Raw genomic sequence first — 44,265 nt, 5'->3', positions numbered from 1 at the left:
GGCCCAGAGCGCCCCGCCGCCCCCACCCGTCACCGTCGCCAAGCCGGTCGTTCGCGATGTCATCGATAGCGACGAGTTCATCGGCCGGTTCGAGCCGGTCGACGAAGTCTCCGTTCGTTCGCGCGTCGGTGGTTACCTGCAGGAAATCCATTTTCAGGACGGCGCATTGGTCAAGCAGGGCGACCTGCTCTTCGTCATCGATCAGCGGCCGTTCGTAACCGCGCTCAATCAGGCAAAGGCGACACTCGAATCGGCGCAATCCACCCTGGTCTTTGCCGATGCGCAGTATAAGCGCACGCAATCTCTTGCTTCGAGCGGCAGCCAGTCGGCGCAGACGCTGGATGATCGCCGCCGCGAATTCGATTCGGCCGAGGCCAATGTCCGCGGCGCACAGGCCGCAGCCGATCGCGCGTCTCTCGACATGGAATATACCGAGATTAAGGCGCCACTCAGCGGCCGCATCGACCGCCGGCTAATCTCGGCCGGCAACCTGGTGCAGACCGATCAGACTGTGCTGACGACTATTGTTTCGCTCGACCCGATCGATTTCTATTTCGACGTCGATGAGCGCCGCCTGCTGAATTTCGCCGACACGGCGCGCAAACTGGGCAAGGATCTTCAGCAGGGTGGCGGCGGCCTGGATGTATCCGTCACGATCTCGGATCCCAATGCCAAACCTTTCAAGGGAAAGCTCGATTTCGCCGAGAACCGGGTCGACAATGAGAGCGGCACCATTCGTCTGCGTGCCCGCTTCCCCAACCCCGATCTCGTCCTTCAGCCCGGCCTCTTCGGTCGCATACAGGTCGAAGCCTCCAACACCTACCAGGCCATTCTCGTCCCCGACGAGGCCATCGGCTCGGACCAGAATGAGCGCGTCGTCTATGTCGTCGCCGAAGACGGCACGGTGTCGACCAAGCCCGTAAGGCCCGGACCGCGGCTCTATGGCTACCGCGTCATACGCGAGGGCCTCGACGGCACCGAGACGATCATCGTCAACGGCCTGATGCGCGCCCGGCCGGGTGCAAAGATCACGCCTCAGATGACCGAACTGCCGCCGGAACGGCAGGACACTGCGCCCGAAACCGCCGGCGCGGAGAACGGACAATGAGATTTGCTCATTTTTTCGTAGACCGGCCGATCTTTGCGGCGGTCATCTCGATCCTTTTTCTCGTCGTCGGCAGCATTGCCTATACGCAATTGCCGGTATCGCAGTATCCCGAGATCGCACCCCCGACCATCGTCGTGCGCACCTCTTATCCGGGTGCCGACCCGCAGACGATCGCCGATACCGTTTCGACGCCGCTTGAACAACAGATCAACGGCGTCGAAGACATGCTTTACATGTCATCCTACTCCAGCGCCGACGGCGCCATGTCGCTGACGATCACCTTCAAGCTCGGCACCGATCTCGACAAGGTCCAGGTGCTTGTCCAGAACCGCGTTTCCATCGCCCTTCCCCGTCTTCCCGAGGAAGTCCAGCGGCTTGGCGTCACCACCGACAAAAGCTCGCCTGATCTGATGATGGTGGTGCACCTGCTGTCGCCGTCGCATCGCTATGACCAGCTTTACGTCTCGAACTATGCCCGCAACCGCATTCGCGACGTTCTCGTTCGCCTTGACGGCGTCGGCGACGTGCAGCTCTTCGGCGAGCGCCAGTATTCGATGCGAATCTGGCTGGACCCGGAAAAGCTCTCCGCCTACGGGATGACATCCGACGACGTCGTCGCTGCGCTGAGAGATCAGAATGTCCAGGTTTCAGGCGGCAAGATCGGGGCCCCACCCGTCACCGGCAAGAATGCGTTCGAATATACGGTGCGAACGGACGGACGCTTCTCCGACGTGCGCGAATTCCGATATGTCATTGTGAAATCGACGACATCGGGCCGGCTCGTGCAATTGCAGGATGTCGCCCGCATCGAGCTCGGTGCACAGGATTACGTCACCAACAGCTATCTCAACAACGATCCCGCGGTTGCTCTCGGCATCTTCGCCCGGCCGGGAACCAACGCCCTGGACACCGCCCATCAGGTCCAGACCATCATGAAGGACCTCTCGCAGAATTTTCCTCAAGGCCTGGAATATCGCATCGTCTATGACACGACCGAATTCATCTCGGATTCGATCACCGAGGTCTATCGAACTATCGCCGAAGCGGCCATCCTGGTGGCGATTGTCGTTCTCGTTTTCCTGCAATCCTGGCGAACCGCGATCATTCCGATCATTGCCATCCCGGTATCGCTGATCGGCACCTTCGCCGTTCTGCTGGCGTTCGGCTTTTCGCTCAACATGCTCACCCTGTTCGGCCTCGTGCTGGCAATCGGTATCGTCGTCGACGACGCGATCGTGGTGGTGGAAAACGTCGAGCGCAATCTGGCGCGCGGGATGACGCCGAAGCAGGCGTCCCATGTCACGATGGACGAAGTCGGAACCGCCGTCGTCGCCATCTCCCTGGTACTGATCGCCGTGTTCGTACCGACAGCCTTCATTCCAGGCATCTCCGGCCAGTTCTACCGACAGTTCGCGGTCACGATCGCTGTCACCACCGCAATTTCCGCATTGAATTCCCTGACGCTTTCGCCTGCCCTCGCAGGCATATTGCTGAAGACTCATGACCATGAAACCAAGCGCACGAATGTCGCATCCCGTCTGGGAAGAGGGCTGGCAAACGGCTTCAACCATGGATTCGATCGGCTGAGCTCCGGCTATTCATGGACCGTTCGGCATCTGGTCAGCAGTTGGATAGGCTTGACCGCCGCGATGGTCACCTTCGTCTGCCTGCTCGGCGCGACCTGGTATATGGGCACGAAAGTTCCCGCGGGCTTCATCCCGACCATGGACCAGGGTTACGCCATCATCGTCATCCAGCTTCCTGATGGAGCCTCGCTTGCGCGTACCGATGCCGTCGTCAAGCAGGTGGGCGAAATCGCCCGCACCGTGCCCGGCGTCGGCAATGCCGTGCAATTTGCCGGCTTCAGCGGGGCAACGTTCACCAATGCCTCGAATGCCGGCGTCGTCTTCGTTCCGTTCAAATCCTTTGCCGAACGTGAAGAAGGCGGCGAGAACGCCAACAAGATCATCGGCGAGCTTTTCGGCAAGCTGCAAAGCATCCAGGAAGCCTTCATCATTGCCATCCCGCCGCCATCCGTGCGGGGCGTCGGCAACTCCGGCGGCTTCAAGATGCAGATTTCCGATCTCGAAAACGCCGATATGACGCGCGTGCTCGGCCTCGCCCGGCAGATGATGGGTGCGGCAGCGACGACCGAGGGTTTGACGGGCGTCTTTACGACATTCTCCGATGCAAGCCCGCAATACTTCCTGGCGATCGACCGCGACAAGGCGCGTTTCCTGAATGTGCCGATCCCCAATATCTTCAACGCGCTTTCCATCAATCTCGGCGTCGCCTACGTCAACGATTTCAATGCGTTCGGCCGCGTCTACCAGGTTCGCGCCCAGGCCGACCGGCAATATCGCATGGACAGGGAAGACATCCTTGCCCTGAAGGTCCGGTCGGCGACCGGCGCGCTGGTTCCGCTTGGAACCTTGATGGACATCCAGGACGCCAGCGGCCCGGCGCTTGTCCAGCGCTACAACATGTACGTCTCGGTGCCGCTTCAGGGCAATCCGACGCCCGGCACGTCGACGGGCGATGCCATCGCCAAGATGGAGGCCTTGGCGGCGAAGATCCTGCCGCAGGGGACGACCTTCGAATGGACCGAACTCGCCTATCAGGAGACCCACACAGGTAACACCGCCATCTACATCTTCGCCCTGTCCGTCGTCTTCGTCTTCCTGGCGCTGGCGGCACAATATGAAAGCTGGGTTCTGCCGCTCGCGATCATTCTCATCGTCCCGCTTGCGGTGCTTGCGGCGCTGATCGGGGTCTCGCTAAGGGGAATGGACAACAATGTCCTGACTCAGATCGGTCTGATCGTCCTGATCGGCCTTGCAGCCAAGAACGCCATTCTGATCGTCGAGTTCGCCAGGCAGGCGGAAGACGAGGGCAAGTCGCCGGTGGAGGCGGCCATCGAGGCCAGCCATCTTCGCCTGCGCCCGATCCTGATGACGGCATTCGCCTTCATCTTCGGTGTTCTGCCGCTTGCCATCGCCACCGGCCCCGGCGCCGAAATGCGCCAGTCGCTTGGCACCGCCGTCTTCTCGGGCATGCTCGGCGTGACGATCTTCGGCCTGTTCCTGACGCCGGTCTTCTACGTCGTGCTACGCGGCTGGCGCCGTAAACGGCCGGCCACTGTGGAACCAGCGAAGACAGAGCCGGTCGAGGAAGGGGTCGCCTGAGACGATCCTAGAGCCTTTCCGGGTTAGATTGCAGCATTCTGCCGGAGCAGGTTTTCGTCAGGGCAGAGGCGATTGGCGACGGGCATACCCCTAGGTACGTCCGAGCCGATCGCCTTTGATCCTGGCGGAAAGATGCCCGGCCCTTCGGGTTGGCTGAAACGGGCCGGCTGATCGACCGGCCGGCTTGGCCGTAGAGCTTGGCTACGACGCGCGCCGGCCGGTCGACCATCCGACTCCGTTTGAGCCAACAGAATGCTTCAATCTAAACCGGAAAGGCTCTAGCGGCTGAGGAAACGGAAGTCAGGTCGAAAACAGATGCACTCGGCCTTGCCACAAGCGAGCGACGGTGAGTTTGCCGCTGCGATAGGCGCGCGTATCGATGTTGAGCCGCCTCGGCCGTATGTCGGGTTCATCATTCGGCGTATGACCGTGAACGACGAGTTTGGGCAACGGCACCCGGCTTTCGAGAAACCGCTGGCGGATGAGGACCAGATCCTCGTCCGTCTGCTTGCCGAGCGGCAACTTCGGATTGATGCCGGCATGCACGAAAATCACGCTAGGCGTCTCCAGCATGACCGGCATTGCCCGCATGAAATCGATATGCGTCCGCGGCAACGAATGACGAATGAAGGCATCGAGCTTCGCGCCGGAGGGGAAGATCAGTGGCAGATGCTCCGGATCGAGGCCATAGGATTTGAGCAGCTCCGCCGACCCCATCTGCATCCAATCATCATAGGAGGCCCAGCCGTCGATATAGTCGAGCATGGCGATTTCGTGATTGCCGGCAAGGCAGATGCGATCGAATCCGTCCGGCGGCGGCTCCATCAGATGGGCAATGACCTGTGCCGATTCCGGGCCGCGGTCGATATAGTCGCCGAGCGTGACGAGCAGCTTTCGCCCGGGCAGCCGCGCGCCGTCACGCAGGATCGCCTCCTCGGCTTTCACAAGCAGGTCGTACCGGCCGTGAATATCGCCGATCGCATAGGTTGGGATAGCGGCAATATCCAGCGTCAGACGCGGTCTCGGCTGGCGTGCCATTTTCGAAACCTCGCTGTTGCGAGCACGAGAGTCGCTCATCATATTTCTCAAGGAAGCCCCACACCCTAAGTAGAGTAAAGGACAAGGCAATCAAGCTGGTAAGAAAATCCAAACCATTCGGGTTTTGTAGAAAAACCGGCCTTATCATTCGAGGGGCAATCCCTCACTCCTGTATCCGTCGAGAAAAGAGTGACCGATGGGAACGGTATCGCAGTTTCATCAGAGCCTCAGGCCTCCCGCGCATCGCATCGAAAGCGAAGAGGAGGCGATATCCACGGCCCGCGACCTCGCCGCCGCATTCCGGCATCAGGCGAGCGAGCGTGATATCAACCGCATCCTGCCCTTTGCCGAGCTTGATGCGCTGTCTGTATCGGGGCTGACGGCAATCACTGTTCCGCCAGACCATGAAGGGCTCGACGTGTCGAACGCCCTGCTCGCCGAAATCGTTGCGATCATCGCCGAGGGCGATGCCTCGATCGGCGAGGCGCTGGAAAGTCATTTTTCTGCGCTGGAAACGCTCCGCATTCAAGCTTCCGAGGATTTGAAGGCATCGCTGTTTGCCCGTGTGCTGCTCGGCGACAGCTTCGCGGGCGCCGCCTTCACCGACGGCACCGAACTGACTGCCGAAGGTCCAGGCTACCGCCTGAGCGGGCGCACGTGGCAGGCGCCCGGTATTCTATTCGCCGACTGGATCGCCGCTGCCGCCACCGCTCCTCCCAGCCGCCCGGTGACGCTCTACCTCGCACGCGGTGAAGAAGGCGTGCAGGTGGTCGATGATTGGGACGGCTTCGGCCAGCGCACCAATGGATCGGCGACGGCGATCGTCGGAATGCTTCATGTCAATGCCGATGCGATTGCGCCTGCCCCCTCCTCCGGACATTCGACCGGCATCTCGCTCGGCCTGCTGCTCAAGGCGGGCGTCAGCCTGGGCATCGCCCGGGCCGCATGGAGCGACCTGATGACCGCAATTGGCGATCGCAGCACGACCGTCCTTCCCCGGATCGGCGAACGCGCCATCCGCATCGAAGCAACGGCGGCAACCTTGGAACGGGCTGGCCGCAAACTCGACATTGCCCAGGTCAATCCTGTGGAGGCCGCGATGGCCGACGCGCATTTCTCCGCCTCGGCGGCCGCGATCCTTGCCGGGGAAACGGCGCTCGACACCGCAAATGCGCTGTTCGAACTTGCAGGGGAAACATCGGCGGGCATCGGCCTCAATCTCGACCGCCATTGGCGCAATGCCCGCATTCACGCGCTATCGCTGGCGCGGGATAAGTTGCTGCACACCGCAGGTGAATATAGGTCGAAGCCCGGCAGCACCTAATTCAGCTGGCGGCGGAGATCGGGAATTGTTCCTTGGCGCCGTCGATACGGCCGCCGTCGGCGACGAACTGCTCGAGGGTCATATTGTCGAGAATGGCGGCGATCGCGTCCCGAACATCGGTCATCGAGCGCCGCACCTGACAGGTTTCCGGATCGGCACAGTCGTCGCAGGCCTCGTAAGCCGTACGGCTGGCGCAGCGGATCGGCGCTAAGGGCCCGTCGAGCGTGCGGATGACATGGCCGATGCGGATTTCGGTTGCCGGCCGCGACAGGGAATAGCCGCCGCCCGGCCCCTTCTTCGAGCGCAGGATGCCGACATTGCGCAGTTCGAGCAGGATCGTATCGAGAAACTTCTTCGGGATATTGTTGCGGGCCGCGATGTCGTTGATGAAGGCGGTCTCACCCGGCGCCAGCCGCGCCAGGTCGACCAGCGCCTTCAGCCCGTATTTTCCCTTTTTCGTCAGCATCGTCGTCGCCTTGTAGAAATCGCAGTATTTATCCTGCCAATAGCAGGCAAATAGCGTCAAAAGCGTGAACATACAACAAAATAGCTATTATTTATAGCTTGTATCGGCAACGTCCACAGGCTCGCGCGGCAGCCTGAGAAGGACCGGCCGCCGCGCATCTTGTCAGCCGGCTCAGTTAGATCGTCTTCAGCATGCCGCCATCGACGAAATAGGTCGAGCCGATGCAATAGCTCGCACGCTCCGAACTCAGGAAGACGAAGACGTTGGCTAGCTCCTCGGGCGTGCCGAAGCGTTTGGAGGCGGCGTGCTCGTTGGCGACGCTCTGCAGGTAGCCTTCCCAGTTGCCGCCGGTTTCCGCCGTCAATTGCTTGGCGGTCTTGATCCAGTCGGGCGTCAGGATCAGGCCGGCATTGACGCAGTTGACGCGGATATTGTCCTTGATGAGCTCGGTCGAAAGCGTCTTCGAAAACATCATCAGCGCCGACTTGCTGACATTGTAGATCGGCTCGTACCAGAGCGGCTGGACGGCGCAGATCGAGGCATTGTGCAGGATCACCCCGCCGCCGCGTTGCTTCATCTGCGGCGCGATGCCGCGCGCCAGCCGCACGGCGGCCATCACATGCAGGTCCCAATAGTCCTGCCACTTCTCGTCGGGCGCCTCCATCACCGTCTCGTTCGATCCGGTGCCGGCATTGTTGATGAGGATATCGGCGCCACCTTTTTCGGCCGCCGCCGCGATGATCGCCTCGGTTCCCGCAACCGTCGCCACATCGGCCGCGACAGCGGCGGCGCTGACGCCGTACTTCTCGGCGATCCGGGCGGCCTCCGCCTCGAGCCTTTCGCCGCCACGGGCTGCCAGCACAAGGTCGGCGCCCTCAGCCGCCAATCCCTCGGCGATCGCCAGCCCGATACCAACCGACGCACCGGTTATGACGGCAGTCTTTCCCTTCAATCCGAGATCCATATCTTCCTCCACAAACGGCCGGAGATCCCGGCCTGATGTGCTGAGTGTTCCGCCAATGAGCCCCGGGCGTCAAGCGCCTGCACTCCTCTTGCGGCAGGCGCCGATCTGTCGCATGCCTGCATCAACAGATGGGAGGAGTTTTCATGCGACGTTATTCAGCCTGCATAGAGTGGTTGTTTGCCGAAGAGGGCGACAGCTTTCCCGATCGCATCCGCCGCGCCCATGCGGCCGGCCTGACAGCGATCGAATTCTGGCGCTGGACCGGCAAGGATCTGGATGCGATCGAAGCGGCGCTGAAGGAAACCGGTCTTGCCGTCTCCAGCCTTGTCGCCGAACCGATGATCGCGCTGACCGACGCCGCCAACCGGCAGACCTGGCTGAAAGGCCTTGCCGAATCCGTCAGTGTCGCGAAGCGTCTCGGCGCGCCGGTGCTGATTGCCCAGGCGGGCGACGATCTCCCAGGCTTGACCCGCGAAGAACAGCGCCGGGCACTCACCGAAACGCTGAGAGCCGGCGCCGATATCCTCAAAGGCAGCGGTGTGCGTCTCGGCGTCGAGCCGCTCAACATCCGCATCGACCATGTCGGCTATTTCCTCGATTCGACCAGCGAAGGTCTCGACATCATCGATGTCGTCGCTCGTCCCGAGATCCGTATCGTCTACGATATCTACCATTCCGCCGTGATGGACGAGCGCACCGAGGAGGTGCTGAACGGCCGTCTCGACCGTATCATCCATGTCCATGTCGCCGATCATCCCGGCCGCAACGAACCGGGCTCCGGCGATATCGACCTTGCCCGACGCCTCGGCTGGATCTTTGCCAACGGTTATGACGGCGCCGTCGGTCTGGAATACCGGCCGACCAGGCCCGGCGCGGACGCGGTCAAGGCCGCGATTGCTTCGCTCGGCGGTTAAACCTCGGCGGCATCGACGCTTGCCGCCGCCTTGCAGGGTCCGGCCGAGCGGCGCTCGATAATGCGCGAGGCAATCATGATGCGCCGCGCCGGCATGCCCGGCAGGCGCGGATTTTCGATGCGCTCAAGCAAAAGCCGCAGCCCGACCGCCCCACATTCCTGCCCCTCCATCCTCACCGTCGTCAGCGCCGGTGAGATCTGCGTTGCCGGCGAGTAGTCGCCGAACCCGACGACCGAAATATCGTCGGGAATGCGGTATCCCTGACCGAGCAATTCGGAAACCACGGTCAGCGCCAGCCCGTCATGGGCGCAGAAAAAAGCCGTCGGGCGGATGCCTTTTTCCACGAGCGCCCGGAAGGCCGCGCTGAAGCCATTCTCTTCGTCGAACTGCATAACATGAAGCGCAACGTCAGGATAACGTTCGGCGATTTCGCGCGCGCCGTAGTGCCGCTCTTGGCGCCCCCGCAGGCCTGGCATGCCATAGACGTAAACAATGGACCGATGGCCGAGCCCGACCAGATACTCCACCACCGCCTGCCCTGCCTCATGGTCGGTGCCGCCGACATGGTCGATCTGTTCGAGCGCATCGACCCAGCCGAAACGCACGATCGGAACGCCGGTGGCACTTACCGCCGCCACGGCCTCACGGGCATGCGGGCCGACGAGCATCAGCCCGTCGCAAGTGCGCGCCAGCTCCTCCAACTGGCCGGAATCATGGGTCCAGCGTACGCGCAGCGTCATGCCAAGCCGATGAGCCTCGCGCTGCACACCGTTCTGCACCTGCATATAGAGCTCACTGTTGACGGCATCGAGATCGTGAAAGACAACCGCGACCTCGCCGGTGGAGCCCTGCCCGGCGGGCTTGGTATAGCCGAGGCGCTGCGCCGTCTCGCGGATCAGCGCGCGCGTTTCCTCGCTGACGCCGCTCTTGCCGGCAAGCGAGCGCGAGACCGCATATTTCGACAGGCCGACCTCCCGCGCGATCGTCTGCAATGTAACCCGGCCCCTGCTTCCCACGTGGCACCTCGCCGTTCGATTGATGCGCGCTGGCTATGCAATCGCGCCGGTAAAGCAAATTATACACTAACGTAAACATAACGCTTTACCTAACAATATCCAAATGTAATCTTTTCCCCATCCAAACCCCACAGCAAAAATAATGATAAGGGCACGGATTTTTTGGAGGAGATCCCCTATGATCAAGCTGAAACGACGTGCGTTTCTGGCCGGGACATCGGCCGCCCTGATATTGCCGGCCCTGCCGGTTTTCGCCGCTGACTTCAAGGAAGCGGATATCCTGAAAACGAAGGTGTCGAGCGGCGCCCTGCCGGGCCTGAAGGACCGGCTTCCTGAAAATCCGCTCGTCGTCAAACCGGTCGAAAGCGTCGGCAAGTACGGTGGCGACTGGAACATGGCGCTGGTCGGCGGCGGGTCGCTGTCGATGCTGTTTCGCTACCAGGCTTATGAACCGCTGTTGCGCTACACCCCCGACTGGTCAGGCGTGACGCTGAATGTCGCCGAGTCCTTTGAGGGCGATGCCGACTCCAAGGTCTATACGATCCGCCTGCGCAAGGGCATGAAATGGTCGGACGGCCATCCCTACACCACCGCCGACATCAAGTTCTGGTACGACACCGTTTTCACCGACAAGCGCGTCGCCTTTGTCGGTCAGGATCACTGGAAGTCCGGCGGCAAGCCGGCCAAGCTGGAGATCGTCGACGAACAGACCTTCAAGGTCATCTTCGACAAGCCGAACGGCCTGTTCCCACTGCAGGTCGCCTGGGCAAACAACGACCAGACGACGCGCACGCCGAAACATTATCTCGAGCAGTTCCACATCGACTTCAATCCGAAGGCCGATGAACTCGCCAAACAACGCGGCTTCGAAAGCTGGATCGCCTCCTTCCAGGCGGCCGCCGGTTTCCAGGACGACAACGCCTTCTTCCTGAACTCCTCGAAGAAGCCGTGCGTGCATGCCTGGATGTTCACGATAGCGCCCGGCGAAAACACCGAACGCGCCGTTGCCGAACGCAATCCCTACTATTGGAAGGTCGACACCGAGGGCAACCAGCTGCCTTATATGGACCGTATCGTCTACCAGATGGTCGCCGACCCGCAGGTTTTGCTGCTGAAGGCCATGCAGGGCGAAGTCGACCTGATGGACCAGTATATCGCCACGCCGAACAACAAGTCGGTTCTCTACGATGCGCGTGAGCAGGGCGGCTATGATTTCTACACGCTGACTTCGACTGAAGCCAATGTGATGAATTTCATCTTCAACCTGAACCACAATGACGAGACCAAGCGGAAGCTCTTCCGGAACAAGGATTTCCGTGCGGCACTCTCGACAGCACTCGACCGGCAGTCGCTGATCGATGCTGTGCTCGTCGGCCAGGGGGCGCCTGCCCAGGCATCGATCAAGAAGGAAGACCCGCTCTACAATGAGCAGCTCGCCACGCAGTTCACGGCCTATGACGTCGACAAGGCGAATGCCATGCTCGATGAGATCGTGCCGAAGCGCGACGACCAGAACTTCCGCCTCGACGAAAAAGGCCGCCGCCTGACGATCATCTTCGAGATCGACCAGGCGCGCGCCGTCTTCCTCGATCTCTTCCAGCTGGTGATCCCGATGTTCCAGGCGGTCGGCATCGATGCGCAGATGCGCTCGATGGACCGTTCGCTCTGGGAGACGCGCGTCCGCCAGGGCCGTGATTTCGATGCGACCGCCCACCAGTTCGGCGCAAATGGCGGCGTCGCCGCCATGCTCGACCCGCGCTATTACGTGCCGACCGATGCCAACGCCATGTATGCCCCGGCCTGGCAACTCTGGTATCGCGACCGCGCCAATGCCAATGCCGAGGAACCGCCGGAAAGCACGAAGAGCCAGCTTGCGCTCTACGACAAGCTGAAGGCCACTTCCGACGCATCAGGCCAGCGCGAGGTCATGAAGCAGATCCTGCAAGGCGCCGCCGACAACTTCTATGTCTTCGGCATCTCGCTGCCGCCTGATGGATACGGCATCGTCAAGAACAACATGAAGAACATCACGAAGATCATGCCGAACTCCTTCGGCTGGCCGACGCCCGCTCCGACCATGCCGGAGCAGTTCTACAAGGTCTGAAGACCTTTTATCCCAGGAGCCCAATTAGGTGCCGGCCCCCGCCGGTTGGCGCCGAGGCCCTGCTTTTGCCAATGATTGGATGAAGACGATGCTCGATGCCAGGAAACAGAATACCCACACGCTGAGGACGCCGGACTGGTTCAAGACGGCGACCCGCTGGACTCAGCTGACCTTCGTGGAAGACGATCCGGAGAAATACGACCCGGCCTTCTGGATCGATGTCTTCAAACGCACGAAATCGAACGCGATCTGCCTCAGTGCCGGCGGCTATATCGCCTATTATCCGAGCGAAGTCCCTTACCACTATGTGAGCAAGTATCTCGGCGACAAGGATATCTTCGGCGCGCTCGTCGATGCCGCCCGCAAGCTCGACATGCATGTCATGGCCCGCGTCGACCCGCATGCGATCCATGACGATGCCGCAAAAGCCCATCCGGAATGGGTGATGATCAATGCCGACGGCACGCCCCGCCGCCACTGGGCCTATCCCGATGTCTGGGTGACCAATGCCTATGGCGACTACAACACCGCCTTCATGCCTGAGGTGGTCAAGGAGATCGTCCGCAAATACGATATCGACGCAGTCTTCGCCAATCGCTGGCAGGGCCACGGCGTCGATTATAGCGAAGACAGCGCCCGCCGCTTCAAGGACATTGCCGGCCACGCCCTGCCTGTAAAACCCGATGCCGAGGATCCGGCCTGGCAGGCCTGGGTGCAGTGGCGCCGCCGCGTGCTCACCGACATGATCGTGCAATGGGACGATGCTGTAAAAGCGATCCGCCCACATGCGAGCTTCATTCCGAACATGGGCGGCGCGTCGCTGATGGAATTCGACCTCTCGGTCATCGCCAGGCATTGCCCCTTCCTCGTCGTCGACCATCAGGGCCGCAAGGGGCTCGAGCTCGGCTGGTCGGCTGGCCGCAACGGCAAGCGCATCCGCGCCACCTTCCCCGACCGTCCGGTCGTGCTGATCACCTCGATCGGCCCGGAGGAGGAATATCGCTGGAAGGATGCCGTCACCTCGGGCGAGGAGATGCAGCTCTGGATCAACGACGGCACTGCCCACGGCCTCTATGCCTGGTTCACCAAATTCAACGGTGTCGTGCCCGACAAACGCTGGGTCGAGCCGGTGGCCGACGCATTCGGCCTGCAGGCAGCCGTCGAGCCGGTGCTGGAAAGCATGAAGCCGACCGCCGAAATCGCCGTGGTCGATCCCTCGACGACACTTCGCCACTGGGCGCCGGAAGAGCGGCATTCCGCCGAGAAACACGATCTCGGTCTCTATCACGCCCTCGTCGAAGCCCGGCTGCCCTTCGAGCTGCTCTCGGACCAGGTGCTGACCGAGGAAAACCTCAACCGCTTCAAACTGATCATTCTCGCCAACGCTTCCTGCCTTTCGGATGCGCAGAACGCGGCGATCCGCGCCTATGTCGATCGCGGCGGCAGCGTCATCGCCTCTTACGAGACGTCGCTGCGTGACGAATTCGGCAAGAAGCGTGACGAATTCGGTCTGGCCGACGTGCTCGGCGCCAGATACGTCTCTGGCCCGCGCGGCATCGTCAAGAACACCTATGTCGCCCTTTCCGGCGATCACCCGATCAATCGGGGCTTCGACGGCGCCGAACGCATCATGGGCGGCACCCGCCTGATCCACGCCGAACCGTCGGCCGATGCGAAGACGCCCTTCCTCTATGTCCCCGATTTTCCCGATCTGCCGATGGAAGAGGTCTATCCGCGCGAGGCCCCGAAAGATGCTGCCGTAATCGCCCGCGAGACCGGCAAGGGCGGACGCACGATTTACATCCCCTGGAACATCGGCGAGATCTTCTGGGAGGTCTTTGCCGTCGACCACGCCCGTCTCATCGCCAACGCCGTCCATTGGGCACTCGGCAAGACGCCGCGCGTCACCGTCAAGGGCAAGGGCGTCGTCGATCTGGCGCTGCGCGAAAACGATGAGGGTCTGGCGCTCAGCCTATTCAACCTCACCAACCCGATGATGATGAAAGGCCCGATCCGCGACAATTACCCTCTGGCAGCGCAGACCGTTTCGGTGGAGATTCCGGAGGGCCGATCGGTGGCGAAGGCTTGGCTCGTCGTTGCCGACCGCGCCGCAAGCTTCAGTGTGAAGGATGGACGCGCGCAGGTGGAGGTGCCTGGCATCGATCGGCTGGAGGTCCTGCATCTCACCTGGAAATGAGGTGACGCGCGACGGAGGAGCGCTTTCGGCCTAGGGCCGAAAGCGGGTGGATATCCGGGGGAAGCGCGTCACAGCGTTCCCGACGGGAGGAGAAACATTCCGATGCTTGGCTATATCTTCAAGCGCGTGCTCTACATGATCCCGACCTTGTTCGGCATGTCGCTGATCTCGTTCCTGATCATCCAGCTGCCGCCGGGTGACTATCTGACGTCGATGATCGCCACGATGAGCGACAGCGGCCAGACCGTCGATCCCGCGCAGATCGAGCGGCTGAAGGAAATCTACGGCTTCGACGACCCCTTCTACGTCCAATATCTGAAATGGATCTGGGGCATCGTCAGCCGCGGCGATTTCGGCTACTCCTTCGAATGGGGCCAGCCGGTCTCCGGGCTGATCTGGGGCCGCATGGGCTCGACGCTGGTGATCTCGCTGTTGAGCCTGCTCTTCGTCTGGATCGTGGCTTTGCCGATCGGCATCTATTCTGCCGTCCGCCGCCACTCCGTCGGCGACCATGTCTTCACCTTTCTCGGCTTCATCGGCCTTGCCGTACCGAATTTCATCCTGGCGCTGACGCTGATGTACATCGCCTATAAATATCTCGGCCAAAGCGTCGGCGGGCTGATCTCGCCTGAGTATGCCGAGGCGCCCTGGAGCCTCGCCAAGGTCGGCGATTTCCTCGCCCATCTCTGGATCCCGATCATCATCATCGGCGCATCGGGAACGGCGGCGCTGATCCGCATCCTGCGCGCCAACCTGACCGACGAACTGCACAAGCCGTATGTCGTCACCGCCCGCGCCAAGGGTCTGCCGGAATACAAGGTCATCCTGAAATACCCGGTCAGAATCGCGCTCAATCCCTTCGTCTCGGCGATCGGCTGGGTGCTGCCGCATCTCGTCTCGGGCGTGACGATCACGGCCATCGTGCTGAACCTGCCGACCGCAGGTCCTCTACTTTTCCGTGCGCTGATCTCGCAGGACATGTATCTCGCCGGCAGCTTCATCCTGCTTTTGAGCGCGCTCACCCTCGTCGGCATGCTGCTGTCGGATCTGCTGCTGGCGCTGCTCGATCCGCGCATCCGGTTCAATTGAGGGGGACGCGATGAGCACGCACGAAACCTTCGGAAGCCATGCGGGGCCGCTTCACACTGTTGCCGACGGCCCCTCGATCAGCCCGCTGAAACAGGGCAAGACCGTCTCGACCGCCGCGGTCGGTCCCTGGCGGCTGGTCGCCGGCAAACTGGTCCGCCAGAAGGTGGCGATGGTGGCCGGCGCCATCATCCTCTTTCTTTATCTGGTTGGCCTCTTCGCAGAATTTCTGGCGCCGGCTTTGCCGATGACCTCGCGGCCGCAATATACCTATGCCCCGCCGCAGGGCTTCAGCTTCTTCGTCGAAAAACCGGACGGCAGCTCGGAATTCAATTTCCATGTGAAGGGTTACAAGGTCGAGATCGACAAGGTGGCTCTGCGCCGCACCTTCGTCGTCGACGACACCAAGGTTGTGCCGATCGGCTTCTTCGTCAAAGGCGCGGCCTACGATCTCTGGGGCCTGATCCCGATGAACCGCCACCTGATCGGCCCCCTTAACCAGAACGATCCGATGTATCTGCTCGGCGCCGACCGGCTCGGCCGCGACATCTTCTCGCGCCTCGTCTATGGCACCCGCGTATCCATGTCGATCGGCCTCGTCGGCGTCGCCATGTCGCTGATCCTGGGCGTCGTGCTCGGCTCGATCTCCGGCTTCTACGGCGGCTGGGTCGATACGCTGATCCAGCGCGTCATTGAGGTCGTCAGCGCCATGCCGACCATTCCGCTATGGCTCGGCCTGGCGGCGGCGATCCCGCTGACATGGTCGCCGGTCAATGTCTATTTCGTCATAACAATCATTGTCTCGCTGCTCGGTTGGACCAGCCTCGCGCGTGAGGTGCGCGGCCGCTTCCTGGCGCTGCGCAGCGAGGATTTCGTCGTTGCCGCCAGGCTCGACGGATCAAGCGAGGCCCGGCTGATCTTCCGCCACATCCTGCCGTCGCTGACGAGCCACATCCTTGCGGTCGTTACACTGGCCGTCCCGACCATGATCGTCGCCGAGACCTCGCTTTCCTTCCTTGGCATCGGCCTCAAGCCGCCGGTCGTCAGTTGGGGCGTGCTGCTGCAGGACGCCCAGAACATCCGCACCGTCGCCACCGCGCCGTGGCTCTTGATCTGGCCGTCACTCGCCGTCGTCGTCGCAGTCCTGTCCTTCAATTTCTTCGGCGACGGCCTGCGCGATGCCGCCGACCCTTATGACAATTGAGGAGGAAGCCATGACCGATCTTTCAGACGACGTCGTTCTCTCCGTCGAAAATCTCTCGATCGATTTCCGGCTGCGCACCCACATCCTGCACGCCGTCGAAAATGTCAGCTTCGAGCTGAAACGCGGCCAGACGCTCTGCCTCGTCGGCGAAAGCGGCTCCGGTAAAAGCGTTACGGCCCGCTCGCTGCTGCAGATCGTCGACAGCCCGGGCAGCATCGTTTCCGGCCGCATCCTGCTCAACAATGGCGACGGGATCACCGATATCGCCGCCTTGAAACCGTCGGACCGGGCAATGCGCGCCATCCGCGGCCGCCGCATCGGCCTGATCTTCCAGGAGCCGATGAGTTCACTGTCGCCGGTGCACACCATCGGTTCGCAGATCATCGAGGCCGTTCGCCTGCACAGCAATCTCGATCAGCGTGCCGCCCGCGAACGGACCATCGAACTGCTGCGCCAGGTCGAGATCCCGAACCCGGACAAGATGGCCGACCGCTACACCTTCGAGTTCTCCGGCGGCATGCGCCAGCGCGCCATGATCGCCATGGCGCTTGCCGGCAATCCCGACATTCTCATCGCCGACGAGCCGACAACGGCGCTCGACGTCACCACCCAGGCCGAAATCCTCGACCTGATCAAGCGGTTGCAGGTCGAACGCGGCATGGCCATGCTGCTCATCACCCATGACATGGGGATCGTCGCCGAAGTGGCCGATGATGTCGCCGTCATGCGCTTCGGCCGCATCGTCGAGCGCGGCCCGGTCGATGCGATCTACCACGCCGCCGAACATCCCTATACCCGCCAATTGCTGGCCTCGACGGTCAAGCTCACCCACCATGTCGAAGGCCGGCTGCCCGCCGTGGCGCTCTCGCCGCAGGCGCCGCAGCCGATCCTGTCGGTCCGCAACCTCGGCAAGATCTACGGCTGGCACGGTAAGGCCAATACGCTGCGCGCCGTCGACGACGCCAGCTTCGATCTTTATCCCGGCGAAAACCTCGGCATCGTCGGCGAAAGCGGCTCCGGCAAGACGACGCTCGGCCGGCTCATCCTGCGCACCGTCGAGCCGACATCGGGCAGCATCACCTATCGCGGCAAGGACGGTAGCGAGATCGACGTCACGAAACTCACCAAGCGCGAACTCCGCACCTTCCACCGCGAAGTCCGCCTGGTCTTCCAGGATCCTTTCGCCTCGCTCAATCCGCGCATGACCGTCAAGGAGGTGATCGGCGATCCGCTTGTTGTCAACGGTCTGGCCAAGGGCAAGGCGCTGGAGGACCGCGTCGCCGAACTGATGCGCCTGGTCGGCCTCGACCCGATGGGCATGGAGCGTTATCCGCATGCCTTCTCCGGCGGCCAGCGCCAGCGCATCGGCATCGCCCGCGCCCTAGCGCTCGACCCCCGCATCATCATCGCCGACGAGGCGACATCGGCACTCGACGTCTCGATCCGCAGCCAGATCCTCGATCTGCTGCTCGATATCCGCCAGCGGCTGAACCTGAGCTTCATCTTCATCTCCCACGATATTTCGGTCGTGCGTTATTTCTGCGATCGCGTCGCTGTCATGCATCGCGGCAAAATCGTCGAACTCGGCGAGGCCGAACAGATCTGCACCGCTCCCGAGGAGGCCTATACCAAGAGCCTCATCTCCGCCGTTCCCAATCCCGACCCTCGCGACAAGCGCATGCTGCACCGGCATCGTTTCGTCGCGCCCGCCAATATTTAAGGACGATCCCGTGCCGAAATTTTCCGCCAACCTTTCCTTCCTCTACCAGGACCTGCCCTTTCTCGACGGCTTCGCCGCTGCAGCAGGGGACGGCTTCGGCGCCCTCGAATATCTCGGCCCCTATGCCGAACCGAAGGAGAAGGTCGCCGAGGCGCTAAAGGCGAGCGGCCTGAAACAGGCGCTCTTCAACGTGCCATCAGGAGACTGGGCCGGCGGCGAGCGCGGCATCGCCTGCCTGCCGGACCGCGTAGAGGAGTTCCGCGACGGAGTGGCACTGGCGCTCGACTATGCCGCAGCGCTCGACTGCCGGCAGGTGAATGTCATCTCCGGCCTGGTGCCGAAGGGTGCGGACCTTCAAACGCTGGAAACGGTGCTGGTCGACAATCTGAAATATGCAGCAAAGCGTTGTGCCGACGTCGGCGTCAAGCTGCTGGTCGAGCCGATCAACCTGCGCGACATTCCCGGCTTCTTCCTGTCGACCACCGCTGATGCCGAACGCATTCTCGACCGGGTCGGCTCGGACAATCTCTACATCCAGTATGATTTCTACCACATGCAGATCATGCAGGGCGACCTGATCCCCACCTTCATCCGGCTGAAGGAGAAGATCGCCCATGTCCAGATCGCCGACAATCCCGGCCGGGGCGAACCCGGCACCGGCGAGGTCAATTACGGCTTCATCCTCTCCGAGCTCGATCGCCTCGGATACGACGGCTGGGTGGGCTGCGAGTACAAGCCGAAATCCGGCACCAGCGAAGGCCTCGGCTGGATGAAACCCTATCTGACGTCAGCGAGGACAGCATGAACATCGGATTTATCGGACTGGGCGTCATGGGCCGCCCGATGGCGGAACACCTGATCGACGCCGGCCACACGCTGCATCTGAGCCGGGTGAAGGAAATCTCGCAACATCTTGTCGACAAGGGCGGCAAAGCCGTAGCCAGCGCCAGGGCGGTAGCGCACGCTTCCGACATCGTCATCCTGATGCTGCCGGATACACCAGATGTCGAGGCGGTGCTGTTCGGCGAAGATGGCGTCGCCGCCGGCCTTTCCCGGGGCAAGCTTGTTATCGACATGAGTTCGATCTCGCCGGTCGTCACCAAGACTTTCGCCAAACGCATCGAGGCGCTCGGCTGCGATTATCTCGATGCCCCGGTTTCCGGCGGTGAGGTCGGCGCCAAGGCCGCCTCGCTGACGATCATGGTCGGCGGCAAGGAGCAAGCCTTCGAACGCGCCAAACCGCTTTTCGAGAAGATGGGCAAGAACATCACTCATGTCGGCGGCAGCGGCGACGGCCAGACGGCCAAGGTCGCCAACCAGATCATCGTCGGCCTGACGATCGAGGCGGTTGCCGAAGCGCTGCTCTTTGCCAGGAAGGCCAGCGCCGATCCGGAAAAGGTCCGCTCCGCGCTGATGGGCGGCTTTGCCTCCTCGCGCATCCTCGAAGTGCATGGCGAGCGCATGGTCAAGGAGACCTTCGAGCCCGGCTTCCGCATCCGCTTGCACCGCAAGGACATGACGCTTGCCGTCGATGCCGCCCGCGCACTCGATCTGTCGCTGCCGAACACGGCCGCCACGCAGCAGTTGATGAATGCCGCGATCGCCAATGGCGACGGCGAACGCGACCATTCCGCCCTCATCCGCACCCTGGAACTCCTCGCCGGAGGGCCGCACTAGATCAACGCTTTTTAGAACAACCGGACGACATCTTCGATTGCCGACTGCCGGAGCCTTCTTTCCGGACGGCGAAGCCATGTCCGGTCATCGATAGAGAAGGACAGGAAAATGCTCAACAAAGATATCCAGCTGCCCTACGGCGCCGTCTATTTCCGCAAGTCCAACCCGCCCCGCGAAGATTGGGAACGCGACTACGCCACCGCCGGGCAAGACGGCCTCAACATCTTCCGCCACTGGTTCATGTGGAGCGCGATCGAAACCGCCCCCGGCGTCTACGATTGGGAGGACTATGACCGCCAGATGGATCTTGCCGCCGCAAACGGCATCAAGACCGTTATCGCCGAGTTGATCCATGCCGTGCCGGACTGGGCGGTGCGCAAATATGCTCATGCATTGCAGGTCAATGCCGACGGCACCAAACTCGGTTCCTATATGGGCGTGTCGTCGGCAACTGGCGGCTTCTCCAACAATGGCGGCGGCGCCGGCGCCCTGACGCTGAACTGCCCCGAAGTGAAGGAAGCGGCGGGAAAATTCCTGACCGCGCTCGCCACCCGCTACAAGGATCATCCGGCGATCTATGGCTATGACGTCTGGAACGAGTGCAACTATTCCGCCGATGTCGATTACAGCCCCTATGCCAAATCAGCCTTTCGCAAATGGCTGGAGAAGAAATACGGCAGCCTGAAGGTCCTGGCGAAAGCCTGGTACCGCTACAGCTATGCCGAATGGGACGATATCGAGCCGCCGGTGCACATGGCGCCGTACCCCGAATGCATCGACTGGCTGCAGTTCAAGCGCGACAATTTCTACGACCAGATGCAGTGGCGCATCGACACGATCCGCGCCGTCGACCAGAAGAACACCATCATTGCCCACGGCATATCGGGCGCAATTCCCAACATGGCGGCCAATGGCTGCGACGACTGGCTCGCCGCCTCCAAGGTCGAGGTCTACGGCTTCACCTGGATCCAGGCTCGCAAGGGGTCGGAAGCCTGGAAAAACTGGTATGGCGTCGACATCAACCGCGCCGCCGCCCGCGGCAAGCCGTTCTGGCATGCCGAACGCCAGGGCGGCCCGCTCTGGCTGCAGCCGCAGGTGATCGGCCGCGACAGGGAGGATGGCCGCGTCGTCGCTCCCGAGGATATCCGCCTCTGGAGCATGACCTCGCTTGCCGGCGGCGCCCGCGGCGTGATCAATCTGCGCTGGCGCCCGCTGCTCGATGGCCCGCTCTTCGGCGCTTTCGGCTCCTACGGCATGGACGGCTCGCGCACGCCGCGCTCCGACATGGCAAGCGCCATGGCGAAATGGGCAAATGACAAGGCGCAAGCTCCCCTCTGGGAGGCAAAGCCCTTGCGCGGCGAGGTCGGCATCCTTGTCGTTCGCGAAACGCAGGAGTTCGATTACCTCCTGAACCACGACCGCAAGGAGAAACCCTATCCCGAAGCCATGTGGGGCGCTTATCGAGCCTTCCTCGAAAACGGCGTGCAGCCGGACTGGGTGCATATCGACGATATCGCGGCCTATGATTTCCTCTATTTCCCCTATCCGATCATGTTCACATCAGAGCAGGCGAAACGCCTGAAAGCCTGGGTCGAAAATGGCGGCACGCTGATTGCCGAAGCATGCCCAGGCTATTTCGGCGATCGCGGCCATGTCGGCACCGTTCAGCCGAACATGGGCCTCGACGAGGTTTTTGGCGCGCGAGAGGAAGAGGTCGAGTTCATGCCCGATATCGGCGACCGCATCCATTTCGATCTCGACGGCGCGGCGATCGACGGCGGCGGCTTCCTGCAGTCTTATCGGCTGGCCGGCGGAACGGGACGCGGCCACTTCACCGACGGCCGTCTTGCCGTCGTCGAAAATGCCTATGGCAAGGGCCGCACGCTGCTCATCGGCACCAATCCTTCCGTTGCCTATTACCGCACGCAGGGGAAGGCGAATGGCGCTTTCTTCGCTGAGCTATTGAGATGGAGCGGGAAGAAGCGCCACGTGACGCTGTCGAATGCCGCACTCTTCGCCCGTATCCACAAGGGGGAAAAGGGTAGCTTCCTCTGGCTCGTCAATCCGACGAGAACGGCGCAGAAGACCGAGCTGACGCTAGCCGAAGGAGCCCTTGCGCAAAGCCAGGCAGTCTGGCCGATCGACCATATCGGCAATAGTGGCATCGAGGTGCCGCCGCGCGATGTGCTGATCCTGCCGCTCGATAGCTGAAATTTCAGGATGCGGATGAACTGGCGCCTTCGGCAAAGGCTTCAAGCTCGGGGTCGAAGTCGACCTCGACGACATTGTTGAAGACGGCGGTGGCCAGCATGATGCCGGCAAAGGCGACGAGATCGACGAGCACCTTGGTCTCGTAGCGCTCTTTCAGCTTTGCCCAGAGTTCGGCGGGAACAGCATTGGAATCGGCGACGATCGCCTTGCCGAAGGCGTCGAGCAGCGCTTCCTCGTCGGAAAACTCCAGCGCATCGGGATTGAAACCCTTGTTGATCAGCGCCCGGCGAAAGAAGGTGATGGCGATCTTCGATTTCGCCGCCTTCGAGATCGCATGCGAGAAGATCCAGATCGCCCGGTCGCTGACGGCAGGATCGAGCTCGGCCCGCAGCGTGAACCACTCGGCATAGATGCGGTGGGCGGCCGGCGAATGCAGCAGCGTCCGCTTCATGTTGGTCATGCGCCCGCGTAGCCTGACTTCTTCGTCATGCGCCGCACGAACCTCTTCCGAAGCACTGTCGTAGTCGATCTGCGGGACATGGCTCATCGGGATCCGTTCTTTCCTTAGGCACACAGAAGCTATCGGTGCGGAGATGTCGTGTGGCTGCGCAACGGCAAATCCGCTTGGCCACCGCCCGGCTCCCGCTTAGACTCACCAAATCGAAAGTGGAGGCAAGGCATGGGCTACGACCACGAGCATCATCATGTCGACTGGCGGGAACATGGCGTCAAGGTCATTCCCGGCAATTCGCTCGATCCGAACACCGCACAGACGCCGGGCATGAATCGCGCGACCGCGATCAACAATGCGCGCGCCGGTGCCGAAAAGATCTGGGCCGGCACGGTGACGATCCATGCCAACGCCAAGACCGGCGCCCATCACCACGGCGATCTCGAAAGCATCATTTACGTGGTCAAGGGCAAGGCCCGCATGCGCTGGGGCGAGCATTTGGAATATACCGCCGAGGCCGGCCCAGGCGACTTCATCTATGTTCCGCCCTATGTGCCGCATCAGGAGATCAACGCCAGCCGCGACGAGACGCTGGAATGCGTTCTCGTCCGCTCAGGCCAGGAACCGGTCGTCGTCAATCTCGACATCGAGCCAGTCGAAAAGCCGGAAGACGTCGCGTGGATCGACCCGATCCACCGTTAGAGCAATTCACCGTCGAGCAAGCGGCTGACATCCTCAGCCGCCGAACGCTCTGCCAAGATCGTCGCAAAGGATCGTCGCAGACCGCTTTAGGCGTGGACGGCGCCTGCGCTGTTCATAACAGGGTTCTCGATGATCCGGCCGGTCTCGGCGGCATAGAGGTGGATCTGGTCGTAATCGATCGCGATGCCGATCGGATCGCCCGACTTCACCTTCACGGCCTCAGTCAGCGCCACGGCAAAGGGCAGCCCATCGAAATCGGCGTGGACGATGCGGCTTGCGCCGAGCTCTTCGATGAAATCGGCCGTTGCGACAAGGGCACCCGGCGCATCAGGGGCCACCAGCCGGGCAGCCTCGGCGCGCATGCCGAGCACGACGCGTTTGCCTTTCAGCGGTGCGGCGCGCTCGCGCGGCAGTGCGACCTTACGGCTTTGATCGTAGACGAAGACGCCCTCGTCATTGATCGTGCCCTCGAGCAGGTTCATCGCCGGTGTGCCGACGAAGCCCGCAACGAAGCGCGAGACCGGATGATGATAGACCTCTTCCGGCGTGCCGACCTGCTCCACCCTGCCGCCGTTCATCACCACCAGCCGGTCGGCCAGCGTCATCGCCTCGGTCTGGTCATGCGTGACGAAGATCGAAGTGGCCCCGAGGCGGCGGTGCAGGCGGCGGATTTCGGCGCGCATGGCGATACGCAGCTTGGCGTCGAGGTTCGACAGCGGCTCGTCGAAGAGAAATACCTTCGGTTCGCGGATCATCGCGCGGCCCATGGCGACGCGCTGGCGCTGACCGCCGGAAAGAGCGGCGGGCCGACGGTCGAGGAAGGGTTCGAGGCTGAGCGCCTTGGCGACCTCGCCGATGCGCCGCTGACGCTCCGCCTTCGAGACGCCGGCCACCTTCAATGCATAGCCGATATTCTCGGCAACACTCATATGCGGATAAAGCGCATAGTTCTGGAAGACCATGGCACAGCCGCGCTCGCGCGGCTCCAGCTGGTTGACGACGCGGCCGTCAATGGCGATTTCACCGCCGGTGATTTCCTCGAGGCCGGCGATCATCCGCAGCAGCGTAGACTTGCCGCAGCCGGACGGGCCGAGGATGACGATGAACTCGCCCGACTGGATGTCGAGATCGACGCCGTGAACGACGGGGGTCTTGCCGTAGTTTTTCTTCACGCCACGAATGGAGATCGGTGCCAAGGGAATACTCCTTCACTTCTCGGTGGAGATAAGGCCGCGTACGAACCAGCGCTGCATCAGAATGACCAGGATCAATGGCGGCGACATGATGATCAGGGTTCCGGCCATGGCAACGTTCCAGTCGGGCAGGCCGAATTCGGACGGGATGAGCGTCTTGAGCTGCGTCACGGCGATGCCGAAATTCGGATCGGTGGTGATCAGCAGCGGCCAGAGATACTGGTTCCAGGCCCAGACGAACATGATGGTGAAGAGCGCAATCATATTTGGCCGCGAGAGCGGTAGCAGAATGTCCCAGAAGAACCGGACCGGGCCCGATCCGTCCATCTTCGAGGCCTCGGCAAGCTCGTCGGGAACCGTCAGGTAGAACTGCCGGTAGAGGAAGGTGCCGGTCGCGGTTGCGACCAGCGGCAGAACGAGACCGGGATAGGAATTCAGCAGGCCCCATTCGAGCTTGATCTGGACGCCGGTGATCTGCGCAACGAGCCAGCTTATGCCGGTGACGTCGAGGATCGTCTGGAAAGGCTGCAGCGCGTTGGCCGCAATCGAATAGGTCGGCACGATGCGGACTTCCAGCGGCAGCATCAGCGTGATGAAGATGATCCAGAAAATCACATACCGGCCGCGGAAGCGGAAGTAGACGATCGAGAAAGCTGCCATGGAAGACAGCATGACCTTGCCGGCGCCGACCGTTGCGGCGAAGATGATGCTGTGGAACAGCTTGTTGCCGAGATCGGCGCGAACCCAGGCGGTCTCAGCGTTTTCCCAGAAATGCGAGCCCGGCATCAGCGGCAGCGGCACACGATTGACCGTCTCCAGATCAAGCGTCGAGGCGATGATGACGATGGCGAAAGGCAGAAGCGCAATCACCATGCCGAGCGCGAGAAGGCTATAGCAGATAAAGTTGAATATCGGCGTGCGTTCGATCATGTCCGCGACCTCACTTGTAGTGCACGCGCCGCTCGATGAAGCGGAACTGGAAGATGGTGAGAAGGACAACGAGCACCATCAGAATGATGGACTGCGCTGCGGCGCCCGAATAGTCGAGACCCCTGAAGCCGTCGAAATAAATCTTGTAGACCATGAGCTCGGTGGCGCGCGCCGGGCCGCCCTGCGTCATGACGTCGACGATACCGAAGGAATCCTGGAAGCTCTCGGTGATGTTGATGACGAGCAGGAAGAACAGCGTCGGCGTCAGCAAGGGCAGCTGGATATCCCAGATCCGGCGCATCGGCCCCGAACCGTCCATCGCGGCGGCCTCGATCAGCGGGCGCGGAATGCCTTGCAGCGCCGAGAGGAAGAAGATGAAGTTGTAGCCGATATATTTCCAGGAGAAGGCGACGATGACCGCGATCATCGCATCCTTGCCGTCGAGTGCGGGGTTCCAAAGGCCGGGCCAGACGCGGTTGATGACCGACAGAAGGCCGGCCTCCGGCGCCAGGATGAAGCGGAAGGCGAGGCCGAGAGCGGGGGCGGCAATTGCGTATGGCCAGATGAAGACGGACCGGTAGACTTTGTGGCCGCGCAGTTCACGATCCGTCAAAAGCGCCAGGATGAGGGCCAGCCCCATGGCGATGGCCGTCGAACTGAAGCCGAAGATCATGCTGCGGGTGATCGAGTCCCAATAGATCGGATCGGTGAGCAGCTGTTTGAAATTGTCGAAACCGACCCAGGCATTACCGCCGCCCCATGGCTGCTCGAGCGTGAACGCCCAATAGAGCGCCTGCGCGCTCGGCCAATAGAAAAAGACGAAGATCAGCAACAGCATCGGAAATGCGAAGAGCAGCCCGATCGTCGTTGAGGAGAAAGTGACGCGCTTTTCCATGAGTGGTCGTTTTCGTCCTGGTTTGGTTTAAAGCATGTCGCGCAAAGTGTGCAGCGGTTTTGCGGTAACGACATGCGTCAAAATAACGGTCTAAAGCGCGACGGGCGCGCTTTAGGCGCGGGCGGCAAGTTCGCATCCGCGGCCGACTGAAGAACTTACAAAGATGCACCCGGTACGCGAAATGCGGGCCGGGTGCGGCTCATATCAAGCGATCAGGGGAGCTGAACGTTCTTGTAGGTCTGCTGGAAGCGACGCAGCAGCGTATTGCCGCGTTCGGCAGCGCTGTCGAGCGAAGCCTGGACATCGGCATTGTTGACGAAGATTGCCTGCAGACCATTGGCGATTTCGGTGCGGACCTGCAGCAGGCCACCGAGGCGGATGCCCTGCGGAGCCGCATCGTCAGCAGGCGATGCGGTCAAGCTCTGAATGGCGAGTTCGCGGCCGGCATAAGGAGCCTTGTCGTAGAAGCCCTGCTTCTTCAGATATTCGAAACCGGAGTTACGAACCGGGATGTAGCCGGTAACGGTCGACCAGGTAAGGGCTTCTTCCGGCTTTGCGATGAAGTTGAAGAAGGCAGCGGCAGCCTTGTATTCAGCGTCGGAATGGCCCTTCAGAACCCAGAGCGAAGCGCCGCCAACATAAGAGCTGTGCCGGCTTGCGTCGCCGTAGGTCGGGAGCATGGCAACGTCCCAGTTCATGCCTTGCTTGGCGGTGCGGCCGACGTTGCCGTGGTCGCCGACCGACGTTAGGATGACCTGGCAATCACCGGCGGCAAAGGCTTCGACGAAGGTCTGGCCGACAGCCTTGTTCTTGATGACGGCAAGCTTGTTGTCGTACCAGGACTTGAGGTCCTTGACATAGCTGACGAGAAGCGGGTTCTTGTTGAACACCAGCTCTGCGTCGAGACCTTCAAAACCGTTCTTCTTCGTGGCGATCGCTTCGCCGTTGACGGCTTCGAACTGCTCGATGTACTGCCAGACTTCGTTGTTGGAAATGTCAAAGCCGAGCGGGCAAGCATAGCCTGCATCCTTCAGAGCCTTGAGGTCCTCGCCTGCTTCCTTCCAGGTCGCCGGAGCATGATCCTTGCCGATCTTGGCGAAGGCGTCCTTGTTCCAGTAGAGAAGAGCGGTCGAGGAGTTGAAGGGGAAGGAGTACATCTCGCCCTTCGATGTCGCGTAGTAGCCGGAGATACCGGAGAAGTAGTCCTTCCAATCGACGGTATAGCCCATGTCGCTCATCAGCTTGTTGGCCGGGTAGTAGGCGCCGGAGAGCATGATGTCGAGGGTGCCGGCGTCGGAGACCTGGGCGATGGTCGGCTGCTTGCCGGCGCGGAAGGCAGCGATAGTGTTCTGCAGGGACGCGTCGTAGCTGCCCTGGCTGGTGCAGACGACTTCGTAGTCGGCCTGCGACTGGTTGAAGCGATCGCACTGCTCCTGGACACGCTTTGCGATGTCACCGGAATTGCCGAACCAGAAGTCAATCTTGGTCTTATCGGCGGCGGCAGCGGGACCAGCAAGAAACGCTGTAGCGAGAAGGGCGCCAACGGCGCCGAGAAGCTTGGCTTGCATGAGAACCTCGAACGTAAAAGGGACGCGCACTTTCAGCGCACGCCCTATTAGCTGGTTCAAATTGCGCCTACCAATGAAGATTACATGACATGAAATGATCGAAACCAAGGTGTTATAAAACCTTCATACAATTGTATTCGCCAATCTCGGGGAAATATTTATAAAGATTTCGCCTATTGCTTCAGCATGCCGTCAATAGATTACGCTTATATTCGAAACAATGGATTCTTTTGGGATATTTAATATTTATTTATATTACGACGGGGTGCGGTTATTCGCCTGCTCCGCTGCAACGAAACTTGCAAAACCACTGACATTTTTGCCGTTGCACTGGTGTGCAACCTGAGGATTAAAGCCTCAGAATTGAAGGGAATCCTTCAGGATCGCCGCAAAACGCGGATCGAATGCACGGCTGATCGGTCCGGCGGCAGCACCAAGCGCCACCGACCAGGGATCGGCCATGCCGGGCTGCAGGCGCGGCAGCGTCCGGCCGCGACGTTCGGCGATCGAGGGCAGCAACGGGCCGATTGCCGCAATCAACCTGTTCACCAGCGCCTCCGGCGCGCTGCCGCAGAGGATCACCGTCTGCGGATCGAACAGCGTCTCAAGGAGATGGATGCTCCAGCGCAGATCCACTGCGGCCGCCTCGACCCAGGCGTGGATGCTTTGATCGCCCCTCAAGGCAAGATCGTTGATCCTTGCATAAAGGCCGGGATCGGCGGGATCGATCGACAGATGCTGGTAGAGCGAGGCGAGCGAGGCGCGATGCTCGAGCGGCGTCGATTTGCCGTCGGCAAACAGCAGCGCCATGCCGATCTCGCCGGCATTGCCGTTGGTGCCGCGGTAGAGCTCGCCATTCAGAATGAGGCCGGCGCCGATGCCATAACCGACGAAGAGGCAGACGGCATGGTCGATGCCGTGGGCAGCTCCCACCATGCGCTCGGCGGTCGCCGCCGCCGCCGCATCGTTCTGCAGACCGACATCGAGCCCGGTGCCGGCGGTCAGCGTTTCCAACAACGGAAATTTCTGCCAGGCCTCCATCATCCACGGATCATCGCCGCTGCCGGCGACTCCGAAAGGCCCGGGCATGGCGGCGCCGAGGCCGACCAGCCGCTTTTCCGACTGCTGGACGATCCCGGCAAGCTTCGAGCGTATGCCGGCGACGAGATCGAGGATGACCTTCGTCCCGTTCGACGGACCTCCGGGTGGTAGTCCGGCCTCATCTCGCACGAGAACGCTGCCGACGAGATCGACGGCGACCGCCCGCGTCACATGCCGATCGATCTGCAGGCCGATTGCAAAGGCGCCTTCGGGCACGAGACGATAGGGTGTCGACGGCTGCCCCCTGCCCCTCCTCACCGCCTCTTGCGAACTGACGAGACCGTCGCGCTCGAGTTCCTCGATGATATTCGACACCGTCTGCTTGGTCAGCCGCGTGGCCCGTGCCAGATCGGCGCGTGAAAGCGCGCCGTTGATCCTCAGGGCATCGATCATGACGCGCCGGTTATGCGCGCTGGTGCCTTCGTGATTGGTGCCGCTCTTGGCCCGGATCGGGCGGCTGTCATTCATGTGCAATTCCCTCTTGACTCCAATAGAATGTTGAAGAAGTAATAAGTCAAGACACTTGACTTAATGAGGAACCGGAGAGTTCCAGGGAACGCAGGAGGCGGGCAACGGCTCCGACGACGCTCCGAGACGACGAACCGGCACGCTTTCCGCGCGTGCCCTCTCGAACACCGATGGCGGAGGACCGCCCTCGGCAATGCGTAAATGTCAAAAACTGGAGGCTGCAATGCTGAATTCCTTTAACAAGACGCTTCTGGGTGCGGCCTTGATCGGCGTGTCCCTTGCGCCGCACGCTTTCGCCGAAACAACGCTGAACGCGCTTTTCATGGCGCAAGCTGCCTATAGCGAGGCCGATGTGCGCGCTATGACCGACGCCTTCGCCAAGGCGAACCCCGACATCAAGGTCAATCTCGAATTCGTCCCCTATGAAGGCCTGCACGACAAGACGGTGCTGGCGCAGGGTTCCGGCGGCGGTTATGACGTCGTCCTCTTCGACGTTATCTGGCCGGCCGAATACGCCACCAATAAGGTTCTTGTCGACGTCTCCTCGCGCGTCACCGACGAGATGAAAAAGGGCGTGCTGCCGGGTGCCTGGACCACCGTGCAATATGACGGCAAATATTACGGCATGCCGTGGATCCTCGACACCAAATACCTGTTCTATAACAAGGAAATCCTCGAAAAGGCCGGCATCAAGGCGCCACCCAAGACCTGGGACGAGCTGGCCGAGCAGGCAAAGACGATCAAGGACAAGGGCCTTCTCGCGACGCCGATCGCCTGGAGCTGGTCGCAGGCCGAAGCCGCGATCTGCGACTACACCACGCTCGTCAGCGCCTATGGCGGTGATTTCCTCAAGGACGGCAAGCCGGCCTTCCAGACCGGCGGCGGCCTCGATGCGCTGAAATACATGGTTTCCAGCTATTCCTCGGGCCTCACCAATCCCAACTCCAAGGAATTCCTCGAAGAGGACGTCCGCAAGGTCTTCGAAAATGGCGATGCCGCCTTCGCGCTGAACTGGACCTACATGTACAACATGGCCAACAACCCGAAGGACAGCAAGGTCGCAGGCAAGGTCGGCGTCTTACCGGCGCCGGGTATTGCCGGCAAGAGCGAGGCTTCTGCCGTAAACGGCTCGATGGGCCTCGGCATCACCTCGGCCAGCCAGCATCCGGATGAGGCCTGGAAATACATCACCTTCATGACCTCGCAGGCGACGCAGAATGCCTATGCCAAGCTCAGCCTGCCAATCTGGGCGTCCTCCTATGAGGATCCTGATGTCACCAAGGGCCAGGAAGAGTTGATCTCCGCCGCCAAGATCGGCCTTGCCGCAATGTATCCGCGTCCGACGACGCCGAAATATCAGGAGCTCTCGACCGCGCTGCAGCAGGCGATCCAGGAAGCGCTGCTTGGCCAGTCCTCGCCAGAGGACGCGCTGAAGTCGGCAGCCGACAATAGCGGCCTCTGAGCAACGCATGAAACCCCGGGCGGCGCCTGCCGTCGCCCGGTCTCCAGAACCTATGAAGAATAAGGGTCGCCTCGATGTCGAGCACTTGGCTGACAACGCGCGCGTGGCTTTTGATGCTACCGCTTCTCGTGGTCATGATTTCAGTCATCGGCTGGCCTCTGATCGATACCGTCGGCCTTTCCTTCACCGACGCCAGGCTGGTCGGCACGGAAGGCAGCTTCGTCGGCATCGACAATTACGTGAAGATGATCTCCGGTTCGAATTTCCAGCGCACGCTCGTCACGACCGCATGGTTCGCAATCGTCTCGGTCGCCGCCGAAATGGTGATCGGCGTGCTCGCCGCCCTGCTGCTGAACCAGCAATTCCGCGGCCGGACCGCGCTTCGTGCCCTGATGATCCTACCCTGGGCGCTGCCGACCGTCGTCAACGCCACGCTCTGGCGGCTGATCTACAATCCGGAATATGGCGCGCTGAATGCCGCCTTGACACAGCTCGGCCTGTTAGAAGCCTACCGGTCCTGGCTCGGCGAGCCGGGCACGGCGCTGGCGGCCCTGATCGTCGCCGACTGCTGGAAGAATTTCCCGCTGGTGGCGCTGATCGCGCTGGCTGCACTCCAGGCCGTGCCGCGCGACATCACCGCCGCCTCGCTGGTCGACGGCGCCGGCGCTTTCGCCCGCTTCCGTTTCGTCATCCTGCCCTATCTCGCCGGCCCGCTGATGGTGGCCCTGGTGTTGCGCACGATTGAAGCCTTCAAGGTCTTCGACATCATCTGGGTCATGACCCGCGGCGGCCCGGCCAACAGCACCCGCACGCTGTCGATCCTCGTCTATCAGGAAGCCTTCTCTTTCCAACGGGCAGGCTCCGGCGCCTCCTTGGCGTTGATCGTCACGCTGCTGGTGACGCTGCTTGCTGCCGGCTACGCCGCCCTGGTGCGCAAGACCGCGGGGAGTGCAGCCTGATGGAACGCCAGAGCCCACTTTTTTCCGCCTTCATTCACCTCTGCGCGCTGCTGCTTGCCGCCGTCATCCTGGCGCCGATCCTATGGCTGTTCATCATGAGCATCTCGCCGGCCGCCGACCTTGCGGCAAAGCCGCTGCGCTGGTGGCCGCAGACGGCGGATTTCTCTCGCTACGGCGTGCTGCTCTCGACGCTCGAAAACAGCGCCGGCGCCGCCTTCACCTCGTCGCTGCGCAACAGCATAGAGGTGGCGGGCATGGCGACGATCGCCGCCATCGCGCTCGCCATACCGGCCGGATGGGCCGTGTCGCGTACGCCTGCTGTGGGATGGTCGCTGTCGATGGTCATCGCCACCTATATGCTGCCGCCGGTGGCGCTCGCCGTGCCGCTTTACATGGGCCTTTCCCATCTCGGCATGCTGAACAACGTCTTCGGCCTCGCCCTCGTCTATCTCACCATCCTTGCGCCCTTCACCACTTGGCTGATGAAGTCGGGTTTCGATTCCATCCCGCGCGAGATCGAATCCGCCGCGATGATCGACGGCGCCGGCCTGTTTCAGACGCTGCGCATCATCACGCTGCCGCTCGCCGCCCCCGTGGTGGCGACGTCAAGCCTCTTTGCCTTCCTACTTGCCTGGGATGAATTCTTCTATGCGCTGCTCTTCACTTCCGACCAGCGCGCCAAGACGCTGACCGTCGCCATTGCCGATCTCGCCGGCGGCCGCGTTTCCGATTACGGACTGATCGCGACGGCAGGTGTGCTCGCCGCCCTGCCCCCGGTGCTGATTGGTCTTCTCATGCAACGCGCCCTGATTTCGGGGCTCACCAGCGGCGGCGTCAAGGGATGAACATGACAGAAGAAAGAACCCGGCCGGCCGGACTTGCGGCGATCGATCGCGAAATGGCGCGCCAGCATGCCGATGCGATCACCTCCTATGAAGCGGCCCAGCCGATGGCGGCAAGGGCTGCGGCTTCGCTGAAAAAGACCGGCAGGCTGCTGCTCATCGGCATGGGCGGCTCGCATGCCGTCAACCGCGCCGTCGAACCGCTCTACCGGGCGCTCGGCATCGATGCCGTCGCCTTGCCCCTGTCTGAACAGCTCGGCCAGCCGTTGCCGATCGCCGGCAGGACGATCTTTGTCACCTCGCAGTCCGGCGAAAGCGCCGAGGTCGTGCGTTGGTTCAGCGAGACCGGCGGCACGCAGGAGATTTTCGGCCTGACACTCGAAGGTAATTCCTTCCTCGCAAGAACCGCTCCGTCGCTGGTCGGCACCGGCGGCACCGAGCTTGCCTTCGCCGCGACCCGCAGCCTAACGGTGACTTTCGCCCTGCATCTGGCAATCCTTTCCGCCCTCGGCGAAGATCCTGACACCGCCCTTGCCGCCCTCAGGGCGCCGGAAGATCATGACATCGCCGCCGCACTCTCGGCGCTGGAAAACGTCGCGACCATTGTCACGTCAGGCCGCCGGTTGCAGGGTATCGCCGAGGCGCTCGCACTCGGACTGACCGAGCTGTCGCGCCGTCCCTGCTTCTCGCTCGAAGGCGGCCAGCTGCGCCACGGGCCGATGGAGATGCTGGGGCCGGAAATCGGCGTCGTGCTGTTCCGCGGCTTGGACGAGACGGCTGGCCTGGTGACGGCAATGGCGACATCCGCCGTCGAGACCGGCGCCCCGGTCATCCTGTTCGACGCCTCGGGCGAAGCGCCGGTCGCCGGCGCGGTGACGATCCGCTTTGCACCTGCAACCGGTTTTGCCGCGATCTTCGCCATGCTTCCGGTCGCCCAGCGGCTGATGATCGCCTTTGCCGATGCCCGCGTGGATAATGCGGGAACGCCGGTTCGATCGACCAAAATCACCCGGAGCGAATGAATGCGGCCGCTTGCAGTCATCGGCAATGTCAACGTCGACCTGATCCTTGGACCGACCGCCCCTTGGCCGAAGGCCGGGACGGAAATCATCGTCGATCATGACGAGTTGCGCGTCGGCGGGGCCGCCGGCAACAGCGCGCTCGCCTGGCAAGCGCTCGGCGTCGAATTCGAGATCGCCGCCAATATCGGCAGTGATCAGTTCGGCCGCTGGCTGAGCGAAGCCTTCGGCCACCGTTCCGACAAGTGGCCCGTACGTCCTGAGAAAACGACGCTCTCCGTCGGCATCACCCATCCTGACGGCGAGCGCACCTTCTTCACGACGAGGGGCCACCTGCCGCGTTTCAGCCTGGCAGACGTTTTCGCCGTCATCGAGGGCGCAAGACTGCAGGGCGGCTACGCGCTTCTCTGCGGCTCGTTCCTGACCGACGATCTGACAGAAGAATACGGCAAGTTCTTCGATTGGGCCGACAGCCATGGCATCACCGTTGCGCTCGATACCGGCTGGCCACTCGACGGCTGGACAGACGAGAATTGCGCAGCGACACGCGCCTGGCTTTCGCGCAGCGGTGTCGCGCTGCTGAACGAGGTCGAATCGACGACACTTGCCGGCATCGCCGATCCGATCGAGGCCGCGCGTCAGATCAAATCGCATATGCCGGCGGGTGCGATCGTAGTCGTCAAACGCGGCCCGGACGGGGCTCTCACGATCGGGCCTGACGGCAGCTTGGTTTCGGTGGCAGCACCCGTTGTCGATGTCGTCGATACGATCGGCGCCGGCGATGTCTTCAACGCCGCCTTTCTCGCCGCGCTCGCAAGCGGTGAGCCGCTGGTTTCCTGCCTGATGGCGGGAACCGAGGTTGCCTCGCGCGCCATCTCCACTCTTCCCCGCAACTATGGCGGCCCGACATCTCTTCAGGAGCCCTTGCGATGAGCGCGCTCGACATTCAGAACATCCGCAAGGCCTACGGCGACATCGAGACGCTGAAAGGCATCGACATCTCGCTGGAAAGCGGCGAATTCCTGGTGCTGCTCGGCTCCTCCGGCTGCGGCAAATCCACCCTGCTGAACATCATCGCCGGCCTTGCCGAGGCAACGAGCGGCGATGTCAGGATCGGCGGCCGCTCGGTGCTCGGCGTGCATCCGAAGGACCGTGACATCGCCATGGTCTTTCAATCCTACGCGCTCTATCCCAATCTGACGGTGCACCGGAACATCGGTTTCGGCCTGGAAATGCGCAAGGTGGCAGCACCCGAGCGCGACAGAGCCGTGCGTGATGCCGCCAAGCTCCTGCAGATCGAAAACCTCCTCGAGCGCAAGCCGAGCCAGCTTTCCGGCGGCCAGCGCCAGCGGGTCGCGATCGGTCGCGCGCTGGTGCGCAAACCTGAGGTATTCCTCTTCGACGAGCCGCTCTCTAATCTTGACGCCAAGCTGCGCATGGAGATGCGCACAGAGATCAAGCGGCTGCATCAGATGCTGAAGACCACGGTCGTCTATGTCACCCATGACCAGATCGAGGCTATGACCCTTGCAAGCCGCATCGCCGTCATGCGCGACGGCCGCATCGAGCAGCTGGGTACGCCGGAGGAGATCTACAACCATCCGGCAACGCTCTATGTCGCGACCTTCGTCGGCGCGCCGCCGATGAACCTGCTGAAGGCGACGGCGGCGCGCGACGGTGGCCTGGCGCTTTCAGGCACCGATGCGATCCTGCCCCTGCCCACCCGTTTCCGCGAGGCGGTCGGCAATGGCCGCGACCTTATCCTCGGCATCCGTCCCGAGGCGCTTCGCACGGACGGCGCCGGCCCGTCGATCGAGGCAACCCTTGAGGTCGCAGAGCTGACCGGCCCGGAACTCGTCGTCACCGCCCTTGCCGGAAATCAGCGCCTGATGGCCTGCCTGCCGCCACGCACGCCGATCCGCAACAACGAAAAGCTCACCTTCTTTTTCGACGAGGAGGCGATGCATCTCTTCGATCCGCAAACCGGCCTCAGCTGCAGCCGTTAGCGACGGCTGTCCGTCAGCTGTTCAATTCGCTGCGTCAGTAGGCTTCCGCTGGTACACGTGAATATAGTCGACGAGTAGAATGGAAGGATTCGGCGTTTCATCGATCGGCCAGCCCGAGCCGAGTGCCAGGTTCACCAGCGGATAGAACGGCATGTGGAATTCCTTCGGCGTGTCGAAGCTCCAGATGAACTTACGGTCGAAGTAGAAGCTCGTCTTGTCGGCTTGGATATCGACGCCGTAGGTGTGATAGTCGCTGTTCAAAATTCCGTCCTGGACCTTTTGCCAATAGCCGCCGGTGCTGTTCTGACCGCCCTGGCTCTGACGCCAGATATGAAAGCCCATGCTGAATTCGTAGGGCGCGCGTCCATAATATTCCAGGACGTCAATCTCGGCGGTGTATTTCGACCGGTCGAGCCCGATCAGCCAGAATGCCGGCCAGACGCCCTTGCCAGGCGGCAGCTTCATCCTTGCTTCGAAATAGCCGAACTGCTGCGAGAACCCTTCGCCTTTCGGGTTCACCGACGACAGCAGGCCTGAGCGCCAGGTTCCATCGGCCTCCTTGCGCGCTTCGATCTTTAGAATTCCCTGATCGGTGGTAAACGGAAAGCCGGGGGCCGGATCTGTGAAACGGGCGTCGCCGAAATCGCCGTTCCAGGGCGTATGGGCGATCCAACGGGAACTTCTCTCCCCCCAGGCCGAGACGTCGAGACTGTCGAAACTCTCCTCGAACGTCAGCTGGTACGCAGCGATGTTGAGCGGTTCCTGGGCCACGCTGGGCTGGCCGGGCAACGCCCCCAGACCGAGAACGATAAGCAAACCCAGAGCCTTAGAAGATATTCCGTAACGCATTCTGTTCCTCCGAAAACACCAAACATCGTTGGACTGCACTTGTCTCGATCATGAAGTGAGGACCCTGTTTCGTCGCGGCATGAGCCTGTGGACGACGATGGTCTCGATGCCGTCGGGCTTCCCGGCGATCTGCCACACGAGCAGCGCGAAGATCCAGAAGATTGCCGCGGACACCCCGCCGCAAAGCGCCAGGCCGACGATAAGGTGAAAGCCGACAGGCATGGCAACAAGCATCGGCTCTGCCCAGAGCAGGAAAGCCATCATCGGCACGCTCGCGACCAGAGGCCGTAAAAAAGCGTTCAACTGCGCGGCAAATGTCGCGCCGATCAGCTGCCGCGTGATGACGAGCGATGCTGCATAGGCGACAAGCACCGCCACGATCCGCGCGCCCAGTGCTCCCGCCACTTGAAAATAGACAATGCCCAGGATGGTGACCGGAACCCTGACGGCGAACTCGGCAAACATCCGGAGAGCGAGATAACGGGTTTTGTTGAGCACCATAGCCAATGGCGGCATCATGTTCGTCGGAAGACCGAGCAGACTGCCGATGCACAGCCACTGCAGAATCGGCGCGGCGGATGCCCATTTCTCACCGACGATGATCCGCACGGCCGGCTCGGCAAGCAAGGCGAGCGCGATGAGGATGGGCGCTGCCACGAAGGTGATCGCGTTCGTCGCCTTCAGATAGGCAGCGATCAGGTTACGACGGTCATCGACGGTCGAGAATGCCGCCATCAGCGGACGCAACAATGGCCCGACGAAGGTCTGGTATGGAATAGCGGCGATATTGTCGGCGACGCTGAAGGCGCCGAAAGTCGACAGGCCCGTGAAGCGCGGCAAAAGTAGCCGGTCCAGTTGCCAGTTGATCGAACTCAGCACCTGCGAGACGGTGTTCCAGCTGATCATGTCCTGAAAGTGCTTCCACTCGGAAAGGCTGAATCTCGGTCGCATCGGCGCGAAGATATAGGAGGTGATCACCGCGGCGGTCGGGCCCGCAACCGCGCCGATCGCCAGTCCCCAATAGCTGCCGGTCGCGACCGCCACCCCGACACCGAACAGCAGTGTCGACCCCTTGGTAATAAGATCGAGTGCGAATTCGCGTTTGAAATCGAACTGCTGCATGAACAGAACCATGCGCGGGCTGATCACGCTGCGCATGGCAGGCGCAATCGAGAGCACGGCGACAAGGGAGAAAAGCCGGGGATCGTCATAGATCAGAGCCATCGGCCAGGAGATGGTCATCATCAGCACGCTGATGGCCACGCCTCGAAGAAGGCTGAGGGTAAGGGCGGTAGCAAACATATCGTCCGAAGGCGACGGCTGGCGCATCAGGGCCTGCGTCAGCGGCAGATCCAGGATTGTCTCGACGATGACCAGAACCGATGTCGCGATGGCGACAAGGCCGAAATCCGCCGGGCTCAAAAGCCTAGCGAGGATCAGGAGGCTGACGAAATCGAGCAGTCGCGCCAGGAACTTTCCGCTGATAGTCCAGATGCTTGCCGTCGCCGTCCTCTGAGATACGCTTGACATGATCTATTTTCTATTCCTCGTCGACGGTTTCGGTCGCAGCGGCAAGACAGGCAGCTCCGTTCCTTGCCCTCAGCCCGCCCGTCTTCTGAAAACCTCGGCGGATCGGTCGCCATGGTCGGCCAGTTGCTGCTCGATCAGGCGGGAGAGGCGGTCGCGGAACACGGCGGAAGAAAATTTCAGCGAGTGCGCGCGGATGGCATGCGGATCGATATCGTCCTCCACCTCTTCGAACGCCGCCATTGTTTCCAATAGAGCTTCCGTGGTCTGCTCAGCGAAGCGAAAGCCGACCTGCGGCGAGCAAACGGTTTCCCTGGCGCCGCCGGCATCGAAAGCTAGGACCGGTCGCCCGGATGCCATGGCTTCCACCGGCAGGATGCCGAAATCCTCCGTGCCCGGAAACAAGAGGGCGCGGCATCGCGACAGATGGTCGCGCAGAACGTTGAAGGGCTGATGGCCGAGAAACTGCACGGTCGGTCCGGCAATCGACTTCAGATAGGCCAGTTGTTCTCCCTCGCCGATCACAACCAGCTTTCGGCCGGCCTCGGTACAGGCGCGAACGGCGATGTCCGGCCGCTTGTACGTGGTCAGCTGTCCCGCATAGAGATAGAATTCGCCTTTCCCCTTCCCCACCGCAAAATCGTCGGTCGCAACCGGCGGATGGATGACGATGGATTCCCGGTCGTAGAAGCGGCGGATACGGCTTGCGACATAATCGGAATTGGCAACGAACACATCGACCCGCGAGGAGGTCGTCACGTCCCAGGCGCGCAGCATGGGTGCGGTGATCGACATCAAGGCGCGACCCACCCAGGGCAGACCATGGCGGTAGACATGGAACTGATCCCAGATGTAGCGCATCGGCGAATGGCAGTAGCAGACATGCAGGGCGTCGGCGCGCGTGATGATGCCCTTGGCGGGTCCGGATTCGCTCGACAGCACCAGATCGTAATCCTGCAGATCGAACTGCTCGAGCGCGAAAGGCATCAGCGGCAACATCTTGGTATAATGCCGCTTTGCACCGGGGATCTTCTGCAGGAAGGATGTGCGGATGTTCCGCGTCTTCAGAAAATCGCTGATGCGATCCCGGTTGCAGACGAGGGTGAAGATGTCGGCCTGCGGAAACATGCGGCACAACTCTTCGACGACCTTCTCGCCGCCGCGCATCGAAACGAGCCAATAATGCACGATGGCGACACGAAGCTGCTTGGTATCGCTCGCGCTTCCGGCATCAGTGACACGTCTTTTCGCCATGACAGGCGCATCGCCGAGAAATGCCCTCGCGTCGGGAAGAGAGGTTGTTGCCTTAAGGGTCAACTCAATACTCCTTGTATCGCCACACCGTCTGTCAGGTCGGGAACCGCATTCGTCGAAATCAGGCTGTGGTATTCGCAAAGAAGCGCGTCGCGCCATTCCTCGTGAGTCGACGCAAGATCCGGCGACATCAGGAAAGCCCGCTCGCTCATGGCGCGGACCTCGTGCGTCGGCATTTGGCTAAATCGCGTCAAAGTATCGGCAAAGGCGCTTTCGTCAGCCGTATCGCAGGCGATCGCCATGCCGGCTCTTTGCATTTCCTCGGCAAGAAAGGCGCTACGCGACATGATGACCGGTAGCCCGCTCCTGGCCGCTTCGATAGCGACGAGGCCGAATGGCTCGGGATAGCGAGACGGCATCAACAGTGCACGCGCCTTGCGGATGGTCGGGCCGATCTCCGCATGCGACTGCCAGCCGACGGCCCTGACGTGATCTCCTGAAGCCGCAACCAGCGGCATCAGCGGCCCGTCCCCGATCACGCAGAGCCTGACGCCGGCTTTGCGTGTGGCAGCCACGGCGTCCTCTATGCCCTTCTCCTCGTCCAGCCGCCCGATAAAGACGAACTCCTCGTTGGCCTCCGCCTCGATGCGTTTGATGGAGAGCGGAGCGACGGGATTGCGGATTGTCGTCAGTCGTTCGGACCGATATCCGGCGCCGACGAGGAAGCTTGCCATCTTCTCGTGCAGCAGGATGATCCGGCCGAAATCGGCCTGATCCTTCAGCCGCCGGAGGATATTGGAGCCGCGGGCAACCCGCCACAATTTGTGCGAATAACTTCTCTTGTCGCAGGCCGTCGCAATGCAGCTTCCGCCGAGCGGGCGTCGAAGGCAGACTTCCTGAGCCTGATAGTCGAAGAAGGCGCCGTTGGGGCAGGCCGTGAAGAAATCATGCGCGTGCACCACGCATCGTCTGGCGACCGGCATCAACGCCCTGAAAATCGCCGGAGACAGGATCTGGTGCCAGCCATGCACATGGTAGACGGTATTGGCGGTGTCGTTTGCGGCAATCCAGTTCCCGACCATACGGACGGCGGCGCCATTGTGAATGCCGGTCACGAAAGCCTTCGCACGCTCGGCACTGAGCAGATCGCGGCTATTCAGCCCGACCATCAAGACCCCGAGTGCGACGAGTTCCGCATTGGCGGCGTCATCTCCGCAAATATAGGTCACAGGGATGTCGAGGCCCCGAAAAAGCTTGGCGGACAGCACCGCCAGCGCCGTCGCCCCGCCTCTGGCCACCGAATAATCGTCGATGATGACCACGCGATCGATCTTTGTCGTGCTGGGGCCGGGAAACCGGCCAGCGTTTGCGGCGGATCGGAGGACCTCGGGAAGCGACGGGCGCATCACTTCACCGAAACTGCGCCGTTGGCACAGGCCTCCAGCGCCTTGCGGTTGAGGATGCGGATCTTGCCCTGGCCCCCGTCGATGATCTTGGCTTCCCGCAGGCGCCGCAGGCATTGATTGACCTTCTCGCGGGACGCCGGCAGCGTCGCGGCCAGATCATTTTGCGAGATGATCAGTTCGTCGCCGCTGTTTGCCGGATCTTTTCCATAAACAGTGGAGAGCCGCAGCAGCGTGCTGGCCAGCCTCGATTGCAGGCTCGACGCCGCATTCGCAATGATCCGGAGTTCGAGCTCCGAAATACGCGCCAGCGCCCTGGAGAAGACTTTTTCGCGAAAGGAGGGATCGCTGGCGTACATGTCGCGCAGCAGCCGGCCTTCGAAGAAATGCAGTTCGCAGGCGGAACCGGCACGGTATTCGAGGTTCAACGTCTGCCTGCGCAGAACCTCGAGCTCGCCGATGAGGCCGGATTTCGGAATGATCTCGACGATGAATTCCCGGCCGTCGGGCAGCATCGTGCTGGCGCTGACCACCCCCGAATGAACGCGCGCGAACGTATCGACGAGGACGCCGGCCCCGGCGATGATCTCGCCGCGCCGGAAACGCCGGACGCTTGACCGGCAGGAAAGGAATTCGTCGTCGATGACGATGCGGCTGTTCAGATGAATGCCGCTGTTAGCCGATATCGCCGCCTTGCCGATGCTGGCCCTGCGATCTGATGCGTGTGTCGCCCCATCCATGCGCATAACTCCACTCGATAACCATAGGCAATGCTGCACTGCATCATTTATATTGCCTTAATATGAGAGTCAAATAACATCACGGCGATATGACGTAAAGATAAAGTATATATTTAACTTCAAAGCAAAATATACACCGAAAAATGGACAAAAAATCTCAAAGAAGTCAAAAACCCGCCACGAGATCGAAGCTCACTGCCTATTAAAATGGCTTACTGAATAAAAAACGGCAATAATCAAAGTGATGACATCAAAACTGATAAATAAGCGTCAGTGGATAATCACCACGAATTAGATTAGATTGTCATTTTAAATGAAAACAAGGCCATCAATGTGTAATCCGAATTCTCGATTGCCCGTTAGTAGCATAAAGAATTTGTTAAGGATTATGACCTTGGTAACAGACAACCAGAGTGCGGCGCAGCAAACTTTGAACGGTTCTTAATCGGAATGTTTTGGAGACCACCGATGACATGGGAAGCACATAGTTTCGAGGCTTGGTCGCGCGTCGGACGGACCGCGAAAGGCGGCGATCTCCATTCGTCCCGGCCTCGTGCGGCAGGCAGATCGTCGAAGCGCGCGCTAGACCTTGTCATCGCAGTTACGGCGCTGATCCTGCTTTCCCCACTTCTGTTGATCGTCGCAATGATCGTGAAGATGAGCGACCGCGGCCCGGTCTTCTATTCCCATACGCGCATCGGCGTCGGCGGAGCGCAGTTCGGATGCCTCAAGTTTCGCACGATGAAGACCGATGCGAGTGCTCAGCTTGCCGAATTGCTGCAAAACAACCCGGCTGCGCGAAGCGAATGGGAAGAGACACGCAAGCTGAAGGACGATCCGAGGATCACGGCCGTCGGTGATATCCTCAGGCGGTCGAGCATCGACGAGCTTCCCCAACTGATCAATATCGTGCGTGGCGACATGAGCCTGGTCGGCCCCCGGCCGATCACGGCCGAGGAATTGCCGCGCTACGGCGAGCATGTATGGGCCTACATGGCCGTCCGCCCGGGCCTGACCGGTCACTGGCAGACCAGCGGGCGCAATGATGTCAGCTACGAGTACCGGGTTTCCCTCGACGTTCACTATCTCAACAACTGGTCGCTCGGCCGGGACTTCATCATCATTGCCAAGACCATTCCCGCTCTGTTTTCGCAGCGCGGCTCGTATTGAGCATTCATGGGAAGAGCCGCCGATCATGCCTGGAGTCGGAAGACACGCTACTTCCCCGTCGCTCCAAGCTGCCATTACCTGGTTACTTCGTGAGCTCGCCATTTTGGATTAGGACGACATGACCTCAAGCACGATCTTCAGCGGTGTTTCTCCGATATCTCTGCCTGCCGCAGCCACCGGTGGGAATTCGCCGCTCACCTTGCGGGATATGCTCTTCTTTCTCAGAATGCGCTGGCTGTGGATTGCGGCGACGACTTTCGCTTTCCTCGTAATGGCAGGGAGCTACGTGCTGACCGCCGAACCGACGTTCGTTGCCAACACGCAACTTGTGATCGTCCCCCAGGTCAGCGGCTCCGAAGCACAGAGGGCTTTCGCGGAAGACGCGTTCATCGAGGGACAGTTGGAGATCGCCAAATCCAGCGATGTCGTCGGTGGAACGGTAACGGCACTTGGTCTCGATACCGACCCTGACTTTGTCGATCAGACGCCTTCGCTGCAGGATCGGGCAAAGAACTGGTTGATGGGCGCTTCTTCCGAACCGGATACGGCATCGCAGGAAGCGGCGGGCGCAGGGCCGCGTGACAGACAGCCGCAACAGCAGATCGAGGACGGGCGGATCCATGATCGGGCGGTCGCCACGCTGCTGAACATGATGGGAGTACGCCGGATCGGGAGTTCGACGATCATCGAGATATCGGCTGCAGCGTCGACCCCGCAGCAGGCCGTCGACATCGCCGACACGCTGGCCAGGCAGTATATCCAGAAGAATATCGCAATGAAGGCCAATGCGTCCCGGCAATACAGCGAGTGGCTGACCAGATTCGTAAGCGAGCAGCAGCGCGGACTGGCCGAAGCTGCCAGTGCCCTGGCCAGCTTCACGAGCAATCCGCGCGATCAGTTCAAGCTTGCGGAGCTGCAGAGCGCGACTGACGCCCGCCGCACCCTTTATGAAAATACCTTGAATCAGCTGACCGAAGCCAGGCAGCGCATCACCTACCCGGTGTCGGATGCCACGATCGTCTCTCGGGCCACCCTGCCTCTTTCGAAAGCCAGACCACGCAGCACGCTCATCATCGCCTTTGCTGCGGCGGTTGGTCTTGGCGTCGGTTTCGCACTCGCCATGATAAGGCACGCTGGCGATCGCCGGATCGTCCGGCCCCATCAGATCTCGGAAGCCGGTGGGCTGCCCTTTGTCACTTTGCTGGCGACATCGAGGACCCGCAATGGTCACTCTGCGCGTTTCCCCGCCGGTACCGGCAGCAGCGGCACCGGAGCCGCCTATCCTGCTATTCCAGGCATGGCGGAGCTGAGCGCGACGGTCGTTGGTCTTCGGCGCAAACGTCGGGTCGTCATTGGAATCGTCGCCGTTAATCCCGGCAGCGGGGCATCGACCATCGCATGCGAACTTGCGGTGCTCTCGTCGATATCAGGAGCGCAGACGCTGCTGATAGATGCGGCTGCGCAGAAATCGTCGCTCAGCAAATCGATCGCGCCCCATAGTTCCACAGGCCT

At 61.5% G+C, this 44,265-nt stretch carries 36 protein-coding genes (1 of these 36 cut by a window edge); 21 read left to right on the top strand and 15 right to left on the bottom strand.

The window, feature by feature from the left end:
* Positions 1-1,108 (top strand): efflux RND transporter periplasmic adaptor subunit (locus tag HFO71_RS34035; RefSeq protein WP_131666151.1); only part of this gene is annotated, 1,108 nt, incomplete at its 5' end.
* Entirely contained in the window at positions 1,105-4,293 is a 3,189-nt protein-coding gene (locus tag HFO71_RS34030; protein ID WP_168287793.1) for an efflux RND transporter permease subunit, read from the top strand. The genes HFO71_RS34035 and HFO71_RS34030, both read left to right, overlap by 4 nt.
* Before the next feature lie 300 nt (positions 4,294-4,593).
* Here HFO71_RS34030 and HFO71_RS34025 read toward each other — a convergent pair whose 3' ends face one another.
* Positions 4,594-5,370 (bottom strand): metallophosphoesterase family protein, encoded by a 777-nt coding sequence (locus HFO71_RS34025; protein WP_183594433.1) that lies wholly within the window; start codon positions 5,368-5,370, stop codon positions 4,594-4,596.
* Positions 5,371-5,527: 157 nt separating this feature from the next.
* Here HFO71_RS34025 and HFO71_RS34020 point away from each other — a divergent pair, with 157 nt between their 5' ends.
* Positions 5,528-6,655 (top strand): monooxygenase, encoded by a 1,128-nt coding sequence (locus HFO71_RS34020; RefSeq protein WP_221989040.1) that lies wholly within the window; start codon positions 5,528-5,530, stop codon positions 6,653-6,655.
* Position 6,656: 1 nt separating this feature from the next.
* Here the strand turns inward: HFO71_RS34020 and HFO71_RS34015 are convergent, their stop codons facing one another.
* A complete protein-coding gene (locus HFO71_RS34015; protein ID WP_003542434.1) occupies positions 6,657-7,121 on the bottom strand; it encodes an RrF2 family transcriptional regulator in 465 nt (154 codons plus the stop codon).
* A 175-nt stretch (positions 7,122-7,296) separates the two neighbouring features.
* Positions 7,297-8,085: an SDR family NAD(P)-dependent oxidoreductase gene (locus HFO71_RS34010; RefSeq protein ID WP_025395731.1), complete on the bottom strand. Its 789-nt coding sequence runs from the start codon at positions 8,083-8,085 to the stop codon at positions 7,297-7,299.
* Between the two features lie 143 nt (positions 8,086-8,228).
* On the opposite strand from HFO71_RS34010, the gene HFO71_RS34005 reads away from it, so the two are divergent.
* Entirely contained in the window at positions 8,229-8,999 is a 771-nt protein-coding gene (locus HFO71_RS34005) for a TIM barrel protein (RefSeq protein ID WP_168257769.1), read from the top strand.
* On the opposite strand, the gene HFO71_RS34000 is transcribed toward HFO71_RS34005, so the two are convergent.
* Positions 8,996-10,015 (bottom strand): LacI family DNA-binding transcriptional regulator, encoded by a 1,020-nt coding sequence (locus tag HFO71_RS34000; RefSeq protein WP_131666157.1) that lies wholly within the window; start codon positions 10,013-10,015, stop codon positions 8,996-8,998. The genes HFO71_RS34005 and HFO71_RS34000 overlap by 4 nt on opposite strands.
* Positions 10,016-10,193: 178 nt before the next feature.
* Here HFO71_RS34000 and HFO71_RS33995 point away from each other — a divergent pair, with 178 nt between their 5' ends.
* The 8 genes from HFO71_RS33995 to HFO71_RS33960 all read left to right on the top strand — a co-directional run bounded on the left by HFO71_RS33995 (position 10,194) and on the right by HFO71_RS33960 (position 22,214).
* Positions 10,194-12,119 carry an ABC transporter substrate-binding protein gene (locus tag HFO71_RS33995; RefSeq protein WP_131666158.1) on the top strand — a complete coding sequence of 642 codons (1,926 nt, stop codon included), beginning with the start codon at positions 10,194-10,196 and terminating at the stop codon, positions 12,117-12,119.
* Between the two features lie 88 nt (positions 12,120-12,207).
* A complete protein-coding gene (locus tag HFO71_RS33990; RefSeq protein WP_132613873.1) occupies positions 12,208-14,316 on the top strand; it encodes a family 10 glycosylhydrolase in 2,109 nt (702 codons plus the stop codon).
* A 102-nt stretch (positions 14,317-14,418) separates the two neighbouring features.
* Entirely contained in the window at positions 14,419-15,405 is a 987-nt protein-coding gene (locus tag HFO71_RS33985; protein ID WP_020051391.1) for an ABC transporter permease, read from the top strand.
* Positions 15,406-15,415: 10 nt separating this feature from the next.
* Positions 15,416-16,606 (top strand): ABC transporter permease, encoded by a 1,191-nt coding sequence (locus HFO71_RS33980; RefSeq protein ID WP_221989039.1) that lies wholly within the window; start codon positions 15,416-15,418, stop codon positions 16,604-16,606.
* A 10-nt stretch (positions 16,607-16,616) separates the two neighbouring features.
* The gene (locus HFO71_RS33975; protein ID WP_168257766.1) at positions 16,617-18,326 is read left to right on the top strand and encodes an ABC transporter ATP-binding protein; all 1,710 of its coding nucleotides are present in this window, start codon (positions 16,617-16,619) and stop codon (positions 18,324-18,326) included.
* Between the two features lie 10 nt (positions 18,327-18,336).
* Positions 18,337-19,131 (top strand): 2-oxo-tetronate isomerase, encoded by a 795-nt coding sequence (gene otnI / locus HFO71_RS33970; protein ID WP_221989037.1) that lies wholly within the window; start codon positions 18,337-18,339, stop codon positions 19,129-19,131.
* Complete coding sequence (locus HFO71_RS33965) at positions 19,128-20,003, top strand: 2-hydroxy-3-oxopropionate reductase (RefSeq protein ID WP_221989036.1); 876 nt, start codon at positions 19,128-19,130, stop codon at positions 20,001-20,003. The genes otnI and HFO71_RS33965 overlap by 4 nt, the downstream gene beginning before the upstream one ends.
* A 108-nt stretch (positions 20,004-20,111) precedes the next feature.
* Positions 20,112-22,214 carry a beta-galactosidase gene (locus HFO71_RS33960; protein WP_221989035.1) on the top strand — a complete coding sequence of 701 codons (2,103 nt, stop codon included), beginning with the start codon at positions 20,112-20,114 and terminating at the stop codon, positions 22,212-22,214.
* 4 nt (positions 22,215-22,218) lie between these two features.
* On the opposite strand, the gene HFO71_RS33955 is transcribed toward HFO71_RS33960, so the two are convergent.
* Positions 22,219-22,761: a carboxymuconolactone decarboxylase family protein gene (locus tag HFO71_RS33955; protein WP_168257763.1), complete on the bottom strand. Its 543-nt coding sequence runs from the start codon at positions 22,759-22,761 to the stop codon at positions 22,219-22,221.
* 132 nt (positions 22,762-22,893) lie between these two features.
* On the opposite strand from HFO71_RS33955, the gene HFO71_RS33950 reads away from it, so the two are divergent.
* The gene (locus HFO71_RS33950; RefSeq protein ID WP_221989034.1) at positions 22,894-23,367 is read left to right on the top strand and encodes a cupin domain-containing protein; all 474 of its coding nucleotides are present in this window, start codon (positions 22,894-22,896) and stop codon (positions 23,365-23,367) included.
* An 86-nt stretch (positions 23,368-23,453) separates the two neighbouring features.
* Here HFO71_RS33950 and HFO71_RS33945 read toward each other — a convergent pair whose 3' ends face one another.
* The 5 genes from HFO71_RS33945 to HFO71_RS33925 all read right to left on the bottom strand — a co-directional run bounded on the left by HFO71_RS33945 (position 23,454) and on the right by HFO71_RS33925 (position 29,522).
* Complete coding sequence (locus HFO71_RS33945) at positions 23,454-24,563, bottom strand: sn-glycerol-3-phosphate import ATP-binding protein UgpC (RefSeq protein WP_221989033.1); 1,110 nt, start codon at positions 24,561-24,563, stop codon at positions 23,454-23,456.
* A 12-nt stretch (positions 24,564-24,575) separates the two neighbouring features.
* Positions 24,576-25,490, bottom strand: a complete 915-nt coding sequence (locus tag HFO71_RS33940; protein WP_132613887.1) for an ABC transporter permease subunit — start codon at positions 25,488-25,490, stop codon at positions 24,576-24,578.
* A gap of 10 nt (positions 25,491-25,500) precedes the next feature.
* Positions 25,501-26,385 (bottom strand): carbohydrate ABC transporter permease, encoded by an 885-nt coding sequence (locus HFO71_RS33935; protein ID WP_221957638.1) that lies wholly within the window; start codon positions 26,383-26,385, stop codon positions 25,501-25,503.
* Between the two features lie 212 nt (positions 26,386-26,597).
* Positions 26,598-27,953, bottom strand: coding sequence for an extracellular solute-binding protein (locus HFO71_RS33930; protein ID WP_131642799.1), 1,356 nt, complete (start codon positions 27,951-27,953; stop codon positions 26,598-26,600).
* A gap of 357 nt (positions 27,954-28,310) precedes the next feature.
* Positions 28,311-29,522: an ROK family transcriptional regulator gene (locus tag HFO71_RS33925; RefSeq protein ID WP_131642800.1), complete on the bottom strand. Its 1,212-nt coding sequence runs from the start codon at positions 29,520-29,522 to the stop codon at positions 28,311-28,313.
* Between the two features lie 223 nt (positions 29,523-29,745).
* Here HFO71_RS33925 and HFO71_RS33920 point away from each other — a divergent pair, with 223 nt between their 5' ends.
* The 6 genes from HFO71_RS33920 to HFO71_RS33895 all read left to right on the top strand — a co-directional run bounded on the left by HFO71_RS33920 (position 29,746) and on the right by HFO71_RS33895 (position 35,810).
* Positions 29,746-30,984: an extracellular solute-binding protein gene (locus tag HFO71_RS33920; RefSeq protein WP_221989031.1), complete on the top strand. Its 1,239-nt coding sequence runs from the start codon at positions 29,746-29,748 to the stop codon at positions 30,982-30,984.
* Positions 30,985-31,058: 74 nt separating this feature from the next.
* Positions 31,059-31,943, top strand: a complete 885-nt coding sequence (locus tag HFO71_RS33915; protein WP_077979274.1) for a carbohydrate ABC transporter permease — start codon at positions 31,059-31,061, stop codon at positions 31,941-31,943.
* Positions 31,943-32,788 carry a carbohydrate ABC transporter permease gene (locus HFO71_RS33910; protein WP_077979148.1) on the top strand — a complete coding sequence of 282 codons (846 nt, stop codon included), beginning with the start codon at positions 31,943-31,945 and terminating at the stop codon, positions 32,786-32,788. The genes HFO71_RS33915 and HFO71_RS33910 overlap by 1 nt, the downstream gene beginning before the upstream one ends.
* The gene (locus tag HFO71_RS33905; protein ID WP_221969784.1) at positions 32,785-33,807 is read left to right on the top strand and encodes an SIS domain-containing protein; all 1,023 of its coding nucleotides are present in this window, start codon (positions 32,785-32,787) and stop codon (positions 33,805-33,807) included. The genes HFO71_RS33910 and HFO71_RS33905 overlap by 4 nt, the downstream gene beginning before the upstream one ends.
* Complete coding sequence (locus tag HFO71_RS33900; RefSeq protein ID WP_131662112.1) at positions 33,808-34,737, top strand: PfkB family carbohydrate kinase; 930 nt, start codon at positions 33,808-33,810, stop codon at positions 34,735-34,737.
* A complete protein-coding gene (locus tag HFO71_RS33895) occupies positions 34,734-35,810 on the top strand; it encodes an ABC transporter ATP-binding protein (RefSeq protein WP_221989029.1) in 1,077 nt (358 codons plus the stop codon). Before HFO71_RS33900 ends, HFO71_RS33895 begins: the two co-directional genes overlap by 4 nt.
* 21 nt (positions 35,811-35,831) lie before the next feature.
* Here the strand turns inward: HFO71_RS33895 and HFO71_RS33890 are convergent, their stop codons facing one another.
* From HFO71_RS33890 to HFO71_RS33870, 5 genes are all read right to left on the bottom strand, one after another.
* Complete coding sequence (locus HFO71_RS33890) at positions 35,832-36,659, bottom strand: glycoside hydrolase family 16 protein (protein WP_025395754.1); 828 nt, start codon at positions 36,657-36,659, stop codon at positions 35,832-35,834.
* A gap of 48 nt (positions 36,660-36,707) precedes the next feature.
* The gene (locus tag HFO71_RS33885) at positions 36,708-38,189 is read right to left on the bottom strand and encodes a lipopolysaccharide biosynthesis protein (protein WP_025395755.1); all 1,482 of its coding nucleotides are present in this window, start codon (positions 38,187-38,189) and stop codon (positions 36,708-36,710) included.
* A 69-nt stretch (positions 38,190-38,258) separates the two neighbouring features.
* Positions 38,259-39,503 (bottom strand): glycosyltransferase family 4 protein, encoded by a 1,245-nt coding sequence (locus HFO71_RS33880; RefSeq protein WP_131642805.1) that lies wholly within the window; start codon positions 39,501-39,503, stop codon positions 38,259-38,261.
* Complete coding sequence (locus HFO71_RS33875) at positions 39,500-40,849, bottom strand: glycosyltransferase family 4 protein (RefSeq protein ID WP_221989028.1); 1,350 nt, start codon at positions 40,847-40,849, stop codon at positions 39,500-39,502. The genes HFO71_RS33880 and HFO71_RS33875 overlap by 4 nt, the downstream gene beginning before the upstream one ends.
* Positions 40,846-41,583, bottom strand: a complete 738-nt coding sequence (locus tag HFO71_RS33870) for a Crp/Fnr family transcriptional regulator (RefSeq protein WP_221969779.1) — start codon at positions 41,581-41,583, stop codon at positions 40,846-40,848. The genes HFO71_RS33875 and HFO71_RS33870 overlap by 4 nt, the downstream gene beginning before the upstream one ends.
* A 468-nt stretch (positions 41,584-42,051) precedes the next feature.
* Between HFO71_RS33870 and HFO71_RS33865 the strand changes: the two genes are divergently transcribed.
* Both HFO71_RS33865 and HFO71_RS33860 read left to right on the top strand, forming a co-directional pair.
* Positions 42,052-42,753 carry a sugar transferase gene (locus HFO71_RS33865; RefSeq protein ID WP_168257751.1) on the top strand — a complete coding sequence of 234 codons (702 nt, stop codon included), beginning with the start codon at positions 42,052-42,054 and terminating at the stop codon, positions 42,751-42,753.
* 118 nt (positions 42,754-42,871) lie between these two features.
* Positions 42,872-44,265 carry the 5' portion of a GumC family protein gene (locus HFO71_RS33860; RefSeq protein WP_077979156.1) on the top strand. It continues 370 nt past the right edge of the window, so 1,394 of the gene's 1,764 nt are visible here — the first part of the coding sequence; the start codon lies at positions 42,872-42,874; its stop codon lies off the right edge, out of view.

The organism is Rhizobium laguerreae (assembly GCF_019778565.1).
GTDB classification, from domain to species: Bacteria; Pseudomonadota; Alphaproteobacteria; order Rhizobiales; family Rhizobiaceae; genus Rhizobium; species Rhizobium laguerreae.
Note: the sequence above shows the minus strand (reverse complement) of the source record. Positions and strands in the feature narration are given on the sequence as shown.

Bases quoted from the DNA above. Each gene is read 5' to 3' on its own strand.
- HFO71_RS33955 (WP_168257763.1), bottom strand. From the start codon at position 22,761: ATGAGCCATGTCCCGCAGATCGACTACGACAGTGCTTCGGAAGAGGTT.
- HFO71_RS33870 (WP_221969779.1), bottom strand. From the start codon at position 41,583: ATGGATGGGGCGACACACGCATCAGATCGCAGGGCCAGCATCGGCAAG.
- HFO71_RS33980 (WP_221989039.1), top strand. From the start codon at position 15,416: ATGAGCACGCACGAAACCTTCGGAAGCCATGCGGGGCCGCTTCACACT.
- HFO71_RS33910 (WP_077979148.1), top strand. From the start codon at position 31,943: ATGGAACGCCAGAGCCCACTTTTTTCCGCCTTCATTCACCTCTGCGCG.
- HFO71_RS34020 (WP_221989040.1), top strand. From the start codon at position 5,528: ATGGGAACGGTATCGCAGTTTCATCAGAGCCTCAGGCCTCCCGCGCAT.
- HFO71_RS33915 (WP_077979274.1), top strand. From the start codon at position 31,059: ATGTCGAGCACTTGGCTGACAACGCGCGCGTGGCTTTTGATGCTACCG.
- HFO71_RS33865 (WP_168257751.1), top strand. From the start codon at position 42,052: ATGACATGGGAAGCACATAGTTTCGAGGCTTGGTCGCGCGTCGGACGG.
- HFO71_RS33905 (WP_221969784.1), top strand. From the start codon at position 32,785: ATGAACATGACAGAAGAAAGAACCCGGCCGGCCGGACTTGCGGCGATC.
- HFO71_RS33895 (WP_221989029.1), top strand. From the start codon at position 34,734: ATGAGCGCGCTCGACATTCAGAACATCCGCAAGGCCTACGGCGACATC.
- HFO71_RS33940 (WP_132613887.1), bottom strand. From the start codon at position 25,490: ATGATCGAACGCACGCCGATATTCAACTTTATCTGCTATAGCCTTCTC.
- HFO71_RS33930 (WP_131642799.1), bottom strand. From the start codon at position 27,953: ATGCAAGCCAAGCTTCTCGGCGCCGTTGGCGCCCTTCTCGCTACAGCG.
- HFO71_RS33960 (WP_221989035.1), top strand. From the start codon at position 20,112: ATGCTCAACAAAGATATCCAGCTGCCCTACGGCGCCGTCTATTTCCGC.
- HFO71_RS34025 (WP_183594433.1), bottom strand. From the start codon at position 5,370: ATGAGCGACTCTCGTGCTCGCAACAGCGAGGTTTCGAAAATGGCACGC.
- HFO71_RS33900 (WP_131662112.1), top strand. From the start codon at position 33,808: ATGCGGCCGCTTGCAGTCATCGGCAATGTCAACGTCGACCTGATCCTT.
- HFO71_RS33985 (WP_020051391.1), top strand. From the start codon at position 14,419: ATGCTTGGCTATATCTTCAAGCGCGTGCTCTACATGATCCCGACCTTG.
- HFO71_RS33990 (WP_132613873.1), top strand. From the start codon at position 12,208: ATGCTCGATGCCAGGAAACAGAATACCCACACGCTGAGGACGCCGGAC.
- HFO71_RS33890 (WP_025395754.1), bottom strand. From the start codon at position 36,659: ATGCGTTACGGAATATCTTCTAAGGCTCTGGGTTTGCTTATCGTTCTC.
- HFO71_RS34005 (WP_168257769.1), top strand. From the start codon at position 8,229: ATGCGACGTTATTCAGCCTGCATAGAGTGGTTGTTTGCCGAAGAGGGC.
- HFO71_RS33965 (WP_221989036.1), top strand. From the start codon at position 19,128: ATGAACATCGGATTTATCGGACTGGGCGTCATGGGCCGCCCGATGGCG.
- HFO71_RS33885 (WP_025395755.1), bottom strand. From the start codon at position 38,189: ATGTCAAGCGTATCTCAGAGGACGGCGACGGCAAGCATCTGGACTATC.
- HFO71_RS33995 (WP_131666158.1), top strand. From the start codon at position 10,194: ATGATCAAGCTGAAACGACGTGCGTTTCTGGCCGGGACATCGGCCGCC.
- HFO71_RS34030 (WP_168287793.1), top strand. From the start codon at position 1,105: ATGAGATTTGCTCATTTTTTCGTAGACCGGCCGATCTTTGCGGCGGTC.
- HFO71_RS34010 (WP_025395731.1), bottom strand. From the start codon at position 8,085: ATGGATCTCGGATTGAAGGGAAAGACTGCCGTCATAACCGGTGCGTCG.
- HFO71_RS33975 (WP_168257766.1), top strand. From the start codon at position 16,617: ATGACCGATCTTTCAGACGACGTCGTTCTCTCCGTCGAAAATCTCTCG.
- HFO71_RS33950 (WP_221989034.1), top strand. From the start codon at position 22,894: ATGGGCTACGACCACGAGCATCATCATGTCGACTGGCGGGAACATGGC.
- HFO71_RS33935 (WP_221957638.1), bottom strand. From the start codon at position 26,385: ATGGAAAAGCGCGTCACTTTCTCCTCAACGACGATCGGGCTGCTCTTC.
- HFO71_RS34015 (WP_003542434.1), bottom strand. From the start codon at position 7,121: ATGCTGACGAAAAAGGGAAAATACGGGCTGAAGGCGCTGGTCGACCTG.
- HFO71_RS33920 (WP_221989031.1), top strand. From the start codon at position 29,746: ATGCTGAATTCCTTTAACAAGACGCTTCTGGGTGCGGCCTTGATCGGC.
- HFO71_RS33925 (WP_131642800.1), bottom strand. From the start codon at position 29,522: ATGAATGACAGCCGCCCGATCCGGGCCAAGAGCGGCACCAATCACGAA.